Origin of the sequence: Streptococcus sp. 1453, assembly GCF_013276955.1 — a bacterium.
Classification (GTDB): Bacteria; Bacillota; Bacilli; order Lactobacillales; family Streptococcaceae; genus Streptococcus.
In genome coordinates, this window is the sequence record NZ_VMLZ01000004.1 from 1 (window position 1) to 57,671 (window position 57,671).

The 57,671-nt window shown below is 36.3% G+C and carries 54 protein-coding genes, 3 tRNA genes and 1 pseudogene (1 of these 58 running past the window's edge); 33 read left to right on the top strand and 25 right to left on the bottom strand.

Annotation, left to right across the window (positions count from 1 at the left end):
* Window positions 1–106: 106 nt before the first annotated feature.
* The 16 genes from HW098_RS03060 to HW098_RS03130 all read right to left on the bottom strand — a co-directional run bounded on the left by HW098_RS03060 (window position 107) and on the right by HW098_RS03130 (window position 17,050).
* Window positions 107–586: a sigma-70 family RNA polymerase sigma factor gene (locus tag HW098_RS03060; RefSeq protein ID WP_176139257.1), complete on the bottom strand. Its 480-nt coding sequence runs from the start codon at window positions 584–586 to the stop codon at window positions 107–109.
* A 120-nt stretch (window positions 587–706) separates the two neighbouring features.
* Entirely contained in the window at window positions 707–2,665 is a 1,959-nt protein-coding gene (gene ftsH / locus HW098_RS03065) for an ATP-dependent zinc metalloprotease FtsH (RefSeq protein ID WP_176139258.1), read from the bottom strand.
* A 15-nt stretch (window positions 2,666–2,680) separates the two neighbouring features.
* Window positions 2,681–3,223, bottom strand: coding sequence for a hypoxanthine phosphoribosyltransferase (hpt, locus tag HW098_RS03070; RefSeq protein WP_176139259.1), 543 nt, complete (start codon window positions 3,221–3,223; stop codon window positions 2,681–2,683).
* A gap of 4 nt (window positions 3,224–3,227) precedes the next feature.
* Window positions 3,228–4,505, bottom strand: coding sequence for a tRNA lysidine(34) synthetase TilS (gene tilS / locus HW098_RS03075; RefSeq protein WP_176139260.1), 1,278 nt, complete (start codon window positions 4,503–4,505; stop codon window positions 3,228–3,230).
* Window positions 4,502–5,770 (bottom strand): serine hydrolase, encoded by a 1,269-nt coding sequence (locus tag HW098_RS03080; protein WP_176139261.1) that lies wholly within the window; start codon window positions 5,768–5,770, stop codon window positions 4,502–4,504. The genes tilS and HW098_RS03080 overlap by 4 nt, the downstream gene beginning before the upstream one ends.
* Window positions 5,763–5,885 carry an SP_0009 family protein gene (locus HW098_RS10720; protein ID WP_000429334.1) on the bottom strand — a complete coding sequence of 41 codons (123 nt, stop codon included), beginning with the start codon at window positions 5,883–5,885 and terminating at the stop codon, window positions 5,763–5,765. The genes HW098_RS03080 and HW098_RS10720 overlap by 8 nt, the downstream gene beginning before the upstream one ends.
* A gap of 4 nt (window positions 5,886–5,889) precedes the next feature.
* A complete protein-coding gene (locus HW098_RS03085) occupies window positions 5,890–6,258 on the bottom strand; it encodes a septum formation initiator family protein (RefSeq protein ID WP_000041903.1) in 369 nt (122 codons plus the stop codon).
* On the bottom strand, window positions 6,251–6,517 hold the full coding sequence (locus HW098_RS03090) for an RNA-binding S4 domain-containing protein (protein ID WP_001234978.1): 267 nt from the start codon (window positions 6,515–6,517) through the stop codon (window positions 6,251–6,253). The genes HW098_RS03085 and HW098_RS03090 overlap by 8 nt, the downstream gene beginning before the upstream one ends.
* 57 nt (window positions 6,518–6,574) lie before the next feature.
* Window positions 6,575–10,084, bottom strand: coding sequence for a transcription-repair coupling factor (gene mfd / locus HW098_RS03095; protein WP_176139262.1), 3,510 nt, complete (start codon window positions 10,082–10,084; stop codon window positions 6,575–6,577).
* The gene (gene pth, locus HW098_RS03100; protein WP_176139263.1) at window positions 10,085–10,654 is read right to left on the bottom strand and encodes an aminoacyl-tRNA hydrolase; all 570 of its coding nucleotides are present in this window, start codon (window positions 10,652–10,654) and stop codon (window positions 10,085–10,087) included.
* Window positions 10,655–10,725: 71 nt separating this feature from the next.
* Entirely contained in the window at window positions 10,726–11,841 is a 1,116-nt protein-coding gene (gene ychF, locus HW098_RS03105) for a redox-regulated ATPase YchF (RefSeq protein WP_050252635.1), read from the bottom strand.
* Between the two features lie 83 nt (window positions 11,842–11,924).
* The gene (locus HW098_RS03110; RefSeq protein WP_000285186.1) at window positions 11,925–12,119 is read right to left on the bottom strand and encodes a DUF951 family protein; all 195 of its coding nucleotides are present in this window, start codon (window positions 12,117–12,119) and stop codon (window positions 11,925–11,927) included.
* 64 nt (window positions 12,120–12,183) lie between these two features.
* Complete coding sequence (dnaN, locus tag HW098_RS03115; RefSeq protein WP_176139264.1) at window positions 12,184–13,320, bottom strand: DNA polymerase III subunit beta; 1,137 nt, start codon at window positions 13,318–13,320, stop codon at window positions 12,184–12,186.
* 158 nt (window positions 13,321–13,478) lie between these two features.
* Complete coding sequence (gene dnaA / locus HW098_RS03120) at window positions 13,479–14,840, bottom strand: chromosomal replication initiator protein DnaA (RefSeq protein ID WP_176139265.1); 1,362 nt, start codon at window positions 14,838–14,840, stop codon at window positions 13,479–13,481.
* 212 nt (window positions 14,841–15,052) lie between these two features.
* Complete coding sequence (locus HW098_RS03125; RefSeq protein ID WP_176139266.1) at window positions 15,053–15,811, bottom strand: ParB/RepB/Spo0J family partition protein; 759 nt, start codon at window positions 15,809–15,811, stop codon at window positions 15,053–15,055.
* Between the two features lie 57 nt (window positions 15,812–15,868).
* The gene (locus HW098_RS03130) at window positions 15,869–17,050 is read right to left on the bottom strand and encodes a S1C family serine protease (RefSeq protein ID WP_176139267.1); all 1,182 of its coding nucleotides are present in this window, start codon (window positions 17,048–17,050) and stop codon (window positions 15,869–15,871) included.
* A 182-nt stretch (window positions 17,051–17,232) separates the two neighbouring features.
* On the opposite strand from HW098_RS03130, the gene rlmH reads away from it, so the two are divergent.
* The 7 genes from rlmH to HW098_RS03165 all read left to right on the top strand — a co-directional run bounded on the left by rlmH (window position 17,233) and on the right by HW098_RS03165 (window position 20,416).
* A complete protein-coding gene (gene rlmH / locus HW098_RS03135) occupies window positions 17,233–17,712 on the top strand; it encodes a 23S rRNA (pseudouridine(1915)-N(3))-methyltransferase RlmH (protein WP_176139268.1) in 480 nt (159 codons plus the stop codon).
* A gap of 43 nt (window positions 17,713–17,755) precedes the next feature.
* Window positions 17,756–17,829, top strand: a tRNA-Arg gene (locus tag HW098_RS03140).
* Window positions 17,830–17,993: 164 nt separating this feature from the next.
* Window positions 17,994–18,119: a competence-stimulating peptide ComC gene (gene comC / locus HW098_RS03145; RefSeq protein WP_004255280.1), complete on the top strand. Its 126-nt coding sequence runs from the start codon at window positions 17,994–17,996 to the stop codon at window positions 18,117–18,119.
* 20 nt (window positions 18,120–18,139) lie between these two features.
* Window positions 18,140–19,465 (top strand): competence system sensor histidine kinase ComD, encoded by a 1,326-nt coding sequence (gene comD / locus HW098_RS03150; protein ID WP_176139269.1) that lies wholly within the window; start codon window positions 18,140–18,142, stop codon window positions 19,463–19,465.
* Window positions 19,462–20,214, top strand: coding sequence for a competence system response regulator transcription factor ComE (gene comE / locus HW098_RS03155; RefSeq protein ID WP_000866065.1), 753 nt, complete (start codon window positions 19,462–19,464; stop codon window positions 20,212–20,214). The genes comD and comE overlap by 4 nt, the downstream gene beginning before the upstream one ends.
* Window positions 20,215–20,265: 51 nt before the next feature.
* A tRNA-Glu gene (locus HW098_RS03160) sits at window positions 20,266–20,337 on the top strand.
* Window positions 20,338–20,342: 5 nt separating this feature from the next.
* Window positions 20,343–20,416: transfer RNA gene (locus HW098_RS03165), tRNA-Asn, on the top strand.
* Between the two features lie 47 nt (window positions 20,417–20,463).
* Here HW098_RS03165 and HW098_RS03170 read toward each other — a convergent pair.
* Both HW098_RS03170 and HW098_RS03175 read right to left on the bottom strand, forming a co-directional pair.
* On the bottom strand, window positions 20,464–21,720 hold the full coding sequence (locus HW098_RS03170; protein ID WP_176139270.1) for an ISL3 family transposase: 1,257 nt from the start codon (window positions 21,718–21,720) through the stop codon (window positions 20,464–20,466).
* Window positions 21,721–21,878: 158 nt separating this feature from the next.
* Window positions 21,879–22,421 (bottom strand): TetR/AcrR family transcriptional regulator, encoded by a 543-nt coding sequence (locus HW098_RS03175; RefSeq protein WP_176139271.1) that lies wholly within the window; start codon window positions 22,419–22,421, stop codon window positions 21,879–21,881.
* Window positions 22,422–22,548: 127 nt separating this feature from the next.
* Here HW098_RS03175 and HW098_RS03180 point away from each other — a divergent pair, with 127 nt between their 5' ends.
* Window positions 22,549–25,191 (top strand): YhgE/Pip domain-containing protein, encoded by a 2,643-nt coding sequence (locus HW098_RS03180; RefSeq protein WP_176139272.1) that lies wholly within the window; start codon window positions 22,549–22,551, stop codon window positions 25,189–25,191.
* Window positions 25,192–25,219: 28 nt separating this feature from the next.
* On the opposite strand, the gene HW098_RS03185 is transcribed toward HW098_RS03180, so the two are convergent.
* Together HW098_RS03185 and HW098_RS03190 are read right to left on the bottom strand one after the other, a co-directional pair.
* Complete coding sequence (locus HW098_RS03185; RefSeq protein ID WP_176139273.1) at window positions 25,220–27,763, bottom strand: YfhO family protein; 2,544 nt, start codon at window positions 27,761–27,763, stop codon at window positions 25,220–25,222.
* A gap of 61 nt (window positions 27,764–27,824) precedes the next feature.
* Window positions 27,825–29,447: an ATP-binding cassette domain-containing protein gene (locus HW098_RS03190; protein WP_064276838.1), complete on the bottom strand. Its 1,623-nt coding sequence runs from the start codon at window positions 29,445–29,447 to the stop codon at window positions 27,825–27,827.
* Between the two features lie 205 nt (window positions 29,448–29,652).
* Here HW098_RS03190 and trpS point away from each other — a divergent pair, with 205 nt between their 5' ends.
* Both trpS and guaB read left to right on the top strand, forming a co-directional pair.
* Entirely contained in the window at window positions 29,653–30,678 is a 1,026-nt protein-coding gene (gene trpS / locus HW098_RS03195) for a tryptophan--tRNA ligase (protein ID WP_176139274.1), read from the top strand.
* A 151-nt stretch (window positions 30,679–30,829) separates the two neighbouring features.
* Window positions 30,830–32,308, top strand: a complete 1,479-nt coding sequence (guaB, locus tag HW098_RS03200) for an IMP dehydrogenase (RefSeq protein ID WP_000073430.1) — start codon at window positions 30,830–30,832, stop codon at window positions 32,306–32,308.
* Between the two features lie 55 nt (window positions 32,309–32,363).
* On the opposite strand, the gene recF is transcribed toward guaB, so the two are convergent.
* Together recF and yaaA are read right to left on the bottom strand one after the other, a co-directional pair.
* Window positions 32,364–33,455 carry a DNA replication/repair protein RecF gene (gene recF / locus HW098_RS03205; protein ID WP_176139275.1) on the bottom strand — a complete coding sequence of 364 codons (1,092 nt, stop codon included), beginning with the start codon at window positions 33,453–33,455 and terminating at the stop codon, window positions 32,364–32,366.
* A 2-nt stretch (window positions 33,456–33,457) separates the two neighbouring features.
* Complete coding sequence (gene yaaA / locus HW098_RS03210; protein WP_004255298.1) at window positions 33,458–33,826, bottom strand: S4 domain-containing protein YaaA; 369 nt, start codon at window positions 33,824–33,826, stop codon at window positions 33,458–33,460.
* Between the two features lie 158 nt (window positions 33,827–33,984).
* Between yaaA and HW098_RS03215 the strand changes: the two genes are divergently transcribed.
* The 12 genes from HW098_RS03215 to tsf all read left to right on the top strand — a co-directional run bounded on the left by HW098_RS03215 (window position 33,985) and on the right by tsf (window position 45,158).
* Complete coding sequence (locus HW098_RS03215) at window positions 33,985–35,235, top strand: pitrilysin family protein (protein ID WP_176139276.1); 1,251 nt, start codon at window positions 33,985–33,987, stop codon at window positions 35,233–35,235.
* Window positions 35,232–36,515 carry a pitrilysin family protein gene (locus tag HW098_RS03220; protein ID WP_176139277.1) on the top strand — a complete coding sequence of 428 codons (1,284 nt, stop codon included), beginning with the start codon at window positions 35,232–35,234 and terminating at the stop codon, window positions 36,513–36,515. Before HW098_RS03215 ends, HW098_RS03220 begins: the two co-directional genes overlap by 4 nt.
* Window positions 36,516–36,556: 41 nt before the next feature.
* A complete protein-coding gene (gene rodZ / locus HW098_RS03225; RefSeq protein ID WP_173306566.1) occupies window positions 36,557–37,399 on the top strand; it encodes a cytoskeleton protein RodZ in 843 nt (280 codons plus the stop codon).
* Between the two features lie 10 nt (window positions 37,400–37,409).
* Window positions 37,410–37,955, top strand: coding sequence for a CDP-diacylglycerol--glycerol-3-phosphate 3-phosphatidyltransferase (pgsA, locus tag HW098_RS03230; protein WP_176139278.1), 546 nt, complete (start codon window positions 37,410–37,412; stop codon window positions 37,953–37,955).
* Window positions 37,952–38,779, top strand: coding sequence for an energy-coupling factor ABC transporter ATP-binding protein (locus HW098_RS03235; RefSeq protein WP_173224848.1), 828 nt, complete (start codon window positions 37,952–37,954; stop codon window positions 38,777–38,779). Before pgsA ends, HW098_RS03235 begins: the two co-directional genes overlap by 4 nt.
* Complete coding sequence (locus HW098_RS03240) at window positions 38,764–39,603, top strand: energy-coupling factor transporter ATPase (RefSeq protein WP_176139279.1); 840 nt, start codon at window positions 38,764–38,766, stop codon at window positions 39,601–39,603. The genes HW098_RS03235 and HW098_RS03240 overlap by 16 nt, the downstream gene beginning before the upstream one ends.
* Window positions 39,596–40,390 (top strand): energy-coupling factor transporter transmembrane protein EcfT, encoded by a 795-nt coding sequence (locus HW098_RS03245; protein WP_176139280.1) that lies wholly within the window; start codon window positions 39,596–39,598, stop codon window positions 40,388–40,390. The genes HW098_RS03240 and HW098_RS03245 overlap by 8 nt, the downstream gene beginning before the upstream one ends.
* Before the next feature lie 58 nt (window positions 40,391–40,448).
* Window positions 40,449–41,267: a rod shape-determining protein MreC gene (gene mreC, locus HW098_RS03250; protein WP_176139281.1), complete on the top strand. Its 819-nt coding sequence runs from the start codon at window positions 40,449–40,451 to the stop codon at window positions 41,265–41,267.
* On the top strand, window positions 41,267–41,761 hold the full coding sequence (mreD, locus tag HW098_RS03255; protein WP_069288779.1) for a rod shape-determining protein MreD: 495 nt from the start codon (window positions 41,267–41,269) through the stop codon (window positions 41,759–41,761). Before mreC ends, mreD begins: the two co-directional genes overlap by 1 nt.
* 93 nt (window positions 41,762–41,854) lie before the next feature.
* Window positions 41,855–43,033, top strand: a complete 1,179-nt coding sequence (locus HW098_RS03260) for a CHAP domain-containing protein (protein WP_176139282.1) — start codon at window positions 41,855–41,857, stop codon at window positions 43,031–43,033.
* Between the two features lie 226 nt (window positions 43,034–43,259).
* Complete coding sequence (gene rpsB, locus HW098_RS03265) at window positions 43,260–44,039, top strand: 30S ribosomal protein S2 (RefSeq protein ID WP_176139283.1); 780 nt, start codon at window positions 43,260–43,262, stop codon at window positions 44,037–44,039.
* A gap of 78 nt (window positions 44,040–44,117) precedes the next feature.
* Window positions 44,118–45,158, top strand: coding sequence for a translation elongation factor Ts (tsf, locus tag HW098_RS03270; protein ID WP_176139284.1), 1,041 nt, complete (start codon window positions 44,118–44,120; stop codon window positions 45,156–45,158).
* A 120-nt stretch (window positions 45,159–45,278) separates the two neighbouring features.
* Here the strand turns inward: tsf and cysK are convergent, their stop codons facing one another.
* The 3 genes and pseudogenes from cysK to HW098_RS03280 form a co-directional block, all read right to left on the bottom strand.
* A complete protein-coding gene (gene cysK / locus HW098_RS03275) occupies window positions 45,279–46,205 on the bottom strand; it encodes a cysteine synthase A (protein ID WP_000029883.1) in 927 nt (308 codons plus the stop codon).
* Window positions 46,206–46,301: 96 nt separating this feature from the next.
* Window positions 46,302–46,397 (bottom strand): annotated as a pseudogene (locus HW098_RS10470) (PH domain-containing protein); the annotation flags it as partial.
* Window positions 46,398–46,490: 93 nt separating this feature from the next.
* Window positions 46,491–47,126, bottom strand: a complete 636-nt coding sequence (locus HW098_RS03280) for a YigZ family protein (RefSeq protein WP_176139285.1) — start codon at window positions 47,124–47,126, stop codon at window positions 46,491–46,493.
* Window positions 47,127–47,181: 55 nt separating this feature from the next.
* On the opposite strand from HW098_RS03280, the gene HW098_RS03285 reads away from it, so the two are divergent.
* The 11 genes from HW098_RS03285 to HW098_RS03335 form a co-directional block, all read left to right on the top strand.
* Window positions 47,182–48,480 carry a DEAD/DEAH box helicase gene (locus tag HW098_RS03285; RefSeq protein WP_176139286.1) on the top strand — a complete coding sequence of 433 codons (1,299 nt, stop codon included), beginning with the start codon at window positions 47,182–47,184 and terminating at the stop codon, window positions 48,478–48,480.
* The gene (locus HW098_RS03290) at window positions 48,477–49,139 is read left to right on the top strand and encodes a ComF family protein (RefSeq protein ID WP_176139287.1); all 663 of its coding nucleotides are present in this window, start codon (window positions 48,477–48,479) and stop codon (window positions 49,137–49,139) included. Before HW098_RS03285 ends, HW098_RS03290 begins: the two co-directional genes overlap by 4 nt.
* 79 nt (window positions 49,140–49,218) lie before the next feature.
* On the top strand, window positions 49,219–49,767 hold the full coding sequence (gene raiA / locus HW098_RS03295) for a ribosome-associated translation inhibitor RaiA (protein WP_050073478.1): 549 nt from the start codon (window positions 49,219–49,221) through the stop codon (window positions 49,765–49,767).
* Between the two features lie 524 nt (window positions 49,768–50,291).
* Window positions 50,292–51,500 (top strand): acyl-CoA dehydrogenase family protein, encoded by a 1,209-nt coding sequence (locus tag HW098_RS03300; RefSeq protein ID WP_050242834.1) that lies wholly within the window; start codon window positions 50,292–50,294, stop codon window positions 51,498–51,500.
* A gap of 81 nt (window positions 51,501–51,581) precedes the next feature.
* Complete coding sequence (locus HW098_RS03305) at window positions 51,582–52,427, top strand: 3-hydroxybutyryl-CoA dehydrogenase (RefSeq protein WP_050242833.1); 846 nt, start codon at window positions 51,582–51,584, stop codon at window positions 52,425–52,427.
* A 17-nt stretch (window positions 52,428–52,444) separates the two neighbouring features.
* Window positions 52,445–53,623 (top strand): acetyl-CoA C-acetyltransferase, encoded by a 1,179-nt coding sequence (locus tag HW098_RS03310; RefSeq protein ID WP_173212935.1) that lies wholly within the window; start codon window positions 52,445–52,447, stop codon window positions 53,621–53,623.
* A gap of 604 nt (window positions 53,624–54,227) precedes the next feature.
* Entirely contained in the window at window positions 54,228–55,007 is a 780-nt protein-coding gene (locus HW098_RS03315) for an enoyl-CoA hydratase-related protein (RefSeq protein WP_050242831.1), read from the top strand.
* Between the two features lie 16 nt (window positions 55,008–55,023).
* A complete protein-coding gene (locus HW098_RS03320; RefSeq protein ID WP_050242830.1) occupies window positions 55,024–55,746 on the top strand; it encodes a 3-oxoacid CoA-transferase subunit A in 723 nt (240 codons plus the stop codon).
* Window position 55,747: 1 nt separating this feature from the next.
* Window positions 55,748–56,401 (top strand): 3-oxoacid CoA-transferase subunit B, encoded by a 654-nt coding sequence (locus HW098_RS03325; RefSeq protein ID WP_050242829.1) that lies wholly within the window; start codon window positions 55,748–55,750, stop codon window positions 56,399–56,401.
* 297 nt (window positions 56,402–56,698) lie between these two features.
* Window positions 56,699–57,607 carry a LysR family transcriptional regulator gene (locus tag HW098_RS03330; RefSeq protein ID WP_176139288.1) on the top strand — a complete coding sequence of 303 codons (909 nt, stop codon included), beginning with the start codon at window positions 56,699–56,701 and terminating at the stop codon, window positions 57,605–57,607.
* A 12-nt stretch (window positions 57,608–57,619) separates the two neighbouring features.
* Window positions 57,620–57,671, top strand: partial view of an acyl-CoA dehydrogenase family protein gene (locus HW098_RS03335; RefSeq protein WP_240149452.1) — the 5' end (the start) only. The gene runs 1,064 nt beyond the window's last position; 52 of the gene's 1,116 nt are visible here — the first part of the coding sequence; the start codon lies at window positions 57,620–57,622; its stop codon lies off the right edge, out of view.

Below are 57,671 nucleotides of genomic sequence, written 5' to 3' on the forward strand. Positions count from 1 at the left end.
TTGACCAACGGACCAGAGTTGTTGTTTTCAACTCTTACTATTATACCGACTTTTCAAACTTTGTCAACTACTTTTTTAAACTTTTTTTACTTTTTTGCATGAATTCCTAATGGGTACGGATGTCAAACTCCTTAAACACAATACGTAAGTCCTTTAGGACTCTTTGACGCCCTCGGAATCGTTCATTTCTTAAAATGCGTTCTAGCTCTTCTTGTTGCTCTTTAGTTTGTTTGTTTCTATAATCTCTTAGTGTTTCATGAAAGAGATAATAGTCATCTAGCCACAGACCTCCCTCACTTATACGATGACTTATCTCACCCACTTCTTCATAAGGTTCTTTATTATATCTTCGTTTGTGGCTTTCTTGCTTACGGATATAGTCTAAAATTCGATTACGGAATTTAGTTTTGAAGTATTTACGTAAACGAGGAATATCTTCTACTAGTCCTTCTTCTCTACTGATCAATTCATGTAAGCAAATCATGCCTTCTTGGTCCCAATCCGATAGCTCCCACAAATGAAGGTAATATTCATTTCTACACTTGTATACAATTCCTTGGACTTCTTCATACAATTCTTTAAGCATAATCTTCCCCTTTCTAAATACAGTTTAACAAATCAAAAAGCTAATTTGGTTATTTCTCCCCATTCTGTTCCCTACACCGTCTCAACTGCACAAAAAAGAGAGGACAAGCCTCTCTCAGGGTTATTTTTCATCATTCATTTTTGACTTTACTTCATCATAGGATAGTGCATGAGATTCCTCTTCTACTGCTTCAGGCATCTTTCCTGTTTCGTAAAGAGCTTTAATTTGTGTACTATCCAATGTTTCGTATTTCAATAATGCTTCTGCAATCAACTTGTGAGTTTCACGATTTGATTGGATGATTTCAGCAGCTTTATTTCGTGCTTCATTTAATAATGAACGAACTTCTTCGTCAATTTCATAAGCTGTTTGTTCTGAAATTGATTTTTGAGGACTCTGTGCACCAAACATAGCATGGTTTCCTTCATATTGTACTGGACCAAGTTTTTCACTCATACCGTACTCTGTAACCATTGCACGCGCCATTTGTGTCGCCTGTTCAAAGTCGTTTGAAGCTCCTGTCGTTTGGACATTAAAGATAATTTCTTCAGCTACACGTCCACCCATTAAGCCAGCCAATTGCTCTTTCATATCTTCTTTGGATAGAAGCATTTGATCCTCTTTAGGAAGTGCAATCATGTAACCACCTGCACGACCTCTTGGTACAATTGTAACCTTATGAACAACACGGGCATTCGACAAGACTAGACCAACAATGGTATGTCCTGCCTCATGGTAGGCAACCAATTCACGTTCTTTTTGTGAAACTGTCTTATCTTTCTTAGAAGGTCCAGCAATCACTCTATCTTCTGCTTCATCAATATCTGAAGCATCAATTATCGATTTATTGCGACGAGCGGCAACCAAGGCTGCTTCATTCAAGACATTCTCTAAATCAGCACCAACAAAGCCTGGAGTTTGTTGAGCAACTAATTTCAAATCAACATCTTCTGCTAAAGGCTTGTTCTTAGCATGAACTTTCAAGATTGCTTCGCGCCCCTTAACATCAGGACGGCCAACCAATACTTTTCTATCAAAACGTCCTGGACGCAAGAGGGCAGGGTCAAGTACATCTGAACGGTTTGTAGCAGCGATGACGATAATCCCTTCATTTCCCTCAAAACCATCCATCTCAATCAAGAGTTGGTTCAAAGTTTGTTCACGTTCGTCATTTCCTCCGCCAAGACCAACTCCACGTTGACGTCCAACAGCATCAATTTCATCGATAAAGATGATAGCTGGCGCTGCTTTTTTGGCATCTTCAAAAAGAGAACGAACACGACTAGCTCCAACTCCGACAAACATTTCTACAAAATCAGAACCTGAGATACTAAAGAATGGAACACCTGCTTCTCCGGCGACTGCCTTAGCAAGCAATGTCTTACCTGTTCCCGGAGGTCCCTCCAAAAGAACACCTGCTGGAATCCGGGCTCCAAGTTTTGTAAATCGTTTTGGATCTTTTAAGAATTCAACAACTTCAACCAGTTCTTGTTTTTCTTCCTCAGCTCCAGCAACATCTGAAAATCTTACTTTAATATCTTCTTTATTTGCAGCTTTAGCCTTACTACGTCCAAAACTCATTGGGTTACGACCATTGCCTCCCCCCATATTTCCCATCATAGAGAATAGGAAGAAGAATAGAATTCCAAATGGCACAATGGATACGAGTAGATTAATCCACATACCACTTGAACTTTCATGCTTAATAGTTACTTCCGCTTTATGGTCCGAAGCAAGCTTTTGCAATTCTGATACTGTGGTATCAGAGGGAAGAATAATACTTGAAAATTTCTCTACTGTTGTAACAGATGGAGAAAAGAACTGAATGCCTGTTTCTTCTTTACTTGTTTTAGGATTTTTATAGACACCCGAAACTTCGATAACACTGCCATTTGGTTGATAGGTTAATTCTTTTACATTGTCATCGGTAATTTCTTTTACCAATTCTGTATAATTAATTTGCTCACTTTTCCCTGCAACACTACCTGTACTAAAATACTGGTAAGCTGTAACTAGGAAAAAAATAAGTAATAACCATAGAAATGGATTTTTAATTAAACCATTATTTTGTTTTTTCATTAAAAATTATTCTTTCTAATTTGAATACACTTCTTCTTTCAATACTCCAACATAAGGAAGATTACGATAATTTTCTTTGTAGTCTAAACCATAACCTACTACAAACTCATTTGGGATAGTAAAGCAGGTATAGTCTGCCTCAATTTCTACAACACGTCCCTCTGGTTTATCCAACAGGGTTGCAATTTTAACAGAAGCTGCTTCTCTTGCAATAAACATATCTCGCAAATTCTTCAAAGTTTGACCTGTATCAATGATATCTTCTACAAATAGAACATGTCTTCCTTTGATATCTTGAGTCACATCTTGTTTAATATTGATAACACCACTACTTGCTGTTCCACCATGGTAGCTAGAAACCATCATGAAGTCCATTTCAATATGTGTATCAATATGTTTGACCAATTCAGCCATAAAAGGAATAGATCCTTTTAAAATCCCAATTAAAATCGGATTTTTTCCTGCATAGTCCTTAGTTAATTGAGCACCTAATTTTTTAGCAGCTTCTGTAATTTCATCGTGTGAAACGAGGATTTTTTTAATATCGTTTTCTAACATTTTTTTACCTATCTATTTTTTCTATATAAAGTACAGTGTTCATTATATCATTTTTCGTGTTTTTACTCAAATTACTGGTCGCAATTCCCAAAATTGAGACAATTTCACCAAATTGCTCAATAATCAGAGCAGATTTTCGATTTTCCATAGGGATTTTCAAATCGATAAATAGACGTCTGAGTTTTTTTCTATGTCCATTTTGAATCAAAAAATCTCCTGGTTTTCGATGACGAATGTGTATGGATGTTTCTCGTGAAACAGATATTTGTTGAATTGATTCACCTTCTAAAGGAAGTCCAAAGGAAAATAAATATCCCTGATAAGTTACCTGATTTTGATAGTGTAACACAAGTTCATCTTCCTTTTCATCAGCCTGCGGACTGATTTTATAAATCCGAAACTGTTGATACTCTTTTATCAATTCATAACCATTTTTAAGCGGATGACGATACTGGCTTTTAGATTTTAAAATCTGCCGAACTTCAGCAAACTGAGCTTTTGTAAGATTCAAATCTGGAAAACGATTCAGATAAGTTTGAAGTAAAACTCTTTGTGTAGACTCAGAGTAAGACAATAGCTGCTCTAAATTTTCTACATCAATATTCTTTGATAATTCAGCTATAGCTAAGTCATAATCTAAAATTTCATTTCCGATACTTAAGATTGCATCTATAAATCGAGGATTTTCTTTTTCTAATTCTGGTAAATAAGCGTTTCGAATACGATTTCGAAAATAATGATTTTCCTGATTTGATGTATCTTCAAAGTGAAAAATTGAAGGAAAGTCTTTTTTCTGAAAATGCAAGAAGGGCCGAATGATTTCTATCTCTCCGACTACTTGCTTCTCCTTAATTCCTGATAGATAGCGCAAACGAGTACCTCGGATCAAACGCATTAAAATCGTTTCCACCTGATCATCCGCATGGTGGGCAGTGACTAAAGCTGTCGCACCTGTCTTTTTCATGACCTCTTGAAAAAAATCATAACGAAAATTTCGAGCACGCGCTTCTGAAAATTCTCCTGAAAAATTGCTGACATAAATAGGAAGTCCAGCTTCAACAGCTAACTTCCTTAATTCCTTTTCTTCCCAATCAGACTCTATTCTCTGCTTATGATTCACATGAGCTAAGATCAATTCAATTTCTAACTCTTTTTGATAAGTAGACAATACCTTAAATAGAAACATAGAATCTAATCCACCAGAAAGAGCTAGCACCAACTTAGCATGCTTTTTGAAATATCCCTTCTTGAGAAAATGATTTAAAAAATCTTGTTCTCTCATTTTAGAACCTCATAAACATCCTTGGATATCTGAGAAATTGTATCATAATCAGAATTCTTAGTGAAAATAGAAAGAATAAATGGAGAATCTGCGTAGACAACACCCGTATCATGCTTAAATTCGTCCGCATCCCCAATTTTATGAGCAACCTTCACAGAAACACCTTTAGCAATTCGCTGATTATCAAAATCTGTTTTAGTCAAAGACTCTAGCACAAATCCATTTTGATTATAAATGGCTTCCATAACCTTCCCAGCCATCTTGGAAGAAATCAATTTTTCTTTTGAATCCCAATCATCTCCCATAATGGCAGACATCTTGGATTTGAATGTGGTATCAGATTGGTTTGAAATGTAATAACCCAATATATTATGAGCTACATTATCAGATTCTTTAGATACTTTTGTGATTAAGTCCTTGAGAGAATACTCTTTATTATCCTCTTTTTTAGGAAGACTACCACTTCCCTCTGGTTTATAAGAACCTGGAAAATCATTGACTGATGATACATATTTTACAGTCGTATCTAACTGATAAAGACCCTCATTTATTTTTTCTTGCGCATAATAGAGATAAGGGAGTTTCAAAACACTAGCTGCATACATCTTTTCATCTTGATTGATACCAGCTTCTTTTCCAGTAGTCAGTTGCTTAACATAAATAGAGAATGAATCCTTCTGATATTTTTCAGATAACATTTCTTGAACTTTACTCATCCGATTATCTTCTTCAGAAGTTGATTCCTTATCTACCCATCCAGCCTGATCAATATGTAAAAATTCTCTTCCTTCTACAAACATGGTCTTGTCGATTGATACTTGCGAATAAGCTGATAAGGATGATTTCACTTCTTTTAAGTCATAAGGACTATTGTACAGTTTAAAATCAGATTCTAACCATACTTTTTTTATTGTTGGAGTTACCTCTGATTGATCATATAAAAATCGTTTGTCCGCAGCTATAAATTGATGATTTGATAGCTTAAATACCGGAATTCCTTGTTTATTTAAGCGCCACTCAGTTATTTGGAAACTTGTTTTGGGAGTCAATTTTCCAGATTCCACTACTAAATCTTCATTCGCATAGACAGGAACTTCTCCATAAACCATAGGAGAACTTAGCTTTTCTCTAAAATAAATACCAAAGTCAGATTGTGAAAGGTAATAAATTTCTTTCGAAGTATAGACGACTTCTTTTTCTGTGCTAACAACTTTTGAAATGGTCAAAAAACTCGGTAGCAACAAAATAATTAAGAATTTACGCATTCTTCCTTTCCTTTTCTTCTTGTAAACGCAATAATTGATTTTTATCAGCCAACTCTTCCAGCTTTTCATCCGATAGACTCAAAAATTGCTCAATTACGTCTAATAAATTTTCCATTTTATCACCTTTGAAGCAAGTCAGGAATCGTATAAACTATTTCCCTCGACTTAGAATAATAGTACTTCGCTCGTGTATATTTGGCAGCATAATCCTCATCTTTCAACTTGGTAGCAAATGCTGTCTCCTTATCCTTTTCATCACTCAAAGTCTGATACTGAGTTTGCAAGTCTGCTAGTTGCTGACGGCGTTGGAGTAATTGCTGATAACTCTGCGCTAAATTAAAAGTTGGCAAAATAAATAACAGCATAATCAAAATCAATACCCACCCCATAAAACGATTCCGTTTTTGCCGTTCTTTCATCAGGTAGCGACGGCGTTGGTGTTCATTTTGAATAAAAGAATTATTCAATTGTACAATATTTTTAGACATTTTCTTCTACCCGTGTTTCACTGATAATTTCATACATGCCTGCTGCATCTTCTTTTTTTGTACTATCTTTCATCTCTAGTACTTTTACAAGTAGCAACTTGTTTCCAAAACGAATTTCAACTTGGTCATTAACTTTCAAATCCGTTGAACTTTTGGCCAAGATTCCATTCACCTTGATTCTGCCTTTATCTGCTACTTCCTTTGCGACTGTACGACGCTTGATAATTCGTGATACTTTTAAATATTTGTCTAATCTCATCCTTATTACCTCAACTTATTATTGTACCATTTTTATCTATTTTATAGAAGAAAAATATCAAATGGAATTTTCTTTCTTAGACTCTTTTATCTCTACTAAACTTTCTCCAAAAATCAGCAGACCTTCTAAAATTTCATAATCTTTCTTATTTCGGACATCAAATACAAGCTCCATTGATCCCTTATTCTCAGTGATGCCTGCTTTTAAGTTCGTTGCGGATAAAGCTTTAAAATAATCTTGAGCTAAAAACAGTCGTTGAGTGACTTTTTCAAATTGAACTGTAACTTTATTATCTTTTCTTTCCGCACGTTGAACAAAGACCTTGTCCAAGTATGATTTGACCAAACCAATCTCTAAAAGATAGGCTACTACATCTGGGTATTCTCCAAAACGGTCTATCAACTCCTCTTGTAACTCTTCATAATTGACACGGTTGTCAATTTGACGAATTTTCTTGTAAATTTCAATCTTATGTCGTTGATCAGAAATATAAGTATCAGGAAGATAGGCATCAATTTGCAAAATCAACTCAGCATTCCCTTTGGTTCTTGTGTTAGTGTTAGCATTACCGTTTCGTTTAGCAATAGCTTCCTCTAATAACTGCGAATACAATTCAAAACCAACAGAATCAATGAAACCAGACTGGGATTTTCCTAGGAGATTTCCTGCTCCACGAATCGAAAGATCTCGCATAGCAATCTTAAATCCGGAGCCCAATTCTGTAAATCCTTTGATTGCCTCTAATCTCTTTTCAGAGACTTCACTGATTGATTTTTCTGGACGATACATGAGATAGGCATAAGCAATACGATTACTACGACCGACTCTTCCTCTTAACTGATACAAGGTTGACAAGCCCATATGGTCTGCATTTTCAATAAACAAAGTATTGGCATTTGGAATGTCCACCCCTGTCTCAATAATGGTAGTCGTCACCAAGATATCGTATTGTCCCTCAATAAAGTCTAGTAGAGTATTTTCCAACTGTATTTCACTCATTCGACCATGAACGTAACCAATCGAAGCCTCTGGAATCAACTCCTGTAATTCTGAAACCTTCTGATCAATTGTGTCAACTTTATTGTAAAGATAGTAAACTTGACCTCCACGCTCCATTTCACGCAAGACCGCATCACGAATGACACTGTCATTCTTTTCTAAAACATAGGTTTGCACTGGATAACGATTAGTCGGCGGAGTTTCAATAACAGACAAATCTCTGATTCCCAGCATAGACATGTGGAGGGTACGAGGGATTGGCGTAGCTGTCAAAGTTAGAACATCCACTTGTTTCTTCAATTCTTTCAAAGTTTCCTTATGCTTGACACCAAATCGTTGTTCCTCATCAATAATCATCAAGCCCAAATCAGAAAACACGACATCTTTTGACAAAACACGATGGGTTCCAATCAAAATATCAACTTGACCCTTTTTCAATTTTTCAAGTGTTTCAGTCTGCTCTTTTTTACTTCTAAAGCGACTCAACACATCAATATTAACTGCAAAATTTTGGAATCGTTCCTTAAAATTCGTATAGTGCTGTTGCGCTAAAACCGTCGTCGGAACTAAGACGACAACCTGTTTGTGATCATTGACTGCCTTAAAGGCTGCACGCATAGCAACTTCAGTCTTTCCAAAACCAACATCCCCAACCAAAAGTCGATCCATTGGCTGAGAAGCCTGCATATCTCTCTTGATTTCCTCGATACTACGAAGTTGATCATCCGTTTCAACATAAGGGAAGGCATCATCAAAAGTATCTTGCTCTTCATCATCGGCTGAGAAAGCAAAGCCCTTCAACTGACTGCGTTCAGAATAAAGTTTAATTAAATCATCAGCTATATCCTCTACCTGGTTCTTAACTTTTTGCTTGGCCTTTTTAAAATGACCGTCATTTAATTTATTGAGTTTAGGAGCTTTCCCATCACTTGAAATATATTTGGACAGTAGATGAATCTGTTCCACTGGTATGGAGATTTGATCCCCATTTTGATACTGGACACTGACATAATCACGGTGAATCCCCTTAATTTCAATGGTTTCAATTCCTAGATATTGACCAATCCCATGAATATGGTGAACAACGTAATCCCCCTTTTCAAGTTCATTATAATCTTTTAGGCGCTCTGCATTTGAAACATGTTGTCTGCGAAAACGACGTTTTAATTTCTTTTGAAAAATCTCATGTTCAGTAATCAATAAAATCTTTTCATCTACAAAATGAAAACCATGTCTGAGATTACCCTCGATTAAGTTTACAGATTCTTTACAGATACTTGACTTATTTCTGGAATCCAATTTAATCTGATATTCCTCTAAAACATCCTCCAATGTTTTACTTCCCATTGAATTGCTAGACTGCAGAATGATAGTGTAATCCATTTTTTTGTATCGCTCAATTTCTTCTTTTAGAAAAGAAAATTGATTGAAAAACTCCTGTATAGGATATTGATTGAATTGATAGATTTTGTCAAATTTGAGATTTCCTAAACCTTTTTGAAGATTAGAGAAAAAGGTCACTGGACTTTGTTTTTTATAGATTTGTTCAATATCAGCAAAATACTGCATATCAGAAAATGCTTTACTGTTCTGTAATTCTTCTGTAAAGTATTGCGCTAATTCTCTTTCAAAGACTTCATACTGATTCATTAATTTTTGGTAATCATCAAAGAATATTGGAGTATCTTTTTCAATATAATCAAAGACAGTCCATGTCTTATCATAGCACAAAGATAAAAACTTCCGAGAATCTGCATGGCTTTGTTTTTGGTGAAAACTTGAAAGAATTTCTTCTAGATAGGATTTCAAAATCGGTGATAAAGTTTTTGAAATTTGTTTTTCTAAAGCTAACTGTCCTCGTTGATAATCCTTTTCACTCAAAAGTATATCACTAGCTGGAAAGATAGTGAGTTCTGTCTGATTTTCTTTCGATAATTGTGTTTCGACTTCAAATGACCTGATACCATCAATTTCATCACCAAAAAACTCAATTCGGCAAGGTTCTAACTGGGATATTTCAAAAATATCTAAAATATCTCCTCGCAAACTAAATTCGCCCTGAGTTTGTACTTGAGTGACTTTTCGATAGCCATTTTCCTTTAACTGATGGATAAACGCGTGTTGATCATATTCTTCACCAACTGAGATTTTTACAATACTATCTTTGAATACATTTGGAGACGGTAAAATCAATCGACTTGCTGCGATATTACAAACTAAAATCCCTCTCTTAGATGAATCAGTCAAAAAACGCAAGGCTTCAACCCGTGAAATGATTTTTTCTTGTGAAGACATCAAAAACTCGACCATAGGGGAGTCATCTACCAAAAACGGATAAACAAGTTCCTCACCCAAGATAGAGATAAGATCACTAACCAGTCCTTCTGCTTCTCCATAAGTTGACGTCAATAACACAATCTTATCTTCCTGTCTCAAACTACTAGCAATTGCTAAAGCTTTTGTAGAAGTTGACAAGCCTAACATTAATTGTCTTTTCTTATCTGTCAGATTTTGATGCCATTTTTTTATCTGATCATTTTCTGAGAATAAATCTAATAAGGTCACCATTTATCCGTTATACCTCTGCATTGTTTTCTCAAAATTTTTTTCTTGTAAATAGTAGTTTACAGAATCGTCAACTTTGTCAATAGACTGTAAAATACCGATATAATCATCCCTGTCAAAGGTACTCAAAACATGGTGAACAACTGACATGCCATTTTTAGGTCTTCCTATTCCAATCTTAACACGATTAAAGACCTGAGTTCCAATATGTTGAATAATAGACTTAATACCATTGTGACCACCTGCTGAGCCCTTTGCTCTTAAACGAATCTTTCCAACTTCCATGTCAAGATCATCGTAAATGATGAGTAAATCTTCAATCTCCAAACCATAGTAAGTCAATAAAGCATGAACTGCTTTTCCACTTTCATTCATAAAGGTCGTTGGTTTAACCAGATAAATTTTTTCTCCATTTAGAAAAAAGGATGCTAGTTCAGCTTGAAATATCTTATCGTGTGTAAAAGTGACATTCTGTTTCTTCGCTAGTTGATCAATCAACATAAAACCAACATTGTGTTTGGTCTCAAAATATTTATCTCCTGGATTTCCCAAGCCTACAAGTAATTTGGTCATTTATTTTTCCTTTCAAAAGCCAAAAGGGTTGGAATTTTTTTCCAACCTAATTGACACCATTTATTAATTTTTTAGACATTAAAGCGGAATTCCATGATATCGCCATCTTGAACGATATATTCTTTTCCCTCTTCACGCAAGCGTCCAGCTTCTTTTACCGCCTTTTCAGATCCATATTTCACCAAATCATCGTATGACATGGTTACTGCACGGATAAAGCCTTTTTCAAAGTCTGAGTGGATAATACCAGCTGCTTGAGGAGCCTTCATACCACGTTTGAAGGTCCAAGCGCGAACTTCTTTTTCACCAGCTGTGAAGTAAGTTCCCAATCCAAGCAAGTGGTAAGCTGCACGCGTCAACTTATCTACACCTGATTCTGTCAAACCAATGGCTTCAAGAAACTCTTTTTTATCTTCATCGTCCAATTCAGAAATTTCTTCCTCAGCACGCGCAGAAATAACGACTACTTCAGCATTTTCTGTCGCTGCGAATTCACGAATTTGTTTAACATAGTCGATAGAGTCAGGTTCTGAAACCACATCCTCGTCCACATTAGCAACATAGAGCACTGGTTTAGTCGTCAACAGGAAGAGACCTTTGACAACCTTTTGTTCCTCATCTGTAAATTCGATGGTGCGAGCTGATTTCCCATCTTCAAGGACTGGTTTAATCTTTTGAAGAACATTGAATTCTGCTACTGATTCTTTATCTTTTTGCGTACGTGCCATCTTTTCTACACGCGCATAACGTTTATTGACTGATTCTAAGTCTGCAAGAATCAATTCTAGGTTAATGGTGTCAATATCGGCAAGTGGATCTACAAAGGCGTCTTCACGTCCTTGCTCGCGCATCACATTTTCATCATCAAAAGCACGAACTACGTGAACAATCGCATCTACTTCACGAATATTGGCCAAGAATTTATTCCCTAGCCCTTCTCCTTTTGAAGCTCCTTTTACAATCCCTGCAATATCTGTAAATTCAAATGTTGTTGGCACTGTCTTTTTAGGAGTAATCATTTCAGTTAGTTTTTGTAGGCGTTCATCTGGAACTTCTACCATTCCAACGTTTGGGTCAATCGTTGCAAATGGGTAGTTCGCTGCCTCTGCTCCTGCTTTTGTAATTGCATTAAAGAGTGTTGATTTACCAACATTTGGCAAACCAACGATACCTGCTGTTAAAGCCATATTTCTCATTCTCCGTTTTCATTTCAATCCCTAATATTATAACACAAAAAGGGAAAACTTGCTAACTCTCTACCTAAGGGTTCTCAGTCAATAATTTTATTCATTTTTCGATCAAAATCATAGCGCCCCATCATGACAACATGGTCACAATTACTGCATTTTATTTTGATATCTGCCCCTACACGTGTAATTTCCCAACGATTAGCTTTTTTTCCTGTTGACTTGATGGTGCAAGCATGTGGTTTTTTCATCTCAACAAAATTTCCAACTTGATACATACTACTCTCCTTTTCTTTTTCGATTATATCATAAAAGAGGCGAGCCAAGCTCAACCTCTTTCACTTAATTTGTACGAACTGGTGTAATGAGCTGCATGAAATCTTCGTCAGTATCTGCTGGAACAAGAGTAAATGGACGAACAGCTGAGATAAAGCTAATGGTCACCTTTTCGCTATTTAAAGCTTTAAGAGAATCAATTAAATAAGTTGGATTGAAACTAATGGTCAAATCTTCACCAGTAACCTGATCAGTATCGATTTCTTCGTTTACTTTACCAACTTCTGGAGAGTGAACATGGGCACTAACAATCCCACCTTTAATTTCAAGCTTCACAGTACCATTTTGAGTCGCACTTGATAAAAGACGAGCACGTTCCATTGACTGACGTAAATTTACCACATCAAAAGTAATAGTAGTGTTAAAGTCTGTTGGAATCAAACGATCTGTATCAGGATAGTTTCCTTCTAGGAGACGAGTATAGAAGCTAATATTTTCGCTTCTAAAGAGGATTTGGTTATTGGCAAAGAAAATCTCTACAGTTTCGATATCATCTGTAAATACCGCTGAAAATTCGCGTAGAGAACGGCTAGGAATCACGACATCAAAATCATCACTATTTTTTTCAAGAGTCAATTTTTTCTGGCTTAGACGATGAGAGTCTGTTGCAACTGTTTTTAGCTCCTTATGCTGACTCAATACAAAATGAACACCTGTTAAAATTGGACGACTCTCTTGGGTACTTGCAGCAAATGCTGTTTCATTGATTATTTTCTTGAGTAATTTTGTTTCAAGAACCAAAGGAGTGCTTGCTGAAATTTCTTGGATTCGTGGGTACTGTTCGCTATCTTTTCCTTTTAGGGTAATTTCTGATTTGCCACTCGTTAAAACAATTTGATTTTGTTCAATTTCTTTAAAATCAAGAGTCACATCAGGTAGACTAGATACCACATTGATGAAGAAAGAAGCCTCAAGAAGAATCGAACCTAAAGAAGTAATTAACAAACCAGCATCTTCATTTTTTTGAGAAATAAAATTTTCAATTGAAATCTGACCATTTGAACCAATTAAAGTAACACCTTCGTTGGTCACGTCAATTTTGACTGTTGATAAAATAGGAATGGCATTTTTAGAGCTAATAGCTCTCTTAGTAATATTTAAGGCTTGTAGAAATAAATTTTTATTAATTGAAAAATGAATCATGGATTCTCCTTTATTTATTTTTAGTATTAGAAGGATAATAGTAATAATAGAGTCTGTGAAATCTGTGGAAAACAGACTAAAAGTAAGGCATACCAAGTTTTTTAGCTTGTTTAAAAAATGTGGATAAAAAAGATAAAAAAGCGAAAGTTATCCACAAGTTATTTGATTTTCTTTTTGATTGATTCAATTTCTAAACGTAAATTATCGTCTTCATCAATCAAAGATTTAATTTTTGCATGGGCATGAATGACTGTTGTATGATCTTTTCCTCCAAATTCCTTCCCAATTTTTGGAAGACTATTATCTGTCAGTTCTCTAGATAAATACATGGCTACTTGACGGGCTAACACAATATTTTGAAGGCGTCTGCTTCCTTTCATTTCTTTGACGCTGACACCATAAAAGTTACCAACTTCATTTTGGATTTTGTCAATTGGGATGACGAGCATTTGGCTAACATCTTGTTTGCGAGCTCTAATAGCTTCTGCAGCAATATCAATAGTGATATCCTTGATGTTTTTTACTCGGGAAATTAAAGTGATGTCATTGATAGCTCCCTCAAGATCTCGAACATTTGAGTCAAATTGCCCAGCTAGGTATTCTAGAGTATCACTTTGAAAATTGTAGCCTAAATGTTCCGTTTTACTTTGTAAAATGGCAATACGTGTTTCAAAGTCAGGGGGGGTGATAGTTTGTGTCAATCCCCAACTAAAGCGCGTGACAAGCCTCTCCTCGAGCCCTTCTAGATGTTTTGGACTACGATCACTGGTTAGGACAATCTGTTTTTGCTTGTCATGAAGGGCGTTAAAGGTATTGAAAAATTCTTCCTGAGTTGCGACTTTTTTTCCGCTGAGTGACTGGATATCATCGATTAACAAAAGATCAAGACTACGATAGGTTTTTTTAAACTTTTCCATTTCCCCAAGTCTTAGGTGATCAAGAAAGTCATTAATAAAGCTTTCAGCAGGAATGTATTTAACACGCGCATTTGGAATATTTTTTAGAATTTCATTTCCAATAGCGTTCAACAGGTGAGTCTTACCAAGCCCAGGTCCTCCATAGATAAAAAGAGGGTTATAGGTCAAAGCCAAATCTTCAGAGACAGCCAAAGCGGCTGATACTGCCCAAACATTTCCATCCCCTTGAATAAAATTATCAAAGGTATACTTTTCTTTTAATCCAGTATCCGAATAAGGAATAGATGCTAACTTTGGACTATAGTCATAAAGAGTTGAATTTGTAGCTTCTTCAACTTGTGAGATAGTCGTATCTTGAGGTTTAGTGAAAATATAGTGAGGAGTAATCTCAGCATCATAAATTTCAAATCCGGCAACTACAATAATATCTTTTAGTTGTTTTTCCCAGACCATTTCCATTTCAGATCGTGGTAAAAATATAGTGGCAACATTTTCCTCTACCTTGATGAGTTCAGCTTGAATAGCATAGAAATCATACATGGATCGAGTCAGTCTTTCTTGAGCAAATTCTAATATACGATTCCAAAATTGTTTTTCTTTCAATCCTTTCTCCTCCTTTACTATTTAAAAGTTTAATACTAGAGATATTTTACCATAGATAGCAAGAATTTTCCACAAGCTGTGAAAAATAATCCACAATGTTACCAAGTTTTATCCACAGATTGGGGATAAAGTCAGAAACTATTGATTTAGTAAGTTTTTTATCGAAAAATATAGTGGATAACCTTGTGAGATAAAAAAATAAAAGAACAGCCTTATTTCAGGCTGTTGATAATTCTACTGTATTCTTCTTGATTTGAAAAAGAAATAATGATTTTTCCACTATCTTTTTTAGACAGTTTGATTTCTACGTCTACTCCGAGTAGTTTTTTTAACTGTTCTTCTTCATTTTGTATGAAATGATCATTTTTTTGCTGTTTCTTTTGTTTTTTCTCTGTCAGAAGAGCTTCTAACTTCCTTACAGAAATATCTTCTTCTATAATTCGTTGAAAGAAATAGTCTTGTTGTTCCTTATTCAACCCAACTAGAGAACGTGCATGGGCTTGTGATAGTTTGCCACTTTCTACTTCTGATAGGATAGCATATGGCAAGGAAAGCAAACGAATGGAGTTGCTGATATAAGGACGAGACTTGCCCATTTTATTTGCAATTTCAGCATGGGTAAATCCTTTCTCTACGAGAGATTCATAGGCGCGTGCTTCTTCTATTGGATTTAAATTTTCTCTTTGTAAATTTTCAATGATGGACTGGACCATCATTTCTTGGTCTGAAAGTTGTTTAACAACAGCGGGGATAGATGTTAGACCAGCTAAAAGTGAAGCCAGATAGCGTCTCTCTCCTGCAAGGATTTCATAACCAATTACAGGAGATTGACGAACAATAATCGGTTGAATGATACCATTTTCTTTGATAGACTGTGCTAGTTCATCTAGTTTTTCTCTATCAAATTCTTTTCGAGGTTGATAGGGATTTTTTTGTATATCCGTGATAGAAATCATTTCAAATTTTTCCATGATTCTACACTAACACATCTTTTCTCTTATGTAAAGTTTTCTTTACATAGATGTCAATTAAGATTCTAAATCACCTGAACTCTTGTCAAGTTTAATAGATGTAGTTTCTTCTTTACCGTTACGATAGTAAGTGATCTTAATGGTGTCTCCGATAGAATGATTGTAAAGAGCACTTTGTAAGTCTGTTGATGAAGTAATGTCTTTGTCATCTACTTTTGTAATAACATCGTATTTTTCAAGGTGACCATTTGCAGGCATATTACTTTGCACAGAACGAACAACTACACCAGATGTTACACTGCTTGGAATATTAAGTCTTCTGATGTCGCTTGTACTTATATTAGATAAATTAACCATCTGGATTCCCAAAGCTGGGCGTGTCACTTTTCCGTTCTTTTCTAACTGTTCAATAATATTGATAGCATCATTTGCAGGAATTGCGAAACCAAGGCCTTCTACAGATGTTCCTCCATTTGTGGCAATTTTACTTGAGGTAATTCCGATAACCTGTCCTTGAATATTGATTAGTGGGCCACCAGAGTTACCTGGGTTAATAGCAGTATCAGTTTGGATGGCTTTTGTAGAAATGGCTTGTCCATCTTCAGATTTTAAAGATACATTTCGATTAAGACTAGATACGATACCTTGAGTGACAGTATTTGCATATTCAGAACCCAATGGGCTACCAATAGCAATAGCAGTTTCTCCTACGGTTAACTTGCTAGAATCACCAAACTCAGCTACTGTTGTCACTTTTTCTGAAGAGATTTTGACGACAGCAATATCAGAGAAAGTATCCGCTCCGACGATTTCTCCAGGTACTTTAGTCCCATCTGACAATCGAATATCTACTTTGCTGGCGCCATTTATAACGTGATTATTGGTGACGATGTAAGCTTCTTTATCATTCTTTTTATAAATAACTCCCGATCCTTCACTAGAGATTTGCTGAGAATCTGTATCAGTCTCATCATTGCCAAATACGCTATTTTGTCTGTTTGCTGAATAAGTAATAACAGAAACAACAGCATCTTTTACTTTATTAACAGCCTGTGTTGTTGAATTTTCGTTCTTATAGGCAGTTTGTGTGATAGTGCTATTATTGTTGGAGTTGCTTATACTACTTTTTTGAGTTAGTTGAGCTATTGAAAAACTACCCAAGGCTCCACTAAAAAAGCTAATGACGATAACGACTAATAATTGAAACCCTTTTTTGTAAAATGTTTTTAAATGTTTCATATTTGCCTCCATATTTTTGAATTACTGAAAGTATAAACTGACTAGCTTAATTATAACTTAAACACAAAAGTTTTACACAGATTGTGGATAACTTCCAAAAATCTGTGGTTTTCTCGGTTAAAATTAACCTTTTATTTTGTGAATAAGATGTGAAAAAATAGAGAATATGTTAGAATAGAGTCATGAAAATTAAAATTGTAACAGTTGGGAAACTGAAAGAAAAGTATTTAAAAGATGGTATCGCGGAGTATTCAAAACGAATTTCTCGATTTGCTAAACTTGAAATGATTGAGCTAGCAGATGAAAAAACACCAGATAGGGCCAGTGAGTCAGAAAATCAAAAGATTTTAGAAATAGAAGGTCAGAGAATTTTATCAAAAGTTGGTGACCGTGATTTTGTTATTGTGTTAGCCATTGAGGGGAAAACACTTTCTTCAGAAGAATTTAGTAAGCAGTTAGAAGAAGCTTCTATAAAAGGATTTTCTACTCTTACATTTATCATTGGAGGGAGTTTAGGATTATCATCAGCTGTAAAAAAGAGAACCAATCTTTCTGTCAGCTTTGGCCGCTTAACCTTGCCCCATCAGTTAATGAGACTAGTCCTTGTTGAACAAATCTATCGCGCTTTTACGATTCAGCAGGGCTCGCCCTATCATAAATAGAGAATTGACTTTTAATTGATTTTTTGGTAGAATAATTGTGTTAGGTCTCATAGCTCAGCTGGATAGAGCATTCGCCTTCTAAGCGAACGGTCGCAGGTTCGAATCCTGCTGGGATCAATATAATAGCAAAGCTGGGAATTTTCCCGGCTTTTTTCTTAAAAAAGTACACTTGGGGAGAAAAAAATGACAGTTGAGAGAATTTTATCTAAAATGAAATTCCATTTTGTATAATGGTTTTTGTAAGTTAGCTTACAAGAAAAAACATTTTAGGAGATTTTATTATGAAAAACACAGTTAAATTGGAACAGTTTGTAGCTTTGAAGGAAAAAGACTTACAAAAGATTCAAGGTGGGGAAAGTAGACTGTCAAGATTACTCCGTGATTTTATTTTCCAAATAAAACAGTAATGAAATAAGGAGAAAGAGTAATGAATTTGCTTGAATTTGGGACAGTTATTGTTTATTTTTTAATTATTAGTTACAGTTACCATTTAATTTGTAAAGGTCAAGTAAATAGAAGAGAACTATACGTTTTTGGTGCTTATACCTTACTAACAGTAATAGCACTTGATTTTCCCTTCTATCTTCTATATTTAGATGGGTTAGGGATTGCAACATTTTTATTTCCTTTGAGCCTATATTCCTATTTTCGATGGATGAAACAGTATGAGAGGGATAGAGGACTATTCCTAAGTTTACTACTATCTCTTTTATATGAGAGCACTCATAACTTTCTGTCTGTAACTTTCTCCTCTATAACAGGAGACAATTTTGTTTCACAATATCATTCCCCATTCTTTTTCGTTGTAACAGTGTTGACTTATGTTGTTATCTTAAAAATCATTCATTATTTCCACTTAGAACTAAACTATTTTGATAAGGACTACCTTTATCCCTTCTTGAAAAAAGTATTTTTTGCCTTACTATTGCTCCATACTGCATCTTTCGTTTCAGATATAGTAAGTACGGTTAAACATTTGAATAGTTTTGGAAGTATTTTGTCATCTATTGTCTTTATTTCTCTCCTTTTGACCTTCTTTGCAATGAATTCGTATAAAGAACAAATGGAAAAAGAGATTGCTTTGAAGCAGAAGAAATTTGAACAGAAACATTTACAGAATTATACAGATGAAATTGTCGGACTGTATAATGAAATCCGTGGATTTCGACATGATTATGCTGGGATGCTTGTCAGCATGCAGATGGCAATTGACAGTGGTAATTTACAAGAAATTGACAGAGTTTACAATGAAGTTTTGGTCAAAGCAAATCATAAACTGCGTTCAGATAAGTACACTTACTTTGATTTGAACAACATAGAAGATTCAGCTTTACGAAGTTTGGTCGCTCAGTCAATTGTCTATGCTCGAAATAATGGTGTAGAGTTTACACTGGAAGTAAAAGATACGATTACCAAGCTTCCCATTGAACTATTGGATTTGGTTCGTATCATGAGCGTTTTATTGAATAATGCTGTCGAAGGATCGGCTGATAGCTATAAAAAGCAGATGGAAGTAGCAGTTATTAAGATGGAAACTGAAACAGTTATTGTGATTCAGAATTCATGTAAAATGACGATGACTCCTTCAGGAGATCTATTTGCCTTAGGATTCTCCACTAAGGGAAGAAATCGCGGAGTCGGATTAAATAATGTGAAAGAACTACTAGATAAGTACAACAATATTATTTTAGAAACAGAGATGGAAGGCAGTACATTTAGACAAATCATTAGATTTAAGAGGGAATTTGAATGAAAGTTTTAATTTTAGAAGATGTTATTGAACATCAAGTGAGACTAGAGAGAATATTGGATGAAATTTCGAAAGAATCGAATATTCCAATATCATACAAGACAACGGGAAAAGTCCGTGAATTTGAAGAATACATTGAAAATGATGAAGTAAATCAGCTTTATTTCCTAGATATCGATATTCATGGAATTGAGAAAAAGGGATTTGAAGTTGCTCAGCTCATTCGTCATTACAATCCTTACGCTATTATCGTCTTTATCACTAGTCGATCAGAGTTTGCGACTCTAACCTATAAATACCAGGTATCAGCCTTAGATTTTGTTGATAAGGATATCAATGATGAGATGTTTAAGAAGAGAATTGAGCAAAATATCTTCTACACGAAGAGTATGTTACTTGAAAATGAAGATGTTGTAGATTATTTCGACTACAATTACAAGGGAAATGATTTAAAAATTCCTTACCATGATATTTTGTATATTGAAACAACAGGGGTATCTCATAAATTGCGCATTATTGGTAAGAATTTTGCCAAAGAGTTTTATGGTACCATGACAGATATTCAGGAAAAGGACAAACATACTCAGCGATTTTATTCTCCTCACAAGTCATTTTTGGTAAATATAGGCAATATTAGAGAAATTGATCGAAAAAACTTAGAAATTGTTTTCTATGAAGACCATCGTTGTCCTATTTCAAGATTAAAAATTAGAAAATTAAAAGATATTTTAGAGAAAAAATCTCAAAAGTGATTGACAATTAGCAAGAAATTGATATAATGGTTATATCTGCTACAGATAGAAGGTCCGTTGGTCAAGGGGTTAAGACACCGCCTTTTCACGGCGGTAACACGGGTTCGAATCCCGTACGGACTATTTTATCCGCCATAGCTCAGTTGGTAGTAGCGCATGACTGTTAATCATGATGTCGTAGGTTCGAGTCCTACTGGCGGAGTATAGATAAAAGGGGCTCTTTGTCAACTGTAGTGGGTTGATGAAAAGCTAAGATCTAGAAAGGACAAATTTCGTCCTTTCTTTTTTGATGTTCAGAGCGATAAAAATCCGTTTTTTGAAGTTTTCAAAGTTCCGAAAACCAAAGGCATTTCGTTTGATAAGCTTGATGAGATTATTAGTGGCTTCCAATTTTGCGTTAGAATAGGGTAGTTGAAGAGCGTTGACAATTTTCTCTTTGTCCTTGAGAAAGGTTTTAAAGACAGTCTGAAAAAGAGGATGAACCTGCTTTAGATTGTCCTCAATGAGTCCGAAAAATTTGTCAGCTTCCTTATTCTGAAAGTGAAAAAGCAAGAGCTGATAGAGATTATAGTGGTGTCTCAAGTCTTCTGAATAGCTCAAAAGCTTGTCTAGAATCTCTTTATTGGTTAAGTGCATACGAAAAGTAGGGCGATAAAATCGTTTATCACTCAGTTTACGACTATCCTGTTGAATGAGCTTCCAGTAACGTTTGATGGCCTTATATTCATGAGATTTTCGCTCAAATTGCTTCATGATTTGAACACGCACACGACTCATAGCACGGCTTAAATGTTGTACAATATGGAAACGATCTAGAACGATTTTAGCACATGGAAAAAGCTGTTTAGCTAAGGCATAGTAGGGACTAAACATATCCATAGTAATGATTTTCACTCGACAGCGGACGGCTCTATCATATTTAAGAAAGTGATCTCGAATGACAGCTTGCGTTCTACCCTCAAGAACAGTGATGATATTGAACTTTTCAAAGTCCTGAGCAATGAAACTCATCTTTCCTTTAGTGAAGGCATACTCGTCCCAAGACATAATCTCAGGCAGATTTCTAACATTACACTCAAAGTGGAAGTCATTGAGCTTTCGAATGACAGTTGAAGTTGAAATGGCCAGCTGATGGGCAATATCGGTCATAGAAATCTTCTCAATCAACTTTTGCGCAATTTTTTGGTTGATAATACGAGGAATTTGGTGATTTTTCTTGACGATAGAAGTTTCAGCGACCATCATTTTTGAGCACTGATAGCAGTTAAAACGGCGTTTTCTAAGGAGAATTCTAGTAGGCATACCAGTTGTTTCGAGGTAAGGGAGCTTAGATGGTTTTTGAAAGTCATATTTTTTCATTAGACTTCCACAATCAGGACAAGAAGGGGCCTCATAATCCAGTCTAGCGATGATTTCTTTGTGGGTATCCCTATTTATGATGTCTATAATCTGGATATTAGGGTCTTTAATATCGAGTAGTTTTGTGATAAAATGTAATTGTTCCATATGATTCTTTCTAATGATGGTTTTGTCGCTTTTCATTATAGATCTTATGGGACTTTTTTTCTACAACAAAATAGGCTCCATAATATCTATAGGGGATTTACCCACTACAAATATTATAGAGCCATAAAAGGGAACACAGTTGTGTTCCTCTTTTTGTATCAATTTGTATCACCAAGCATTTTCATAAGGAAGTCTGTTATTTCTTGAGGACTTTCTTTTTTTCCATGTGCAATCCAAGTTTGACAGACACCAAAAAGTGCGTGAGTTAGATAGATGCTACTATATTCTAATTCAGTGGTATTAAGATTCAGTTGCATAAATCGCTTTTGTAAATCTGTACTGAGCATGATATGAAGTTTATTTCTTAAGAAATTTTGGATTTCTTTGGTCCCATTTTCAGAAAGAAGGGCAGCCAGAAGTGGTTCTGACTCTAGATATTCAAATACTTCTAAAATAGCATCTCTTTTGTGATGAGCATGTTTTTGAAAAATATATTCAAATGTATGAAATAGCTTGCTTTGATAGTGCTCGATCATATCATACTTATCCTTATAGTGAGTATAGAAGCTGGAACGACTAATTCCGGCTTTTTCTGCTAACTTGACAGTAGAAATTTGATCAAATGGCTGTTCCATGAGTAATTTTACCATAGCATTTTCAATAGTTCGCTTTGTTTTTAAGCGTTTGTTACTTTCTTGCATATTTCCTCCTTGTAAACAAATTAGACTATATGTCTAAAAATAGATTTTTTATCTTGTAATTTAGATTTTTTAATGTAGAATCTATTATATCAAAATTTTAGACAATATGTGTAAAAAAGGAGAAACTATGTTTAAAGAATGGAAAGCAATTTTTAAAAAACCAACCTTTATTATTGTCATGATAGGGATTTCTCTTATTCCAGCTCTGTACAATATCATATTTTTGTCATCAATGTGGGATCCATATGGGCAATTGTCTGACTTACCTGTGGCAGTTGTCAATAATGATAAAGAGGCTTCCTATAATGGTAATAGCATGTCTATAGGGAAAGACATGGTGTCCAATTTAAAAGAAAATAAAACCTTGGATTTTCATTTTGTAGATGAAGAGGAAGGTAAGAAGGGGTTGGAAAATGGCGATTACTATATGGTAGTGACTTTACCAAGTGATCTATCTGAAAAAGCCACTTCTATTTTAACGGATCACCCAGAGCAAATGCAAATCGATTATCAGACTTCAAGTGGTCATAGTTTTATTGCTAGCAAGATGAGTGATTCTGCTATGACACAATTAAAGCAGAATGTTTCTACCAATGTAACCGAGACCTATACCAAAGATTTATTTAACAAAATGATTGATTTAAAGGATGGTATGAATCAAGCAGCTTCTGGTAGTGAAAAATTAACTGATGGAGCGAATCAGTTAGCGACAGGAAGTCAAACATTAACTACTAACCTACACTCTTTAGCAGATTCAAGTTTAACATTTTCAAATGGAACGGAGCAGTTTACTAGAGGATTATCTGCTTATGTTTCTGGTGTTGAACAACTTCATCTTGGCTTAGGAAATTTTAATAGTGGTTTAGTTACATATACTGGTGCAGTGAGTCAATTAGATAGCGGGTTAGGTCAATTATCTTCTAAAAGTCCTGAATTAGTAGGAGGAATCAATCAACTATATACTGGTGTAGAGTCCTATACTGGCGGTGTTTCTCAGCTCAATGCTGGTCTTAATCAATTTTCATCTGGTGTTAGTGTCTATACAAACGGAGTGGGAAATCTTGCAACAGGTGCGAATCAGTTATCTAATCAATCATCTACACTTCGAATGGGTATGGAGCAATTAAATGAAGGGATTCAACAACTTTCTAGCAAGTTAGATGCTTCGTCTGAGCAAAAAGATCAAATTGTTCAATTATCTTCTGGTTTGAATCAGTTAAATCAAGCTATTCAAAATATTGATGTTGGAGATACAAAACAATTAGATTCTGTTTTATCAAGTATAGCATCTCTTTCTAATCAAATGTTAGTAAGTGCTCAGTCTGAAAAAGCAACTACATTAGCCAATATTCAATCGACAGCAACTTATCAATCATTGACAAGTGAGCAACAAGCTGAAATAACTGCTTCTGTATCTCAAAATTCGACTGATAGTATTCAATCGGCTCAGTCAATTGTAGCTTTAGTACAAGGTTTACAGGGAAGTTTGGAAAACTTACAAAATCAATCTTCTAATCTTTCAACACTAAAAAATCAAGCTAATCAAGTATTACCGCTTGCTTCTACTTCTTTGACAGGATTGTCAAGTGGATTAACAGAGATACAAGGAGCTGTTTCTAGTAAATTAGTTCCTGCCAGTCAGTCTATTACATCGGGTGTAAAGGAATATACTGCAGGTGTTGATAAAGTTTCTCAGGGCGCAAGTCAACTAAGTGAAAAGAATTCCACCTTGACAGGTAGTTTGAACCAATTAGTTTCAGGCTCAACTACCTTGACACAAAAATCTTCTAACTTGACAGCAGGAGTTGGTCAATTAGTTGAAAAAACTCCAGAATTAGTGTCTGGTATTGAAAAATTATCAACTGGCTCCAATCAATTGAATCAAAAGAGTCAAGAATTGATAGCAGGAGTTGATAAATTGCAGTCAGGCTCTAGCCAACTAGCTGACAAATCCAGTCAGTTACTTTCAGGTGCTTCTCAATTAGAGAATGGAGCTAATAAATTGGCAGATGGAGCGGGGAAACTAGCAGAAGGTGGAACAAAGTTAACTTCTGGATTGGAAGGTTTACAGACAGGAGTTGCTTCTTTGGGACAAGGATTAGGTAATGCTAGTGATCAACTTAAATCAGCATCAACGGAATCTAAAAATGCAGAGATTTTGTCAAATCCACTCAATCTTTCCAAAACAGACAATGACCAAGTTCCTGTAAATGGAATCGCAATGGCTCCTTATATGATATCAGTTGCTCTCTTTGTTGCAGCAATATCAACGAATATGATCTTTGCGAAGTTGCTTTCAGGACGTCATCCAGAGAGTCGTTGGGCTTGGTTGAAATCTCGATCTGAAATAAATGGTATTATAGCTGTTTTAGCAGGGATTTTGGTATATGGAGGAGTTCATCTTATTGGTCTAACTGCTAATCATGAAATGAAAACATTTATTCTCATCATCTTAACAAGTTTAGTATTCATGTCCATGGTGACCGCTTTAACAACATGGAATAGCCGTATAGGAGCTTTCTTTTCTCTTATTTTGCTTTTATTACAGTTAGCATCAAGTGCAGGTACTTACCCACTTGCTTTGACAAATGATTTCTTTAGAGCTATTAGTCCTTGGTTACCAATGAGTTATTCAGTTTCGGGATTACGACAAACAATCTCTATGACAGGAAATATTCATCATCAAGTCATTTTCCTTGCCGTTATATTAGTACTATTTATTTGTTTAGGTATGCTAGCCTATCAACCTAAGAAAATGGGAGAAGATTAAAAAATCGACCGATTAACTGGTCGATTTTTTAAGCCTTAGATAACTTTCGTCTGTGATTATAGATTCCAAATAGTAAAATAGAAGTAAAGGAACAGATTGCTCCAGTAATAAAACCATTGGGAATGAAGGAAAGTGTAATAGTTCCTTTCCCCTTAGGAATATCAACTTTCATAAAACCAGTTTGAGCTTGTTTAATTTCTATTTTCTTACCATCTTGGTAGGCAGACCAACCTTTGTCATAAGGAATGGTGAAGAAAATGGACGTATCTTGTTTAACATAATATGTAGCAAAGACCTTGTTTTTAGAAGTTGATACTGTTACAGGTTGTTCTTTAATTTTTTGAATTGCCTCAGTTAAAGTTTGGGTATCTAAACGGTAGAAGGTAGGAGATTCAAATGATACTTGTGAATTTCCAGGGAAACTAACATGAATATTGAAAGTTTTTGTCTCTTTTGTATAACCTAGATTAAAGAAGGAGAAGACATTATCAGTTGTAAAAGTTTTCTTTTCTCCATTTACAAGGATGTCAACCTTCTTTTGTTTGTCATTAGAAAAGTGAAGGTTTGTGAAAGAAAGATAAACTTGACTGTTTTCGGGAACCTCAATTTGATACTGGATTGCTGCATCCTCATTTGAAGAACTTGTGACACTAATCAAATCATTAGTATTTTCTGTTTTGTCATAAGGGATTGGAGAAAAATAATCAAAATCGACGTTAGCAAGTTGATTTAAAAACGAGGCTTGATTATCCAAGGTATGTTCATTGAACTTGACATCATTGTAAACAGATTGACTAGCAAAGGCAATCGGAAGAGAGAATTGATTTTCATAAAGGGTAAGATTATCTTTTTGATAGATATCTTTAAAACCATACTTATCAATAGGGTTTTCTGAGATATTGTACTGGATGCCAAATAAACTATCAGTCAAAATACTATTATTGCCATAACGGAGATTGAGATTAGTCCCGGAGGATTTAAACCCCAGTTTATCCAAAGTAGAGCTTGCTGAACGATTTCGCACAGAAGAAAATTGAGAGATTCCATTGTAGTTGAATTTCATACTGTCATTTCCTGTCTGAGTTTCTAGTTTCTCAGTACGGGTAAATTGATTCCCAATATATGTTGAGAAAGATTCCATAGCTGGGATATCTCGATTATAAGCACTTCGAGAAGCAAATCCCCATTCCTTAGCAATTCCGTCCATTTGAGATGAAGCATGTAAACTCATTTCAACCATTATAAATAAAGAGATTAGAATGGCAAACAGTTTTACAGAGATAAACTTTTTGATAACTGCAAGGAGTAAAAGAGAATAGACAACTAAAAATTCAAGAGTAAGCAGAATATTCAAATTTGTTAAAAAAGAATAATGTGATTTTAGATAAATGGTAGCTAAAAATCCTGTTATCACAGGAAAAAGCGAAGCTAAAAAATTCCAGACTTTAATTTCTTTCAGACGATTTAAGACTTCTGCTGCTGTGTAAATTAACAAGGTAGAGAAAATCCAAGCATAGCGATGTAAAAACATATTTGGAGTATGCATACCTTGCCAAAATAAATCAAGAGCTTCTATATAAAAGCTGGCAATTAGAAATGTAAAGAAGATTGCATAGATAAGTTTCACGTGAAACTTAATAGTTTTCAGTGTAAAAAATAAAATAGTCAAAATAAAGGGAAGTAGTCCTACAAAAATCATTGGGATTGCCCCATACTTTGTTGTGTCAAAGGAACCAATGAATTGTTTAGCAAAGAGATCAAGATACCAGCTACTTTCAGTTTGAAACTTTGTAACTTCAGTTAATTTTTCCCCATGTGTCTGTAAATCAAACAGAGTGGGAAGAGTCATAATCAAACTAGTCATACCAGCTAAAAAGGAGATAACTATGAAATCAAGAAAAGATGATTTTCGAGTTTTAAAGTCCCAAGAAATTTGGAAGAGATACCAGAAAATAAGAAACAATGCTGTCATATAGCCAAAATAATAGTTTTGGATAAATAAGATTGACAGACTTGTAAAGTACAATAGGAATTTCTTTTCAGTGATAAGTAGCTGTAAACCAGTTATAATTAAAGGAATCAAGATAAAAACATCTAGCCAGGTTTTTATCTCTAATTGACTGACAGTGAAACTCATCAGAGCACAGGAAGTAGATAAAGCTAGTTTTAAAGGCTTAGGAATCGATTGAAATAATTTATTTAAACTAAAGTAAGTTGACAGTCCAATCAATCCAAATTTTAATAGAGTTGTCAGATAGACAGCATCTGGCATATTAGTTAGATCAAAAAAGTAAACTAGTGGTGAAAGGAAACTACCCAAGTAATAACTAGATAGGGCATAGAAATTCAATCCGAGGCCACTTGTAAAGGTATAAAACAAACTACCATTTCCATGTAGGATATTTCTTAGAGCTACATCAAAAATAACGTATTGATGAAATCCATCTCCTAATAGAGGAGATGGATCGCTATTCCAGTAGATACCTTGAGATAGATATACTCCTGTCATAATGATTACGGGAATGATGAAGGAAACAAAATAGGTCCAATATGTTTTAAAAAATAATTTCATGTTACCTCATAAAATGTTAGAAAACTCAGCTGGTTACCCCAACTGAGTTTTGAAGTTTTATTTAGTCTTTCCAAAGTTCTTTAACTTTTGCTTGTACTTCTGCATTTTCTAGGAATTCATCGTAGGTTTCATCAATACGATCGATGACGCCATTTTTAGACAAGACAATGATATGGTTAGCTAGAGTTTGAATAAACTCGTGGTCATGGCTGGCAAAGATGATTGATTCTTTAAAGTTTTTCAATCCATCATTCAAGCTTGAGATAGATTCCAAGTCTAAGTGATTGGTTGGATCATCAAGTACAAGGACATTTGATTTCAAGAGCATGAGTTTTGAAAGCATGACGCGGACTTTTTCTCCCCCTGATAAAACGTTGACAGGTTTGTTAACCTCATCTCCAGAGAAGAGCATACGGCCGAGGAAACCACGTAGGAAAGTATTGTCATCTTCTTCTTTACTTGCGAATTGACGCAACCAGTCAAGGATTGATTCTCCCCCTGCAAAATCAGCTGAGTTATCTTTTGGAAGGTAAGATTGACTAGTAGTAACTCCCCACTTGACAGTTCCTTCATAGTCAATATCTCCCATGATTGCACGAATCAATGCAGTCGTTTGGATATCATTTTGTCCAATAAGAGCTGTCTTATCACCTGGACGTAAGATAAAGCTGATATTATCTAAAATAGTCTCACCATCAATCTTTACAGTTAGATTTTCTACTGTCAAGAGATCATTACCAATTTCACGTTCTGCTTTAAAGTTGATAAATGGATACTTACGACTAGATGGCACAATCTCTTCTAGCTCAATCTTATCAAGCATTTTCTTACGTGAGGTTGCTTGTCTTGATTTAGAAGCATTGGCAGAGAAACGAGCTACGAATTCTTGCAATTGCTTAATTTTTTCCTCTGCTTTTGCATTACGGTCTGCTAGCAATTTAGCAGCAAGCTCAGAAGATTCCTTCCAGAAGTCGTAGTTTCCGACATAGAGTTTGATTTTTCCAAAGTCAAGGTCGGCCATGTGAGTACATACTTTGTTTAAGAAGTGACGGTCGTGGGATACTACGATAACTGTGTTATCAAAGTCAATCAAGAAGTCTTCTAACCAAGTAATCGATTGGATGTCCAAACCGTTGGTAGGCTCGTCCAAGAGAAGAACATCAGGTTTACCAAAAAGTGCTTTGGCGAGGAGAACTTTTACTTTCTCACCGTTGGCCAATTCGCTCATGTTTTGATAGTGCAATTCTTCTGGAATGTTTAGGTTTTGAAGTAGTTGAGAGGCTTCACTCTCTGCTTCCCAACCTCCAAGCTCGGCAAACTCTCCTTCAAGTTCGGCAGCACGGACTCCATCCTCATCTGAGAAATCTTCCTTCATGTAGATAGCATCTTTCTCTTTCATGATGCTATAAAGTTTTTCATTTCCCATGATAACGACATCAATGGCACGTTCCTCTTCATAGTCAAAGTGATTTTGACGGAGAACAGAGAGACGCTCATCTGGACCAAGAGAGATGTGTCCAGTAGTAGGTTCGATATCTCCAGCTAAAATTTTTAAAAAGGTTGATTTTCCGGCACCATTAGCACCGATTAATCCGTAAGTATTTCCTTCTGTAAATTTGATATTGACATCATCAAAAAGTTTGCGATCACTAAAACGTAGTGAAACATCAGATACTGTAAGCAATGTTTTTCTCCTATATGTGTAATATATTTATTCTACTAGAAAATACAGAAATATTCAAATTTTTATTTGTCAATTTTGTGTAAATTAGATTTACAGAATTCTTTACACAAATTCGTAAATTGCAAGGTTGATTTATTTTAATAAATTGCGGTTATTTCATTAAAAAAATGCTATAATTGAAGTGACTATGTCGAAGGAGAACAAAATGACTAAACCCATTATTTTAACAGGAGACCGTCCAACAGGCAAATTGCATATTGGACATTATGTTGGAAGTCTCAAAAATCGAGTATTATTACAGGAAGAGGATAAGTATGATATGTTTGTGTTCTTGGCTGACCAACAAGCCTTGACAGATCATGCCAAAGATCCTCAAACCATTGTAGAGTCTATCGGAAATGTGGCTTTGGATTACCTTGCAGTTGGATTGGATCCAAGTAAGTCAACTATCTTTATTCAAAGCCAAATTCCAGAATTAGCTGAGTTGTCTATGTATTATATGAATTTGGTTTCATTAGCACGTTTGGAGCGTAATCCAACTGTCAAGACAGAAATTGCTCAGAAAGGCTTTGGAGAAAGTATTCCGACAGGCTTCTTAGTCTATCCAATCGCTCAAGCAGCTGACATCACAGCTTTCAAGGCTAATTATGTTCCTGTTGGGACAGATCAGAAACCAATGATTGAGCAAACTCGTGAAATTGTTCGTTCTTTTAACAATGCATATAAATGTGATGTCTTGGTAGAGCCGGAAGGTATTTATCCAGAAAATGAGAGAGCAGGGCGTTTGCCTGGTTTAGATGGAAATGCTAAAATGTCTAAATCACTCAATAATGGTATTTATTTAGCTGATGATGCGGATACTTTGCGTAAAAAAGTAATGAGTATGTATACAGATCCAGATCATATTCGAGTGGAAGATCCAGGTAAAATTGAAGGAAATATGGTTTTCCATTATCTAGATGTTTTTGGTAGCCCAGAAGATGCTCAAGAAATTGCTGACATGAAAGAACATTATCAACGAGGTGGTCTTGGTGATGTGAAGACCAAGCGTTATCTACTTGAAATATTAGAACGTGAACTGGGTCCTATTCGTGAGCGCCGTATCGAATTTGCTAAGGATATGGGAGAAGTTTATAATATGCTTCAAAAAGGTAGTGAAAGAGCGCGTGAAGTTGCAGGTCAAACCCTATCTGAGGTTAAAGGAGCAATGGGACTTCATTACTTTAACTAAGTTTATTTTACAAGAAACTATCATTTCTATCTCAAAGAAAAGATAGTTTTTTATTTACCCCTGTAACATTTGACAAATTTTTATAGAATGGTATGATAGATACAATATAAAAAGAGTCAAGCTCAAAAAGAAAGAAAAGAGGAAACTTCGAATGTCTAATTGGGACACTAAATTTTTGAAAAAAGGTTTTACCTTTGATGATGTATTGCTTATTCCAGCTGAAAGTCATGTGTTGCCTAACGATGCAGATTTAACAACTAAATTGGCAGATAATCTGACTTTAAATATCCCAATTATTACCGCTGCTATGGACACAGTTACAGAGAGTCAAATGGCCATTGCTATTGCTCGTGCAGGCGGTCTCGGAGTTATCCATAAAAACATGTCAATTGCTCAACAAGCAGACGAGGTTCGTAAGGTAAAACGTTCTGAAAATGGAGTTATTATTGATCCGTTCTTCTTGACGCCTGAACATACAATTGCTGAAGCAGATGAGCTTATGGGTCGTTACCGCATCAGTGGTGTTCCAGTTGTTGAAACACTTGAAAATCGTAAATTGGTTGGTATTTTGACAAACCGAGATCTTCGTTTTATTTCAGACTATAACCAACCAATCTCAAATCATATGACCAGTGAAAATCTTGTGACTGCTCCTGTAGGTACAGATCTTTCAACAGCTGAGAGTATTCTTCAAGAGCACCGTATTGAAAAGCTTCCTTTGGTCGATGAAGAAGGTCGTCTTTCTGGTTTGATTACTATCAAAGATATTGAAAAAGTTATTGAGTTTCCAAATGCGGCGAAAGATGAGTTTGGTCGTCTTCTAGTTGCAGGTGCAGTAGGTGTTACTTCAGATACCTTTGAACGTGCAGAGGCGCTTTTTGAGGCAGGGGCGGATGCGATTGTTATTGATACTGCACATGGTCATTCTGCAGGTGTCTTGCGTAAAATTGCTGAGATTCGTGCTCACTTCCCAGATCGTACTTTGATTGCTGGAAATATTGCAACTGCTGAAGGTGCACGTGCCCTTTATGAAGCAGGTGTAGATGTTGTCAAGGTTGGTATTGGACCAGGTTCTATCTGTACTACTCGAGTAATTGCTGGTGTTGGTGTTCCACAAGTAACAGCTATCTATGATGCTGCAGCTGTTGCGCGTGAATATGGAAAAACGATCATTGCTGATGGTGGAATCAAGTATTCTGGAGATATTGTAAAAGCTCTTGCTGCTGGTGGAAACGCTGTTATGCTTGGATCTATGTTTGCTGGAACTGATGAAGCTCCAGGCGAAACTGAAATCTTCCAAGGACGTAAATTCAAGACTTACCGTGGTATGGGATCAATCGCTGCTATGAAGAAAGGTTCAAGCGATCGTTACTTCCAAGGTTCTGTCAATGAAGCAAATAAACTTGTTCCAGAAGGAATTGAAGGTCGTGTTGCTTATAAAGGAGCGGCAGCTGATATTGTCTTTCAAATGATTGGCGGTATTCGCTCTGGTATGGGTTACTGTGGTGCAGCTAACCTTAAAGAACTACACGATAATGCTCAATTTATTGAAATGTCTGGTGCTGGTTTGAAAGAAAGTCACCCTCACGATGTACAAATTACTAATGAGGCGCCAAATTATTCTATGTAAAAGAAATGAAAAGAACTCCTGCAAAAACAGGAGTTCTTTTACAATGTTGTCAATTTTAATTTACACTAACTTTACCATCCTGAATAGTGAAAATACTTAGATTTTCTGGTAGATTTTGAAGATGATCTAAGCTTGTTGTCGTGATAAAGGTTTGGATTGACTGAGAAATCGTTTCTAATAATTTTAGTTGTCTAGTGTTGTCAAGTTCGCTCATCACATCGTCAAGCAGTAATATTGGAGATTCTGTAGTGATGCTTTCCATTAATTCGATTTCTGCTAATTTTATCGAGAGGACGAGACTACGATGTTGACCTTGACTTCCAAAACTAGCATCCATCCCATTTATATAAAAAGAAATATCATCTCGATGAGGACCAACACCAGTATTTCTTTTAAATAAATCTCTAGATTTACTTTTTTCTAAAGCGATTTTGAAAGATTCAGATAAGTCTTCCTTGTCAGTTATCTTTACAGAAGATTGATAGGATATTGACAACTCTTCAATCTGATTAGAAAGTTCAAAATGTTTCTTACGGCCAAAATGTTCTAGTTTTTTTATGAAATCTAAGCGGTGATTCATCACACGACATCCATAATCAACTAGCTGATCATCCAACACTGAAAGGAAGGTTTCATCTATTGTTTGAGCTGATTTTAGATAAGTGTTTCTTTGTTTTAGGATGTGATTATAATTGGTTAAATCTGATAAATAGATTGGCTTAATTTGCCCAAGCTCCATATCAATGAATTTCCGTCGAACTGAAGGTGCTCCTTTAATTAGTTGTAAATCTTCAGGAGCAAATAAGACAACATTCATGTGTCCTACATAATCTGAAAGTCGTGCCTGTTTTAAATGATTAACTTTTGTCACACGTCCTTTTTGTGTGAGTTCGATTTCGAGAGGAATGGATCCCGTATTTTTCTGAACAAGACCTGAAAGATGAAGTTGTTCCTCATCAAAATGAATGAGATTTTTATCTGTTCGAGTTCGATGACTACGCGTTAAGGCTAAAAAATAGATAGCCTCTAACATGTTTGTTTTTCCTTGTGCATTGCGTCCTAAAAAGACATTTAATTTAGGATTAAAGTCTATTTTCGTCTCTTTGTAGTTACGAAAAGTTTTGAGAGATAGGTGTTGTAGCCACATGATTATCTACCAGGAAATCGTGGAGCTTGTTTGCTTTTGGGTGATGAAGTAGGTTTTGATTTGTCTTTTTTTACTCCTTTATTCATCTCCTTAACAAGTTTAGCGATTCGTTCTTTTTCAACTTTATCAGCTTGGTATTCATCTTGCTCCTCAGAAGTAGGTTGTGTCAACAAGATGTCAATATTCATGTCAGGGATGTCAATTTTATCACCAATACGAAGTTTTTTACCACGACGACTCTCTAATTCCCCATTAAAGTAAACAGAATGTTCAGAGAGAAATGATTTGATAGCTCCTCCGCTATGTGTAATTCCAAGTTCTTTGAGTAGTGCTTGGAGGGTAATAAATTCTTCAAATAGTTTGTATTCCATAATTCACCTCAATCTTTGGTATTATACCATATTTTCCTAAAAATAGTGAGAGAAATAGGGAGAAATGTAAGCGATTTTTATTTCAAAACCGTTACAGAGAACAAGAAAATTTCAGGTTTTCGTGATATAATAGAAGTCTGTATATAAGGAGGTAAATCATGGAGTTAGTGCATGGAATTTCAACACATTTTATCCAATCAAAGAAGTTTAAAACGAACAAAATTACCGTGCGTTTTACCGCTCCATTATCCCTTGATACGATTGCAGGTCGCATGTTGAGTGCGAGTATGCTAGAGACTGCTAATCAGATGTACTCCACTTCTCAAGCTTTGAGGAGACACTTGGCCAGTCTATACGGTACAGATATGTCAACCAATTGTTTCAGAAGAGGGCAAAGTCACATTATAGAATTGACATTTACCTATGTTCGTGATGAGTTTTTAAGTAAGAAAAATGTGTTAACTTCACAGGTTTTGGAACTAGTAAAAGAAACTCTTTTTTCACCCGTAGTAGTTGATAATGGGTTTGATTCGGCCTTATTTGAAATTGAGAAAAAACAATTGCTAGCAAGTTTAGCAGCTGATATGGATGATTCTTTTTATTTTACACATAAAGAATTGGATAAATTGTTTTTTCATGATGAACGTCTTCAATTGGAATATAGTGATTTACGAAATCGTATTTTAGCTGAAACTCCACAAAGTTCTTATTCTTGTTTCCAAGAATTTTTGGCCAATGATCGAATCGATTTCTTTTTCCTAGGTGATTTTAATGAGGTTGAAATTCAAAATGTATTAGAATCATTTGCCTTTAAAGGTCGAGAAGGAGATGTGAAGGTCCAGTATTGTCAACCTTATTCCAATATCCTTCAGGAAGGTGTGGTTCGGAAAAATGTGGGACAATCCATTTTGGAATTAGGTTATCATTGCCCTTCTGAATATGGTGATGAGCAACATTTACCCATGATTGTAATGAATGGTTTACTTGGTGGATTTGCTCACTCTAAACTATTTACAAATGTCCGTGAAAATGCTGGATTGGCTTACACTATTTCAAGTCAGCTTGATTTGTTTAGTGGATTCTTGAGGATGTATGCTGGTATCGATCGAGAAAATCGAAACCAGACTCGTAAAATGATGAATAATCAACTGCTTGATTTAAAAAAAGGTTATTTTACAGAGCTTGAGCTAGAGCAGACCAAGGAAATGATTCGTCGGTCTTTGTTACTTTCTCAAGATAATCAAGGTTCATTGATTGAACGTGCTTATCAAAATGCCTTACTTGGAAAATCTTCAGCAGACTTTAAAAGTTGGATTACAAAACTCGAGCAAGTTGACAAAGATGCTATTTGTAGAGCAGCTAATAATGTGAAACTACAAGCGATTTACTTTATGGAAGGAATAGAATGACAAAGGTTGTTTTTGAAGAAAAATACTATCCAGCTGTAAAAGAAATGGTTTATCGAACTCGTTTGGCCAACGGATTGACAGTTGCTCTTTTGCCTAAAAAGGAATTTAAAGAGGTTTACGGGAGTGTCACTGTTCAGTTTGGTTCGGTAGATACGCTTGTCACAGAAGTTGACGGAGATGTAAAACAATATCCTGCAGGAATTGCTCATTTTCTTGAACATAAATTATTTGAAAGAGAAGATGCTAGTGATTTGATGTCAGCTTTTACGAGTCTAGGTGCAGATAGCAATGCCTTTACAAGCTTTACAAAAACAAACTATCTTTTTTCATCGACGGATTATCTCTTAGAGAATTTAGATTTACTTGATGAATTGGTAACATCAGCACACTTTACTGAAGCTTCCATTTTGAGAGAGCAGGATATTATCCAGCAAGAACGAGAAATGTATCAAGATGATCCAGATTCGTGTTTATTCTTTTCAACCTTAGCGAATTTGTATCCTGGTACTCCTTTAGCAACTGATATAGTTGGAAGTGAGGAGTCCATTTCCCAAATCAATCTAACTAATTTGCAAGAAAATTTTACAAGGTTTTACAAATCTGTAAACATGTCTCTGTTTTTAGTTGGTAATTTTGATGTAGAGCTAGTTCAGGGTTACTTTGAAAGAAAAGAACTGAAAGATTTAGATGTTCAGGAAGTAGTAAGAGAAAAATTTGTTTTACAGGCTGTAAAGCAAACAGACAGTATGAGAATGGAAGTGTCTTCTCCCAAACTAGCGATTGGAGTTAGAGGTAAGCGAAAAGTTGCTGAGGCGGATTGCTATCGACATCATATTTTATTAAAATTATTGTTTGCAATGATGTTTGGTTGGACTTCGGATCGTTTTCAAAAGTTATATGAATCAGGTAAAATAGATGCTTCCTTATCTCTTGAAATTGAAGTAACAAGTCGTTTTCATTTTGTCATGTTGACAATGGATACGAAAGAGCCAGTTGCTTTATCTCATCAATTTAGGAAGGCCATTCGTAATTTTACAAAGGATTTAGATATTACAGAGGATCATTTAGATATTATCAAAAGAGAGATGTTTGGAGAATTTTTCAGTAGCATGAACTCTCTTGAATTGCTTGCAACGCAATATGATGCTTTTGAACATGGTGAGACAATTTTTGATTTACCAAAGATTTTACAGGAAATTACTTTAGAGGATGTCCTTGATGCTGGACATCATTTAATAGATGATGGTGACATAGTTGATTTTACAATATTCCCATCGTAGTAACCTATCATAATAGACACTAGAAAGAAGGGATGACAAGTATGAGAAAAAAAACAATTGGTGAGGTTTTACGATTAGCTAGAATCAATCAGGGATTGAGTTTAGATGAATTGCAGAAAAAGACAGAAATCCAGTTAGATATGTTGGAAGCAATGGAAGCAGACGATTTCGATCAACTTCCAAGTCCTTTTTACACACGTTCTTTCTTGAGAAAATATGCATGGGCTGTTGAGTTAGATGACCAAATTGTTTTGGATGCTTATGATTCTGGGAGTATGATTACTTATGAGGAAGTAGATGTTGATGAAGATGAGTTGACAGGTCGTAGACGTTCAAGTAAGAAAAAGAAGAAAAAAACATCATTTTTACCTTTATTTTATTTTATCCTTTTTGCCTTATCGATTTTAATTTTTGTGACCTATTATGTTTGGAACTATATTCAAACTCAACCAGAGGGGCCTTCTCTTTCTAATTACAGTGTGGTTCAATCAACAAGTTCAATAAGTTCAACTAGCTCTGTTCCTCACTCATCAAGTAGTAGTTCATCTAGCAGTTCTTCTAGTGTAGAATCAGCTATAAGTGTATCAGGCGAAGGAAATCATGTAGAAATCGCTTATAAGACAGGTAAGGAGACAGTTAAATTGCAATTGGCAGTTTCAGATGTTACAAGTTGGGTCAGCGTTTCAGAAAGCGAACTTGAGGGCGGTGTAACCTTATCACCGGATAATAAAAGTGCAGAAGCAACAGTTGCAACTAAAAGTCCTGTAACCATTACCTTAGGTGTTGTAAAAGGTGTTACTTTGACAGTAGATAATCAGACTGTTGATTTATCGAAGTTAACAGCTCAAACTGGACAAATCACTGTAACCTTTACTAAAAATTAAGGAAAAACGAATGAAAAAAGAACAAATTCCCAATCTCTTAACAATAGGTCGAATTCTCTTTATACCTATTTTTATCTTTATTTTAACGATAGGAAATTCGATAGAAAGTCATATGGTAGCGGCTATTATCTTTGCTGTTGCCAGTATTACCGACTATTTAGATGGATATTTAGCTCGTAAATGGAATGTAGTCAGTAATTTCGGTAAATTTGCAGATCCTATGGCGGATAAGCTACTAGTTATGTCGGCTTTTATTATGTTGATTGAGCTAGGTATGGCTCCAGCTTGGATTGTTGCAGTGATCATCTGTCGTGAGTTGGCTGTGACAGGTTTAAGGCTTTTATTGGTTGAAACTGGTGGAACAGTTTTAGCAGCAGCAATGCCTGGAAAAATTAAAACTTTCAGTCAGATGTTTGCCATTATTTTCTTGCTATTACACTGGACTTTGCTTGGTCAAGTTCTACTTTATGTAGCCTTGTTTTTCACTATCTACTCTGGCTATGATTATTTCAAGGGTAGTGCCTATGTATTTAAAGGGACATTTGGTTCGAAATGAAATCAGTAATTGATGTAAAAAATCTTTCTTTTCGTTATAAGGAAAGTCAGGAATACTATGATGTGAAGGATATTACGTTTCACGTGAAACGTGGAGAATGGCTTTCGATTGTAGGGCATAATGGTAGTGGTAAATCAACGACGGTTCGCTTAATTGATGGCTTACTAGAAGCAGAATCTGGAGAGATTGTAATTGATGGCCAACGGCTAACTGAGGAAAATGTTTGGAATATACGTCGTCAAATCGGTATGGTTTTTCAAAATCCAGACAATCAGTTTGTTGGAGCGACTGTTGAAGACGATGTTGCCTTTGGTTTGGAAAATCAGGGCCTTTCTCGTCAAGAAATGAAAAAGAGAGTGGAAGAAGCTCTGGATTTGGTTGGCATGTTGGACTTTAAAAAGAGAGAGCCAGCACGTTTATCGGGTGGCCAAAAGCAACGTGTGGCCATTGCAGGTGTTGTAGCCCTAAGACCAGCTATTTTAATCCTAGATGAAGCAACGAGTATGTTGGATCCTGAGGGGCGTAGAGAACTGATTGAGACAGTAAAAGGAATTCGGAAAGACTATGATATGACGGTCATTTCCATTACCCATGATTTGGAAGAAGTTGCCATGAGTGATCGTGTATTGGTCATGAAAAAAGGGTCAATTGAATCAACTAGTAGTCCAAGAGATCTTTTCTCTCGAAATGATTTAGATCAAATTGGATTAGACAATCCTTTTGCCAATCAATTAAAACATTCTTTGAACCAGAATGGCTATGATTTACCTGAAAATTATTTGACAGAAAGTGAGCTAGAGGATAAGCTATGGGAATTGCTCTAGAAAATGTGAGTTTTACATATCAAGAAGGGACTCCCTTAGCTTCAGCAGCTTTGTCGGATGTTTCTTTGACGATTGAAGATGGTTCTTATACAGCTTTAATTGGGCACACAGGTAGTGGTAAATCAACTATTTTACAACTCTTAAATGGTTTATTGGTACCAAGTCAAGGAAGTGTGCGAGTTTTTGATACCTTAATCACCTCGACTTCTAAAAATAAAGATATTCGTCAAATTAGAAAACAGGTTGGCTTGGTATTTCAGTTTGCTGAAAATCAGATTTTTGAAGAAACGGTTTTAAAAGACGTTGCTTTTGGACCGCAAAATTTTGGAGTTTCTGAAGAAGAAGCAGAGAAGATTGCTCGTGAGAAACTGGCTCTGGTTGGAATTGATGAATCACTTTTTAATCGTAGTCCGTTTGAGTTGTCAGGTGGACAAATGAGACGTGTCGCCATTGCAGGCATACTTGCCATGGAACCAGCCATATTAGTCTTAGATGAGCCAACAGCTGGCCTAGATCCTTTGGGTAGAAAAGAGTTGATGAACTTGTTCAAAAAACTCCACCAGTCAGGGATGACCATCGTCTTGGTAACGCACTTGATGGATGATGTTGCTGAATATGCGAATCAAGTCTATGTAATGGAAAAGGGACGTTTAGTTAAGGGTGGTAAACCAAGTGATGTCTTTCAAGATGTTGTCTTTATGGAAGAAGTGCAGTTGGGAGTACCTAAAATTACAGCCTTTTGTAAACGATTGGCTGATAGAGGCGTGTCATTTAAACGATTACCGATTAAGATAGAGGAGTTCAAGGAGTCGCTAAATGGATAGTATGATTTTGGGGCGTTATATCCCAGGGGATTCGATAGTTCATCGATTGGACCCACGTAGCAAATTACTGGCTATGATGCTACTGATTTTGATCGTTTTTTGGGCTAATAATCCTTTGACGAATCTGATTCTTTTTATAGTAACAGGGATATTTATTGCCTTGTCAGGAGTATCTATTTCATTTTTTATTCAGGGCTTGAAGTCTATGTTTTTTTTGATTGCCTTCACAACTATTTTTCAACTGTTTTTCATTTCTAATGGGAATGTTTTATTTGAATTTTCGTTTGTGAGAATCACGGATTATGCTCTGCAACAAGCTGGAATTATTTTTTGTCGCTTTGTATTGATTATTTTCTTTTCAACTTTGTTAACCTTAACAACAATGCCCTTAAGTTTGGCATCAGCTGTCGAAGCTTTATTAGCACCTTTAAAGCGTGTGAAAGTTCCAGTTCATGAAATTGGCTTAATGCTATCTATGAGTTTGCGTTTTGTTCCGACCTTAATGGATGATACGACGCGGATTATGAATGCACAGAAAGCACGTGGAGTGGATTTTGGTGAAGGAAGCATCGTTCAAAAAGTAAAGGCGATGATTCCCATTTTGATTCCTCTTTTTGCGACAAGTTTAAAACGTGCAGATTCCTTGGCTATCGCCATGGAAGCGCGTGGTTATCAGGGTGGAAAAGGTAGAAGTCAATACCGACAATTGAAATGGACTCGAAAGGATACGCTGACCATTCTTGTTGTTCTCGTACTTGGTTGTTGTTTATTTTTCTTAAAATCTTAGTAGCTTTCAGGAATTGATAAAAAGTTACTGTAACAGTTTTTGATATAAAGGTAGGGATATGAACCGTTTTAAAAAATCAAAATATGTCATTATTGTTTTTGTCACTGTTCTGCTTGTGTCAGCTCTCTTAGCGACGACTTATTCAAGTACAATTGTGACAAAATTAGGAGATGGAATCTCATTGGTTGATAGAGTTGTGCAAAAACCTTTTCGGTGGTTTGATTCTGTCAAATCAGATTTGGCTCATTTGACACGAACATATAATGAAAATGAAAGTTTGAAGAAACAGATTTACCAGTTAGAAGTTAAATCAAATGAGGCGGAAAGTTTAAAGACAGAAAATGAACAATTGCGTCAATTGCTTGGTATGAAGTCCAAGTTGCAAGCTACAAAGACTTTGGCAGCAGATGTTATTATGCGTTCTCCGGTATCTTGGAAGCAGGAATTGACCTTGGATGCAGGTAAATCAAAAGGGGCTTCTGAGAACATGTTAGCTATTGCAAATGGTGGCTTGATTGGGAGTGTTTCAAAAGTAGAGGAGAACTCTACTATAGTCAACCTTCTGACAAATACGGAAAATGCTGATAAGATTTCTGTTAAAATTCAACATGGTTCTACTACAATTTATGGGATTATTGTTGGCTATGACAAGGAAAATGAAGTTCTAAAAATTAGTCAATTAAATAGTAGTAGCGATATTAGTACAGGCGATAAGGTGACAACGGGTGGATTAGGAAACTTTAACGTTGCGGATATTCCTGTTGGTGAAGTGGTTGCCACAACGCATAGTACAGACTATTTGACACGAGAAGTAACTGTTAAATTGAGTGCAGATACTCATAATGTGGATGTGATAGAATTAGTGGGGAATTCATAATGAGACAGTTGAAGCGGGTTGGAGTGTTTTTATTGCTTCCTTTCTTTGTTCTAATTGACGCCCATATTAGCCAGCTTCTGGGCTCATTTTTCCCCCATGTACATTTGGCTAGTCATTTTCTTTTTCTATTTCTCTTATTTGAGACGATAGAAGTATCAGAGTATTTCTACCTAGTCTATTGTTTTGTGATAGGCTTGGTTTACGATGTTTACTTTTTCCATCTAATAGGGATTGCAACTCTCTTATTTATCTTATTGGGAGCCTTTCTTCATAAATTGAATAGTGTTATTTTGTTGAATCGCTGGACAAGAATCTTAGCTATGATTGTCATGAGTTTTCTATTTGATATGGGAGCTTATCTCTTTGCATTAGTGGTAGGTTTAACTGTAGATAGTCTGCCGATTTTTATCGTTTATAGCCTAGTACCATCCATGATTTTAAATCTTGTGTGGATGCTTATTTTTCAGTTTATTTTTGAAAAATATTATCTATGAGAAAGAAACAAAAATGTAACAAAGGCGTAATATTCATTAGGCCTTTTTTTGGTATACTAGTATTGTCTTTAAAAGAAGGAGTATCTACGTAATATGAAGAAAAAAATCTTAGCGTCACTTTTATTAAGTACAGTAATGGTTTCTCAAGTAGCTGTTTTAACAACTGCGCATGCAGAAACTACTGATGACAAAATTGCTGCTCAAGATAATAAAATTAGTAACTTAACAGCACAACAACAAGAAGCCCAAAAACAAGTTGACCAAATTCAGGAGCAAGTATCAGCTATTCAAGCTGAGCAATCTAACTTGCAAGCTGAAAATGATAGATTACAAGCAGAATCTAAAAAACTTGAGAATGAGATTACAGAACTTTCTAAAAATATTGTGTCTCGTAATGATTCTTTGGAAAAACAAGCTCGCAGTGCTCAAACAAATGGAGCTGCAACTAGCTACATCAATACAATTGTAAACTCAAAATCAATTACAGAAGCTATTTCACGTGTTGCAGCAATGAATGAAATCGTATCTGCTAATAACAAAATGTTGGAACAACAAAAAGCAGATAAAAAAGCAATTTCTGAAAAGCAAGTGGCAAACAATGACGCAATTAATACAGTTATTGCAAATCAACAGAAGTTGTCTGATGATGCACAAGCATTGACTACGAAACAGGCAGAACTAAAAGCTGCTGAATTGAGTCTTGCTGCTGAGAAAGCGACAGCTGAAGGGGAAAAAGCAAGTCTATTAGAGCAAAAAGCAGCAGCTGAGGCAGAGGCTCGTGCAGCTGCGGCAGCAGAAGCAGCTTATAAAGAAAAACAAGCTAGCCAACAACAATCAGTACTTGCTTCAGGTAATACAAACCTAACAGCACAGGTACAAGCAGTATCTGAATCTGCAGTAGCACCTGTTCAGGCTAAAGTACGTCCAACATATAACACAAATGCCTCAACTTATCCAATTGGTGAATGTACCTGGGGAGTAAAAACATTGGCACCTTGGGCTGGAGACTACTGGGGTAATGGAGCACAGTGGGCTACAAGTGCAGCAGCAGCAGGTTTCCGTACAGGTTCAACCCCTCAAGTTGGAGCAATTGCATGTTGGAACGATGGTGGATATGGACACGTAGCGGTTGTTACAGCTGTTGAATCAACAACACGTATCCAAGTATCAGAATCAAACTATGCAGGTAATCGCACACTTGGAAACCACCGTGGATGGTTTAATCCAACAACGACTTCTGAAGGTTTTGTGACATATATTTATGCAGACTAATTAGAGAGAGGGACTCGAATAGAGCCCTCTTTTTCAGGTTTTACCAGAGACAATAACTATTAAAAATTATATCAAAATAGCTTGAAAATATTGGAAAAGTATGGTAAAATGAGAATTGTCGTGTGAACGATAATACTCATTCTTGATGAATTGTGAAGCAGTTGCCCTTGGGTCGTTTTGCGAGTTGAAGTCAAGAAGAGGAAAAAAACAAAAAGGAGAAATACTCATGGCAGTAATTTCAATGAAACAACTTCTTGAGGCTGGTGTACACTTTGGTCACCAAACTCGTCGCTGGAACCCTAAGATGGCTAAATACATCTTTACAGAGCGTAACGGAATCCACGTTATCGACTTGCAACAAACTGTAAAATACGCTGACCAAGCATACGACTTCATGCGTGATGCAGCAGCTAACGATGCGGTTGTATTGTTCGTTGGTACTAAGAAACAAGCAGCTGATGCAGTTGCTGAAGAAGCAGTACGTTCAGGTCAATACTTCATCAACCACCGTTGGTTGGGTGGAACTCTTACAAACTGGGGAACAATCCAAAAACGTATCGCTCGTTTGAAAGAAATCAAACGTATGGAAGAAGATGGAACTTTTGAAGTCCTTCCTAAGAAAGAGGTTGCACTTCTTAACAAACAACGTGCGCGTCTTGAAAAATTTTTAGGTGGTATCAAAGATATGCCTCGTATCCCAGATGTGATGTACGTAGTTGACCCACATAAAGAGCAAATCGCTGTTAAAGAAGCTAAGAAATTGGGAATCCCAGTTGTAGCGATGGTTGACACAAACACTGATCCAGATGATATCGATGTAATCATCCCAGCTAACGATGATGCTATCCGCGCTGTTAAATTGATCACAGCTAAATTGGCTGACGCTATCATTGAAGGACGTCAAGGTGAAGATGCAGTAGCGGTTGAAGCAGAATTTGCAGCTTCAGAAACTCAAGCAGATTCAATTGAAGAAATCGTTGAAGTTGTAGAAGGCGACAACGCTTAATTCATATAAATAGTAATTACCTAGGAGGGCGGGGCTTAGCCCGGCTCTCCTATTTTTAAAAAATATAGGAGAATAAAAATGGCAGAAATTACAGCTAAACTTGTAAAAGAGTTGCGTGAAAAATCTGGTGCCGGTGTTATGGACGCTAAAAAAGCGCTTGTAGAAACAGACGGTGACATCGAAAAAGCGATTGAATTGCTTCGTGAAAAAGGTATGGCTAAGGCAGCTAAGAAGGCTGACCGTGTTGCTGCAGAAGGTTTGACTGGTGTTTATGTTAACGGTAATGTTGCAGCAGTTATTGAAGTAAACGCTGAAACTGACTTCGTTGCGAAAAATGCTCAATTTGTTGAATTGGTAAATACCACAGCTAAAGTTATTGCTGAAGGAAAACCTGCTAACAATGAAGAAGCTCTTGCTTTGACAATGCCTTCAGGTGAAACTCTTGAAGCTGCATACGTATCTGCAACAGCAACTATCGGAGAAAAAATCTCATTCCGTCGCTTTGCTTTGATTGAAAAAACAGACGCACAACACTTTGGAGCCTACCAACATAACGGTGGACGTATCGGTGTTATTTCAGTTGTTGAAGGTGGAGACGAAGCACTGGCTAAACAATTGTCAATGCATATCGCAGCGATGAAACCAACAGTTCTTTCTTACAAAGAATTGGATGAGCAATTTGTTAAAGATGAGTTGGCACAATTGAACCACGTTATCGACCAAGATAACGAAAGCCGTGCAATGGTTAACAAACCAGCTCTTCCACACTTGAAGTATGGATCAAAATCTCAATTGACTGATGAAGTGATTGCTCAAGCTGAAGCTGACATCAAATCTGAGTTGGCTGCAGAAGGCAAACCAGAAAAAATCTGGGACAAAATTATCCCAGGTAAAATGGATCGCTTCATGCTTGACAACACTAAAGTTGACCAAGCTTACACACTTCTTGCACAAGTTTACATCATGGATGACAGCAAGACAGTTGAAGCATACCTTGAATCAGTTAACGCTTCAGTAGTTGAGTTTGCTCGCTTTGAAGTTGGTGAAGGTATTGAGAAAGCTGCAAACGACTTCGAAGCTGAAGTTGCAGCTACAATGGCAGCAGCCTTGAATAACTAATCATAAAAAGGAAGCAATTTGGCTTCCTTTTTCTATACAGTAGATCTCTATAGGGAGAACTTCCTATTTTCAAGGTAAAAATAAAAAGCCCTATAATAAGGGCCAAATGTATTTAGGAGACTACACTTCAAATTCATAGAGTGCTGTAGAGAGATAACGTTCACCGTTATCTGGTGCAAGAGCAAGGACTTTCTTACCTGTACCTAATTTCTTAGCAACTTCAATTGCTCCATAGATAGCTGCAGCTGAAGAAATCCCTACAAGGAAACCTTCTTTACCACCAATTTCACGGCCGAGTGCTAGAGCATCGTCTGATGTTACACGAACGATACCATCATAAGCTTTTGTATCTAGTGTATCAGGAATAAATCCAGCTGAGATACCTTGAATTTTGTGAGGACCAGGTTTTTCACCAGACAGAATAGCAGATTCATCAGCTTCCACTGCATAAACTTGAATGTTTGAATTTGCTGATTTGAGTGCATGAGAAACACCAGAAATCGTTCCACCGGTACCCACTCCAGCAACAAAGGCATCTAGTCCATCTTTACCGAAAGCAGCTAGTATTTCAGCTCCTGTTGTTCTTTCGTGTACCTCTGGATTTGCTGGGTTGTCAAATTGAAGAGGAAGGAAACCATCACGTTCAGCAGCGATTTCTTGAGCCTTAGCAATAGCACCCTTCATTCCTTCGCTACCAGGCGTAAGGACGAGTTCAGCACCATAGGCTTGGATGATCTTACGTCGTTCTACACTCATAGTTTCAGGCATAACGATGACGACTTTATACCCTTTAGCAGCACCTACCCATGAAAGTCCAATACCAGTGTTTCCACTTGTTGCTTCAACAATAGTAGAACCAGGTTTTAGAATACCGTCTTGTTCAGCTTTTTCAATCATGCTAAGAGCAATACGGTCTTTTACAGAAGAACCAGGGTTAAATGCTTCAAGTTTTACATAGACATCTGCAGCACCTTCTGGCACAATGTTGTTGAGTTTAACAATCGGAGTTTGACCGATTAGTTCAGTAATGTTGTTATAAATAGACATATGAATACCTCTTTGTATAAGATATTTCTAGTATAACGCTAACTATAACATTTGTAAAATATAGAAATCCTATCGGAGCGATAGGATTTTTTTATATCACAGGTCTAAGCCATTAATTTTTAAGCGATTGTGATAGGCTAATTCTAGTAAATAGGTGTAAAGGAGAACGCTATCCGTTTTCTTTTTGAATTGCTTCATTTTCTAGTAGGTCTTGGCAAGCATCTTTTTATTTTGCTCGCTAAAGTAGTTGTGAGAATGTCAACGAAACGCTGTATTATCCATTGTTTACAATAAGTTTACAGGAACTTCAACTTCTCGTAAACCTTGGTCAGTTAAAGTGATTTTTCCATTAAAAAACTCTACAAGTGCAGCTTTAATAGTTTCTTTTTCTTCTTTATCAACATAAATCATCGTATCGACTTGATCTGTAAAGTTTGTGTCCAGCTCCATGAGATCATGTTCTTTAAGAAAGTTACTATACTCTTGGTATTGAGCATAAGACATTTGAATAGCAATGCCAGCCTGTTCTTTTATTTCAATAATACCAATTTCTTTGACAGCTAAGGCGACACTGCCGGCGTAAGCACGAATTAGTCCTCCAGCGCCTAGTTTAATACCACCAAAGTAGCGTGTCACGACCACACAGACATTAGTGAGATTGTGATTTTCTAGTACCCCAAGCATGGGAACGCCAGCAGTACCACTAGGCTCGCCATCATCACTTGTACGTTTAATTTCACTACGTTCCCCAATAATGAAGGCAGAGCAGTTATGCGTAGCTTTGTAGTGCTCTTTCTTGATGGCAGTAATGAAGTCACGAGCCTCTTCTTCGCTATAAACACGCTTGGCATGACAGATAAAGCGGGATTTTTTGATTTCTTCTTGGACTTGACCGTCCTCTTTAATTGTTCTAAATTCCATGATTTAATTGTACTAAAAAATCATCTAAAGTGCTAGTTTTTACGAATAAAGAAGTATGAAAGTAAATCCAAATTATCTCGGTCGTTTGTTTACGGAGAATGAATTAACAGAAGAAGAACGTCAGTTGGCGGAGAAACTTCCAGCAATGAGAAAGGAGAAAGGGAAACTTTTCTGTCAACGTTGTAATAGTGCTATTTTAGATGAATGGTATTTGCCCATCGGTGCTTACTATTGTAGGGAGTGTTTACTGATGAAGCGAGTCAGGAGTGATCAAGCTTTATACTATTTTCCACAGGAGGATTTTCCGAAGCAAGATGTTCTTAAATGGCGTGGTCAATTAACTCCTTTTCAAGAGAAGGTGTCAGAGGGACTGCTTCAAGCAGTAGACAAGCAGGAGCCAACTTTAGTTCATGCGGTGACAGGGGCTGGAAAGACAGAAATGATTTATCAAGTTGTGGCTAAGGTGATCAATGCGGGAGGTGCAGTGTGTTTGGCCAGTCCTCGCATAGATGTTTGTTTGGAGCTTTATAAGCGCCTGCAAAAGGATTTTTCTTGCGAGGTAGCCCTCCTACATGGAGAATCGGAACCTTATTTTCGAACACCATTAGTTGTTGCGACGACCCATCAGTTATTGAAATTTTATCAAGCTTTTGATTTGCTGATAGTGGATGAAGTAGATGCTTTTCCTTATGTTGACAATCCCACGCTTTACCATGCTGTCAAGAATAGTGTAAAGGAGAATGGACTGAGAATCTTTTTAACAGCGACTTCGACCGATGAGTTAGATAGAAAGGTCCGTTTAGGAGAACTAAAAAGACTGAGTTTACCGAGACGGTTCCATGGAAATCCGTTGATTATTCCTAAACCTGTCTGGTTATCGGATTTTAATCACTGTTTAGAGAAAAATCGGTTGTCACCAAAGTTAAAGTCCTATATTGAGAAGCAGAGAAAGACAGCTTATCCGTTACTCATTTTTGCTTCAGAAATTAAGAAAGGGGAGCAGTTAAAAGAAATCTTACAGGAGCAATTTCCAAATGAGAAAATTGGCTTTGTATCTTCTGTAACAGAAAATCGATTAGAGCAGGTTCAAGCTTTTCGAGATGGAGAACTGACAATACTTATCAGTACAACAATCTTGGAGCGTGGAGTTACCTTTCCTTGTGTGGATGTTTTTGTAGTAGAAGCCAACCATCGTCTGTTTACCAAGTCTAGTTTGATTCAGATTGGTGGACGAGTTGGACGAAGCATGGATAGACCGACAGGGGATTTGCTTTTCTTCCATGACGGGTTAAATACTTCAATCAAAAAGGCAATTAAGGAAATTCAACAGATGAATAAGGAGGCGGGTCTATGAAGTGTTTGTTATGTGGGCAGACTATGAAGGCTGTTTTAACTTTCAGTAGTCTCTTACTTCTGAAGAATGATGCCTCCTGTCTTTGTTCGGACTGTAACTCTACTTTTGAGAGGATTGGAGAGAAGCATTGTCCAAACTGTATGAAAACAGGTTCGTCAACAAAGTGTCAAGATTGTCAATTTTGGTGTAAAGAAGGAGTTGAGGTCAGTCATAGAGCGATTTTTACTTACAATCAAGCTATGAAGGATTTTTTTAGTCGATATAAATTTGATGGAGACTTCCTTTTAAGAAAAGTTTTTTCTTCATTTTTAAGTGAGGAGTTGAAAAAGTACAAAGAGTACCAATTTGTAGTCATTCCATTAAGTAAGGAGAGATATGCTGATAGAGGATTTAATCAGGTTGAGGGCTTGGTCAATGCAGCAGGATTTAAGTACCTGGATTTGTTAGAGAAAAGAGAAGAACGAGCCAGTTCTTCTAAAAGTCGCTCAGAGCGCTTGGCGACAGAACTTCCTTTCTTTATTAAAAGTGGAGTCCGCATTCCTAAGAAAATCCTACTTATAGATGATATTTATACTACAGGAACAACTATAAATCGTGTGAAGAAACTGCTGGAAGAAGCTGGTGCTGAGGATGTAAAAACATTTTCCCTTGTAAGATGAGGAAAAAATTTGCAAAAATAGAATGAAAGCGTTATAATAAAATCATAAAAACAAAAATGTTTAGAAAGAAGGTACTCATATGATTAAATATAGTATCCGTGGTGAAAACCTAGAAGTAACAGAAGCAATTCGTGATTATGTAGTTTCTAAACTCGAAAAGATCGAAAAGTACTTCCAGCCAGAACAAGAGTTGGATGCCCGAATTAACTTAAAAGTTTATCGTGAAAAAACAGCTAAAGTGGAAGTAACGATTCCGCTTGGATCTATTACTCTCCGTGCAGAAGATGTGTCTCAAGATATGTATGGTTCAATTGACCTTGTAACTGATAAAATTGAACGTCAGATTCGTAAAAACAAAACAAAAATCGAGCGTAAAAATAAAAATAAGGTAGCAACTAGTCAATTATTTACAGATGCTTTGGTGGAAGATTCAAATGTTGTCCAGTCTAAAGTTGTTCGCTCAAAACAAATTGATTTAAAACCAATGGATTTGGAAGAAGCTATTCTACAAATGGATTTATTGGGGCATGATTTCTTTATCTATGTGGATGTTGAAGATCAAACAACCAATGTGATTTATCGTCGTGAGGATGGCGAAATTGGTTTGTTAGAAGTTAAAGAATCTTAAGAAAAATGAAATATAAAAAGTGGTTTACTTTCGGGTAAATCACTTTTTATATTTCAAGAAAGAGGGAGTTTGTGTAGCTAATTGAAATTAGAGTTGAACGTCTTAGGTGCTAAAATATTGCTAGTAATTGGATTGAATTTCCTAGTCAATTTGTTTAGATTTTATTTCACTATATAAAGCGATTATGTCTAGTTTAAGTATTTTTTATCTATTTTGTCTTTTGTAATACAAGTAGCTATGAGGAGTAATAGATATCTAAATAATTACTAAGACATTAGAGGGTATGTAGATTGTAGAATGGAAGTTTGGAAGAAAACAGTTATTGATTATATAAGAGAGATGGCTTGTCTCTATGGATAAATTTTCAAAAAGTAAGTGGAAGAACTATCTATAAATTCAACTTATAGCTCTATTCATTTTTATTAAGTAGACAAAATACTGGTTGAAGCGATAGAATGGACTTGTCAACAAATAGCGAGCAATAAAATGTAAGCGTTCTTAAAATAAAAGAAGGAGTCATTACTATGGCAACAAAACAAGAAATTTTACGTGAACTATATCCTGAGGATCTTTTTCATTACGCTGATGGTTTAACATTAGGGGAAGCTGAAGTACTACAAGAAACTCGTCGTTTGATTGAAAAACATCTACGTCCAGTTATCAACGAATACTGGGAAAAACCTGATTTCCCATTTGAAGAATTTTATGCTGTCGCTAAGGGTGCTCAAATCATGAACAATCCAAAATTGTTTGAAGGTCGTGAAGGAAGCTATAAACCATCTGAATTGTACATCACATTTTTATATTTGGAACTAGCTCGCTTCGATGCTTCAATCGCAACGTTCTATACAGTTCATGGAGGACTTTGCTATAACACTATTTTATTGGGTGGGGATGAAAGACAACAGAAAGAATTTCTTCCTAAGTTAGCTTCATTTGACTGGCAAGGATGTTTTGCCTTAACAGAACCGCTTTCTGGATCTGATATTGCTGGTGGTCTATCAACAACTGCTGAGCGTGTTGGAGATAAGTGGATTTTGAACGGAGAAAAGCGTTGGGTTGGTGGTTCAGATACAGCAGATGTTGTTCCTGTATTTGCTCGTGATGTGGCAGACGGTAAGGTGAAATGTTTTATTGTCCGTAAAGGTGCTCCTGGCTACCATGCAGAGCCTATTCCACATAAGATTGCACTGCGTTGTATCCGCAATGGTCATATTACAATGAAGAATGTAGAAGTTCCAGACTCAGATCGTTTGGTTAACATCAATGGATTTGGAGATGTAGCACGTATTCTAACATTTACTCGTGCCGATGTAGCGCATATTGCTATGGGAGTAACATGTGGTTCATATGTGGCAGCTCTTAAATATGCAAAAGATCGTCAACAGTTTAAGCGTCCGATTGCCAAATTCCAAATTGTTCAAGAAAAATTAGCTAGAATGCAAGCTAATGCTGTAGCAGCTCTTGCTTACTCAACTCGTATTGCTGAAATGCAGGAAGAGGGTAATGAGTTGATGCTCAATTCTGCTCTAGCGAAAATGCATAACTCCTTAGTAATGCGTGAAACAGTAGCTCTTGCGCGTGAAACATGTGGTGGTAATGGTATTACTTTGGAAACAGATGTGGCACGATTCTTTGCAGATGCGGAATCAATCTATACTTATGAAGGTTCGCACGAAGTCAATGCTTTGATTGTAGGTCGTGAAATTACTGGATTGGGTGCATTTGTTTAATAGAACTAGGACGATTGAAGGGTTTGTTTTCAATCGTCCTTGCTTCATAATGTGATTTACTTAGAATAAAAAGGAGAAAAAATGATCTCAAATGTAATGATAATTGGCTCTGGTCAGATGGGAAGTGGTATTGCTCAAGTATTTGCTCAAGCTGGATTTACGGTTTATTTGAATGATATCAAAGAAGAATTTGTTCAACGAGGATTGAATAACATAACAAAACAGCTGGAACGTTCGGTTGAAAAAGGACGTCTATCTGCAGATGAGAAAGACAAAGTGGTTGCCAATTTAATTCCTTCTACTTCATATGAAGATGCGAAAAATGTACAATTGGTTATCGAGGCTGCGACTGAAAATCGTGATATTAAACTCAGTATATTTAAACAATTGGACGAAATCACAGATTCTAAAACAATTCTAGCATCAAATACTTCCTCTCTATCTATCACAGATATTGCAGCCGCAACTAAGAACCAAGAACGTGTGATTGGAATGCACTTTTTTAATCCTGCTCCAGTGATGAAATTAGTTGAAGTGATTAAAGCTTTGCAGACTTCGGATGAAGTAGTGGCAGAAATCCGTGAACTTACAAAGAAAATTGGAAAAACTCCTGTTGATGTTAAAGATTCTTATGGATTTGTAGTAAACCGTGTATTGATTCCTATGATCAATGAAGCTATTTATATCTTAGGAGAAGGAGTTGCTAGTGCTGAAGAAATAGATGAGGCAATGAAACTAGGTGCGAATCATCCTATTGGTCCCTTAGCTTTGGCCGATTTGATTGGATTGGATGTTTGCCTTGCAATTATGGGTGTTTTGAACCAAGGATTTGGTGATCAAAAATACCGTCCTGCTCCTCTTTTGAAGAAAATGGTAGAGGCTGGAAAATTGGGACGTAAGTCAAAAGAAGGGTTCTTTACTTACTAGAAAAAATGGAGGTAGTCATGAAAGATGTAGTTATTGTATCGGCGGTACGTACTCCTTTGGGTTCCTTTGGAGGAAGCTTGAAGAATATTTCAGCTGTCGAATTGGGCTCTTTGGTAATTAAGAGTGTTTTGGAAAAAGCGAATATTAAATCAGAGCAGGTAGATGAAGTGATCATGGGGAATGTCCTAGGCGCAGGTTTAGGTCAAAACGTGGCTCGCCAAATGAGTATTCATGCAGGACTCCCTGAATTTACACCAGCTTTTACTATCAATAAGGTTTGTGGTTCAGGTTTGAAGGCAGTACAATTGGCTGCTCAAGCTATTCAGTGTGGGGATGCTGATATTATCGTAGCTGGTGGGGCAGAAAATATGAGTCAAGCTCCATACGTATTGCCAAACTTCCGCTGGGGAGGACGCATGGGAGACTCTAACGTTGTTGATACCATGATTAAAGATGGGTTGTCTGATGCCTTCAACGAATATCATATGGGGATTACAGCTGAGAATGTGGCTGAAGAATATGGTATTAGCAGAGATGATCAAGATGCTCTTGCTTTAGAATCACAAAAAAGAGCAGTGGCAGCTATAGAATCTGGACGCTTTAAAGAAGAAATTGTTCCAGTGGTCATTCCGCAACGTAAAGGAGATCCGGTTGTCTTTGATACAGACGAATTTCCTAGAAAAGATGCCAGCTTGGAAAGCTTGTCTAAGTTACGTCCTGTTTTCAAAAAAGACGGTTCTGTTACGGCGGGGAATGCTTCTGGTATCAATGATGGAGCAGCAGCTGTCTTGGTCATGAGTGCTGACAAAGCTGAAGAATTAGGACTTCCAGTGATTGCTCGCATTCGTTCTTATGCAAGCGCAGGTTTGGATCCTAAGATTATGGGATGTGGACCGATTTATGCGACACGCAAGGCTCTTGAAAAAGGCAATTTGACAGTTGATGATCTTGACTTGATTGAGTCAAATGAAGCCTTTGCCGCCCAGGCTTGTGCGGTTGGTAAAACGCTTGGTTTCAATACAGATATTGTCAATGTTAACGGTGGTGCTATTGCTCTTGGTCATCCAATCGGGGCTTCAGGTTGTCGTATCCTAGTGACTCTTGTACATGAGATGATGAAGCGCGATGTCAAAACTGGATTAGCGACTCTATGTATTGGAGGCGGTATGGGCACAGCTCTTATCGTTGAACGCTAATGAACTATTTATATCGTGTGTCTTTATTTTAATATACCATTATTAAATAGAGTTTTATTTGGAAACTGATAATTCTTATACCTTATCATGCATGCTCTTCATGATGCTGCGTGATAAGGTATTTTTGATAGTGTAAGTTAGTAGCAGTCATGGAACATAGATTAAATTAAGATCTAAGTCTGCTGGATAAGAATTGTAGTAGAGCTGTTAGGAAAAGGCGTTTAAAAAGTAACTTCTATATTAAAGTGAAACAAGAATTTAACAATTTAATTTTTGAATTCAAATCAATTAGTTTAGAAACGATATTGCACTAGTCCATATTCACTTCGCTATATATTTTTCTAGACTTAAGGTAGTTGATATTGTTGAAATGAACTATTTTTTAATGCTCATATATGTATTTATGTGATTGCTATCGTTCATTTGATGGGGATTATTTGAAGCAAAATTAAACTATAAGCTGTACTTATAGGATTATAAACTAAGATTAAGTAGACGGATTGATTTAAATGAGTTATCATAAAAATGTAAGCTCTTACATTTGGTATCGGTATTTGTTGACACTGTACTCTGTACTCAAAAAAAATTAAGTAGGAGCAGAATAATGAGTAAAACAGTTTTATTAGAGCAGAAGAATGGGATTGGTTACCTTACAATAAATCGTCCAGCAGCTTTGAATGCTTTAAGTTCAGAAGTTTTGACTGACTTAAATCATGTTTTAGACGAAATTGAAGCAAGTGATGATATTCGTGTTGTGATTGTAACTGGACAAGGTGAAAAAGCATTTGTTGCAGGAGCGGATATCAAAGAGATGGATCAAATGTCTCCTATCCAAGCACATGATTATATGACCTATGCTAATGATACGTTTACCCGTCTATCTGAACTAACGCAACCAACTATTGCAGTTCTAAACGGTTATGCTTTAGGAGGTGGTTTGGAATTAGCTCTATCAACAGATATTCGTATTGGTTACGAAAAGACCACTGTAGGATTTCCAGAGGTAGGCCTAGGTATTATTCCAGGATTTGCTGGAACACAAAGAATGTCTCGCTTAATTGGTACCAGCAAGACAAAAGAACTAATTTTTACTGCTAGAATGGTTAAAGGTCAAGAAGCCTATGAATTAGGCATCTTGAATAAATTGGTGGCAGCCGAGGAATTGTTGACAGCAGCTGAGGAATTGGCAGTCTCTATTATGAAAAACGCTCCTTTGGCAGTTGAAAAAGCCAAGCATATTATTCAAGTTGGATCAGAACTCCCACTGAAAAATGCGATTCGATTAGAAACAGAAGCTGAAGCTCTCCTCTTCTCAACAGAAGATAAGGTAGAAGGAATGCGCGCTTTTGTTGAGAAACGCAAAGCTGAGTTTCAGCGTAAATAGAAAGAGGAGATAGAAGATGCAAGTTGTAACATTATCGGATGCAATTTCCTTGATTCACTCAGGAGATAAAGTAGGAATTTCAGGTTTTCTTGGAGTAGGGGAACCACTTGAATTGATTGAAGAATTGGTTTCTCAAAACCAGCAAGATTTGACATTGGTATCAGTCGTAACATCTCAACCTGGTAAGGAAGTCGGTGTGGGGCGTCTTTGTGAAAATCACCAAGTTAAAAAATACATTGCAGCTCACGTAGGAACGTCTGCAGCAGCTCAACACGAGTATTTCAGTGGAAATATGGAAGTTGAATTTACTCCAATGGGAACTGTTGTTGAACGATTACATGCAGCTGGAGCTGGTCTAGGAGCAGTATTGACACCAACAGGTGTAGGTACTATTTTGGAAAAAGATCAGGAGAAGGTTACTCGCAATGGAAAAGAATATTTAATTTATGATCCATTGAAGATTGATGTAGCTTTGATTAAGGCTACGAAGGCAGACAAGTATGGGAACTTATACTTGGACGGTACGACAAAAAATATTTCACTTCAGCTAGCTTTGGCAGCTAATACAGTCATTGTAGAAACTAATGAGTTGTTAGAAGTGGGAGAAATTGATCCTAATGATATTTACATCCCAGGTATCCTTGTCGATTATGTTGTTCAGGGATTGTCTCCAGAAGAGCATCATAAAATGATGGGTGATTTGTGGACAGAGACTAAGAAACTTGCGGGGGTAAACTAAAATGAAGGCAAAAGAAATTATTGCAAGACGTGTGGCGCTTGAGTTTAAAGATGGGGATGTTGTGAATCTGGGCTTTGGTATTCCAAATGCATCTGCCGATTATATCCCTGAGGGAGTTAATGTCATTCTTCAAGCAGAAAATGGAGCTCTTCGTTTTGGGGAAACCCCTACCAAAGATGGATACAATGCAAACTTGGCAAATTCGGGAGGTGCCCCAATCACCTTGTTGCCAGGAGCCGCCTTGTTTGATTTGCAAACATCTTTTGCGATTATTCGTGGAGGTCATGTGGATGCTACAGTATTAGGTGCACTTGAAGTGAGCCAAGACGGTAGTATCGCAAACTGGATTATTCCAGGTAAGTTTGCCCCAGGTATGGGTGGTGCTATGGACTTACTGGTTGGAGCAAAACGTGTTATTGGTGCGATTCAACATACGACAGGGGATGGTCAATCAAAATTGTTGAAAGAGTGTACCCTTCCTTTATCAGCTAAAGGAGTATTGGATTTGATTATTACTGATTTAGCTGTTTTTGGAATCCAAGATGGTAAATTCTTATTGAAGGAATTAGCTCCTGGTGTGACTTTAGAGGAAGTCCTTGAAAAGACAGACGGAGATGTTATTGTTTCAGATGATTTGAAAATCATGCCTATTTGATAATGAGCAATCGGTAGGAAGCTATTTTTTTCATAGTGTGGTATGATATATATTGATAACTTTTGTAAGCGATTTATAAATGAGAGTGCAATAGTTATCTAACAGACTATACCTAATGAAAAGAGGTTGAAAGATTTCTGAATTATATGATTTGCTATAAGATTTAATTATTGGGTAGCTTGTATAAATAACGGAGATAGAACTGAGCTTGTGTTAGTTTAGAGTTTCCTGTTTGCGTATAAGTTTGGTGAAAAAGATAGTATCTATAGTAGCGAAGGAAAGAGAGGTGATTGGCCAGTGGATATTATTCAAATGAATTATTTTATCAATATTATAGAATGTGGATGTAATCTTTCCATTGCTGCGAAAAAAATCCACATCAGTCAGTCTGCCTTAAGTCAGTTTGTAACAAATTTTGAAGCGACTGAAGGGGTTCAGTTATTTCATAGAAAAAATGGGAGATTAGAAAGTCTCACTGGAGCTGGAAGAAAGATTTATCGGTTTGCTACTGAGATTGTGAATCGTCATGAAGAAATGCTTTCCATGATTCATAGTGAAGCGCAAAAACAAAAAGGGACAATAAACCTTGGAATTCCATCCTTGATTTTACGTGTGTATTTTGCTAGTTTGCTTCCACAATTTTTAAAAAATAACCCTCATATCCATATACAAGTAACAGAAGGAGGGGGAAAAGAAATTCGTCAAAAAATGACGGAAGGAGATTTGAGCCTAGCATTTTTGATTGAGCCTACCTTGTTGGATACAAAGAAGTTTGATCAGCATGTTATCCAACTGGATGAGTATGTTGCTTATATGGATAAAAATCATCCACTTTCAGATAAAGGATTGCTGGAATGGTCAGATATATCTGACTATGAGATAGCAACCTTTAATAAGTCCTTTACTACTTATGATTTGGTTACTGAAAAATTCGCTTCACAGGGAATTTCTCCTAAATTTGCTTATCTTTCCTCTACATGGGACTTTTTGGTTGAGTCAACTTACCAAACGGACTTAATCGCGATTTTACCTAAACCGATTAGCCATCTAGTAGATAGTAGTCGCTTTAAAGCAGTGACTTTTAAAGATTCGATTCCATTTAATATTTGGTTTTGTAGACCATATAAACCTTCCTATAGTGAGGTTGAATCATATGTTTACGAAGAGCTATTGAGGGATTATTACCAACCTGTTGCTGATAATTAAATTGAGGTGAAGATGATGATTGATAATAATGCCTTGGAGCATGAACTGGATGCAGAGTTACGGA

What these genes read in the sequence shown, in the direction of transcription:
- HW098_RS03125 (WP_176139266.1), bottom strand. Translation starts at nt 15,811, where the DNA reads ATGGAAAAATTTGAAATGATTTCTATCACGGATATACAAAAAAATCCC.
- HW098_RS03285 (WP_176139286.1), top strand. Translation starts at nt 47,182, where the DNA reads ATGAAAGTAAATCCAAATTATCTCGGTCGTTTGTTTACGGAGAATGAA.
- hpt (WP_176139259.1), bottom strand. Translation starts at nt 3,223, where the DNA reads ATGTTAGAAAACGATATTAAAAAAATCCTCGTTTCACACGATGAAATT.
- HW098_RS03175 (WP_176139271.1), bottom strand. Translation starts at nt 22,421, where the DNA reads ATGCAAGAAAGTAACAAACGCTTAAAAACAAAGCGAACTATTGAAAAT.
- rlmH (WP_176139268.1), top strand. Translation starts at nt 17,233, where the DNA reads ATGAAAATTAAAATTGTAACAGTTGGGAAACTGAAAGAAAAGTATTTA.
- pgsA (WP_176139278.1), top strand. Translation starts at nt 37,410, where the DNA reads ATGAAAAAAGAACAAATTCCCAATCTCTTAACAATAGGTCGAATTCTC.
- guaB (WP_000073430.1), top strand. Translation starts at nt 30,830, where the DNA reads ATGTCTAATTGGGACACTAAATTTTTGAAAAAAGGTTTTACCTTTGAT.
- pth (WP_176139263.1), bottom strand. Translation starts at nt 10,654, where the DNA reads ATGACCAAATTACTTGTAGGCTTGGGAAATCCAGGAGATAAATATTTT.
- trpS (WP_176139274.1), top strand. Translation starts at nt 29,653, where the DNA reads ATGACTAAACCCATTATTTTAACAGGAGACCGTCCAACAGGCAAATTG.
- HW098_RS03260 (WP_176139282.1), top strand. Translation starts at nt 41,855, where the DNA reads ATGAAGAAAAAAATCTTAGCGTCACTTTTATTAAGTACAGTAATGGTT.
- HW098_RS03325 (WP_050242829.1), top strand. Translation starts at nt 55,748, where the DNA reads ATGAAGGCAAAAGAAATTATTGCAAGACGTGTGGCGCTTGAGTTTAAA.
- HW098_RS03290 (WP_176139287.1), top strand. Translation starts at nt 48,477, where the DNA reads ATGAAGTGTTTGTTATGTGGGCAGACTATGAAGGCTGTTTTAACTTTC.
- tsf (WP_176139284.1), top strand. Translation starts at nt 44,118, where the DNA reads ATGGCAGAAATTACAGCTAAACTTGTAAAAGAGTTGCGTGAAAAATCT.
- HW098_RS03280 (WP_176139285.1), bottom strand. Translation starts at nt 47,126, where the DNA reads ATGGAATTTAGAACAATTAAAGAGGACGGTCAAGTCCAAGAAGAAATC.
- HW098_RS03180 (WP_176139272.1), top strand. Translation starts at nt 22,549, where the DNA reads ATGTTTAAAGAATGGAAAGCAATTTTTAAAAAACCAACCTTTATTATT.
- HW098_RS03185 (WP_176139273.1), bottom strand. Translation starts at nt 27,763, where the DNA reads ATGAAATTATTTTTTAAAACATATTGGACCTATTTTGTTTCCTTCATC.
- comC (WP_004255280.1), top strand. Translation starts at nt 17,994, where the DNA reads ATGAAAAACACAGTTAAATTGGAACAGTTTGTAGCTTTGAAGGAAAAA.
- mfd (WP_176139262.1), bottom strand. Translation starts at nt 10,084, where the DNA reads ATGGTGACCTTATTAGATTTATTCTCAGAAAATGATCAGATAAAAAAA.
- HW098_RS03085 (WP_000041903.1), bottom strand. Translation starts at nt 6,258, where the DNA reads ATGTCTAAAAATATTGTACAATTGAATAATTCTTTTATTCAAAATGAA.
- HW098_RS03300 (WP_050242834.1), top strand. Translation starts at nt 50,292, where the DNA reads ATGGCAACAAAACAAGAAATTTTACGTGAACTATATCCTGAGGATCTT.
- HW098_RS03240 (WP_176139279.1), top strand. Translation starts at nt 38,764, where the DNA reads ATGGGAATTGCTCTAGAAAATGTGAGTTTTACATATCAAGAAGGGACT.
- HW098_RS03110 (WP_000285186.1), bottom strand. Translation starts at nt 12,119, where the DNA reads ATGTATCAAGTTGGAAATTTTGTTGAGATGAAAAAACCACATGCTTGC.
- HW098_RS03320 (WP_050242830.1), top strand. Translation starts at nt 55,024, where the DNA reads ATGCAAGTTGTAACATTATCGGATGCAATTTCCTTGATTCACTCAGGA.
- ychF (WP_050252635.1), bottom strand. Translation starts at nt 11,841, where the DNA reads ATGGCTTTAACAGCAGGTATCGTTGGTTTGCCAAATGTTGGTAAATCA.
- HW098_RS03315 (WP_050242831.1), top strand. Translation starts at nt 54,228, where the DNA reads ATGAGTAAAACAGTTTTATTAGAGCAGAAGAATGGGATTGGTTACCTT.
- raiA (WP_050073478.1), top strand. Translation starts at nt 49,219, where the DNA reads ATGATTAAATATAGTATCCGTGGTGAAAACCTAGAAGTAACAGAAGCA.
- HW098_RS03060 (WP_176139257.1), bottom strand. Translation starts at nt 586, where the DNA reads ATGCTTAAAGAATTGTATGAAGAAGTCCAAGGAATTGTATACAAGTGT.
- cysK (WP_000029883.1), bottom strand. Translation starts at nt 46,205, where the DNA reads ATGTCTATTTATAACAACATTACTGAACTAATCGGTCAAACTCCGATT.
- rpsB (WP_176139283.1), top strand. Translation starts at nt 43,260, where the DNA reads ATGGCAGTAATTTCAATGAAACAACTTCTTGAGGCTGGTGTACACTTT.
- HW098_RS03220 (WP_176139277.1), top strand. Translation starts at nt 35,232, where the DNA reads ATGACAAAGGTTGTTTTTGAAGAAAAATACTATCCAGCTGTAAAAGAA.
- comE (WP_000866065.1), top strand. Translation starts at nt 19,462, where the DNA reads ATGAAAGTTTTAATTTTAGAAGATGTTATTGAACATCAAGTGAGACTA.
- rodZ (WP_173306566.1), top strand. Translation starts at nt 36,557, where the DNA reads ATGAGAAAAAAAACAATTGGTGAGGTTTTACGATTAGCTAGAATCAAT.
- HW098_RS03310 (WP_173212935.1), top strand. Translation starts at nt 52,445, where the DNA reads ATGAAAGATGTAGTTATTGTATCGGCGGTACGTACTCCTTTGGGTTCC.
- HW098_RS03090 (WP_001234978.1), bottom strand. Translation starts at nt 6,517, where the DNA reads ATGAGATTAGACAAATATTTAAAAGTATCACGAATTATCAAGCGTCGT.
- HW098_RS10720 (WP_000429334.1), bottom strand. Translation starts at nt 5,885, where the DNA reads ATGGAAAATTTATTAGACGTAATTGAGCAATTTTTGAGTCTATCGGAT.
- mreD (WP_069288779.1), top strand. Translation starts at nt 41,267, where the DNA reads ATGAGACAGTTGAAGCGGGTTGGAGTGTTTTTATTGCTTCCTTTCTTT.
- comD (WP_176139269.1), top strand. Translation starts at nt 18,140, where the DNA reads ATGAATTTGCTTGAATTTGGGACAGTTATTGTTTATTTTTTAATTATT.
- HW098_RS03080 (WP_176139261.1), bottom strand. Translation starts at nt 5,770, where the DNA reads ATGCGTAAATTCTTAATTATTTTGTTGCTACCGAGTTTTTTGACCATT.
- HW098_RS03130 (WP_176139267.1), bottom strand. Translation starts at nt 17,050, where the DNA reads ATGAAACATTTAAAAACATTTTACAAAAAAGGGTTTCAATTATTAGTC.
- HW098_RS03170 (WP_176139270.1), bottom strand. Translation starts at nt 21,720, where the DNA reads ATGGAACAATTACATTTTATCACAAAACTACTCGATATTAAAGACCCT.
- recF (WP_176139275.1), bottom strand. Translation starts at nt 33,455, where the DNA reads ATGTGGCTACAACACCTATCTCTCAAAACTTTTCGTAACTACAAAGAG.
- ftsH (WP_176139258.1), bottom strand. Translation starts at nt 2,665, where the DNA reads ATGAAAAAACAAAATAATGGTTTAATTAAAAATCCATTTCTATGGTTA.
- HW098_RS03215 (WP_176139276.1), top strand. Translation starts at nt 33,985, where the DNA reads ATGGAGTTAGTGCATGGAATTTCAACACATTTTATCCAATCAAAGAAG.
- HW098_RS03245 (WP_176139280.1), top strand. Translation starts at nt 39,596, where the DNA reads ATGGATAGTATGATTTTGGGGCGTTATATCCCAGGGGATTCGATAGTT.
- dnaN (WP_176139264.1), bottom strand. Translation starts at nt 13,320, where the DNA reads ATGATTCATTTTTCAATTAATAAAAATTTATTTCTACAAGCCTTAAAT.
- HW098_RS03305 (WP_050242833.1), top strand. Translation starts at nt 51,582, where the DNA reads ATGATCTCAAATGTAATGATAATTGGCTCTGGTCAGATGGGAAGTGGT.
- mreC (WP_176139281.1), top strand. Translation starts at nt 40,449, where the DNA reads ATGAACCGTTTTAAAAAATCAAAATATGTCATTATTGTTTTTGTCACT.
- HW098_RS03235 (WP_173224848.1), top strand. Translation starts at nt 37,952, where the DNA reads ATGAAATCAGTAATTGATGTAAAAAATCTTTCTTTTCGTTATAAGGAA.
- yaaA (WP_004255298.1), bottom strand. Translation starts at nt 33,826, where the DNA reads ATGGAATACAAACTATTTGAAGAATTTATTACCCTCCAAGCACTACTC.
- tilS (WP_176139260.1), bottom strand. Translation starts at nt 4,505, where the DNA reads ATGAGAGAACAAGATTTTTTAAATCATTTTCTCAAGAAGGGATATTTC.